Origin of the sequence: Solimonas terrae, assembly GCF_011067135.1 — a bacterium.
GTDB classification, from domain to species: Bacteria; Pseudomonadota; Gammaproteobacteria; order Nevskiales; family Nevskiaceae; genus Solimonas; species Solimonas terrae.
The window spans coordinates 170,575-227,588 of the sequence record NZ_JAAMOW010000002.1 but is presented as its reverse complement, the minus strand read 5'-3'; the positions used below and the strand labels follow the sequence as shown (position 1 = coordinate 227,588).

The 57,014-nt window shown below is 65.6% G+C and carries 50 protein-coding genes (1 of these 50 running past the window's edge); 26 read left to right on the top strand and 24 right to left on the bottom strand.

Annotation, left to right across the window (positions count from 1 at the left end):
* Both G7Y85_RS04635 and G7Y85_RS04630 read right to left on the bottom strand, forming a co-directional pair.
* Positions 1-492, bottom strand: the start of a protein-coding gene (locus G7Y85_RS04635) for an FAS1-like dehydratase domain-containing protein (RefSeq protein WP_166252523.1). 639 nt of this gene lie to the left of the window's left edge; 492 of the gene's 1,131 nt are visible here — the first part of the coding sequence; it begins with the start codon at positions 490-492; the stop codon falls past the left edge of the window.
* Positions 493-513: 21 nt separating this feature from the next.
* The gene (locus G7Y85_RS04630) at positions 514-2,073 is read right to left on the bottom strand and encodes an acetate--CoA ligase (protein ID WP_166252520.1); all 1,560 of its coding nucleotides are present in this window, start codon (positions 2,071-2,073) and stop codon (positions 514-516) included.
* Positions 2,074-2,232: 159 nt separating this feature from the next.
* Here G7Y85_RS04630 and G7Y85_RS04625 point away from each other — a divergent pair, with 159 nt between their 5' ends.
* From G7Y85_RS04625 to G7Y85_RS04615, 3 genes are all read left to right on the top strand, one after another.
* Complete coding sequence (locus G7Y85_RS04625) at positions 2,233-3,045, top strand: IclR family transcriptional regulator (protein WP_166252517.1); 813 nt, start codon at positions 2,233-2,235, stop codon at positions 3,043-3,045.
* A gap of 239 nt (positions 3,046-3,284) precedes the next feature.
* Positions 3,285-3,785 carry a nuclear transport factor 2 family protein gene (locus G7Y85_RS04620; RefSeq protein ID WP_166252514.1) on the top strand — a complete coding sequence of 167 codons (501 nt, stop codon included), beginning with the start codon at positions 3,285-3,287 and terminating at the stop codon, positions 3,783-3,785.
* 145 nt (positions 3,786-3,930) lie between these two features.
* Positions 3,931-6,138 carry an acyl-CoA dehydrogenase family protein gene (locus G7Y85_RS04615; RefSeq protein ID WP_166252512.1) on the top strand — a complete coding sequence of 736 codons (2,208 nt, stop codon included), beginning with the start codon at positions 3,931-3,933 and terminating at the stop codon, positions 6,136-6,138.
* A gap of 36 nt (positions 6,139-6,174) precedes the next feature.
* Here the strand turns inward: G7Y85_RS04615 and G7Y85_RS04610 are convergent, their stop codons facing one another.
* Positions 6,175-6,741, bottom strand: coding sequence for a cupin domain-containing protein (locus G7Y85_RS04610; RefSeq protein ID WP_166252509.1), 567 nt, complete (start codon positions 6,739-6,741; stop codon positions 6,175-6,177).
* A 160-nt stretch (positions 6,742-6,901) separates the two neighbouring features.
* Between G7Y85_RS04610 and G7Y85_RS04605 the strand changes: the two genes are divergently transcribed.
* Positions 6,902-7,477 (top strand): TetR/AcrR family transcriptional regulator, encoded by a 576-nt coding sequence (locus G7Y85_RS04605; RefSeq protein ID WP_166252506.1) that lies wholly within the window; start codon positions 6,902-6,904, stop codon positions 7,475-7,477.
* A 180-nt stretch (positions 7,478-7,657) separates the two neighbouring features.
* Positions 7,658-8,491 (top strand): TauD/TfdA dioxygenase family protein, encoded by an 834-nt coding sequence (locus G7Y85_RS04600; protein WP_166252503.1) that lies wholly within the window; start codon positions 7,658-7,660, stop codon positions 8,489-8,491.
* Positions 8,492-8,533: 42 nt separating this feature from the next.
* Here the strand turns inward: G7Y85_RS04600 and G7Y85_RS04595 are convergent, their stop codons facing one another.
* The 11 genes from G7Y85_RS04595 to G7Y85_RS04545 form a co-directional block, all read right to left on the bottom strand.
* On the bottom strand, positions 8,534-9,088 hold the full coding sequence (locus tag G7Y85_RS04595; protein WP_166252500.1) for a nuclear transport factor 2 family protein: 555 nt from the start codon (positions 9,086-9,088) through the stop codon (positions 8,534-8,536).
* Positions 9,089-9,180: 92 nt separating this feature from the next.
* Positions 9,181-10,050: an SDR family NAD(P)-dependent oxidoreductase gene (locus tag G7Y85_RS04590; RefSeq protein ID WP_166252497.1), complete on the bottom strand. Its 870-nt coding sequence runs from the start codon at positions 10,048-10,050 to the stop codon at positions 9,181-9,183.
* A 29-nt stretch (positions 10,051-10,079) separates the two neighbouring features.
* On the bottom strand, positions 10,080-10,568 hold the full coding sequence (locus G7Y85_RS04585; protein ID WP_166252494.1) for a nitroreductase/quinone reductase family protein: 489 nt from the start codon (positions 10,566-10,568) through the stop codon (positions 10,080-10,082).
* 70 nt (positions 10,569-10,638) lie between these two features.
* Entirely contained in the window at positions 10,639-12,072 is a 1,434-nt protein-coding gene (locus tag G7Y85_RS04580; protein WP_166252491.1) for an aldehyde dehydrogenase family protein, read from the bottom strand.
* Positions 12,073-12,240: 168 nt separating this feature from the next.
* Positions 12,241-14,019: a thiamine pyrophosphate-binding protein gene (locus tag G7Y85_RS04575; RefSeq protein ID WP_166252488.1), complete on the bottom strand. Its 1,779-nt coding sequence runs from the start codon at positions 14,017-14,019 to the stop codon at positions 12,241-12,243.
* Between the two features lie 91 nt (positions 14,020-14,110).
* A complete protein-coding gene (locus tag G7Y85_RS04570) occupies positions 14,111-15,511 on the bottom strand; it encodes an aromatic ring-hydroxylating oxygenase subunit alpha (RefSeq protein ID WP_166252484.1) in 1,401 nt (466 codons plus the stop codon).
* A gap of 138 nt (positions 15,512-15,649) precedes the next feature.
* The gene (locus G7Y85_RS04565; protein WP_166252481.1) at positions 15,650-17,470 is read right to left on the bottom strand and encodes a flavin-containing monooxygenase; all 1,821 of its coding nucleotides are present in this window, start codon (positions 17,468-17,470) and stop codon (positions 15,650-15,652) included.
* 186 nt (positions 17,471-17,656) lie between these two features.
* On the bottom strand, positions 17,657-18,478 hold the full coding sequence (locus G7Y85_RS04560) for a TauD/TfdA dioxygenase family protein (protein ID WP_166252478.1): 822 nt from the start codon (positions 18,476-18,478) through the stop codon (positions 17,657-17,659).
* Between the two features lie 92 nt (positions 18,479-18,570).
* The gene (locus G7Y85_RS04555; protein ID WP_174839741.1) at positions 18,571-19,941 is read right to left on the bottom strand and encodes an aromatic ring-hydroxylating oxygenase subunit alpha; all 1,371 of its coding nucleotides are present in this window, start codon (positions 19,939-19,941) and stop codon (positions 18,571-18,573) included.
* A gap of 337 nt (positions 19,942-20,278) precedes the next feature.
* Positions 20,279-20,692 carry an EthD domain-containing protein gene (locus G7Y85_RS04550; RefSeq protein WP_166252472.1) on the bottom strand — a complete coding sequence of 138 codons (414 nt, stop codon included), beginning with the start codon at positions 20,690-20,692 and terminating at the stop codon, positions 20,279-20,281.
* Between the two features lie 41 nt (positions 20,693-20,733).
* Entirely contained in the window at positions 20,734-22,329 is a 1,596-nt protein-coding gene (locus G7Y85_RS04545; protein WP_166252469.1) for an SMP-30/gluconolactonase/LRE family protein, read from the bottom strand.
* 253 nt (positions 22,330-22,582) lie between these two features.
* On the opposite strand from G7Y85_RS04545, the gene G7Y85_RS04540 reads away from it, so the two are divergent.
* From G7Y85_RS04540 to G7Y85_RS04530, 3 genes are all read left to right on the top strand, one after another.
* The gene (locus tag G7Y85_RS04540) at positions 22,583-23,386 is read left to right on the top strand and encodes an SDR family NAD(P)-dependent oxidoreductase (protein ID WP_166252466.1); all 804 of its coding nucleotides are present in this window, start codon (positions 22,583-22,585) and stop codon (positions 23,384-23,386) included.
* Positions 23,387-23,423: 37 nt separating this feature from the next.
* On the top strand, positions 23,424-23,951 hold the full coding sequence (locus G7Y85_RS04535) for a nuclear transport factor 2 family protein (protein ID WP_166252463.1): 528 nt from the start codon (positions 23,424-23,426) through the stop codon (positions 23,949-23,951).
* A gap of 138 nt (positions 23,952-24,089) precedes the next feature.
* Positions 24,090-24,737, top strand: coding sequence for a glutathione S-transferase family protein (locus tag G7Y85_RS04530; protein WP_166252460.1), 648 nt, complete (start codon positions 24,090-24,092; stop codon positions 24,735-24,737).
* Positions 24,738-24,804: 67 nt separating this feature from the next.
* Here G7Y85_RS04530 and G7Y85_RS04525 read toward each other — a convergent pair whose 3' ends face one another.
* Genes G7Y85_RS04525 through G7Y85_RS04510 form a run of 4 tightly spaced genes read right to left on the bottom strand, consistent with a single transcriptional unit; the run spans position 24,805 to position 28,304 of the window.
* Positions 24,805-25,551 carry an SDR family NAD(P)-dependent oxidoreductase gene (locus tag G7Y85_RS04525; protein ID WP_166252457.1) on the bottom strand — a complete coding sequence of 249 codons (747 nt, stop codon included), beginning with the start codon at positions 25,549-25,551 and terminating at the stop codon, positions 24,805-24,807.
* Positions 25,552-25,594: 43 nt separating this feature from the next.
* Complete coding sequence (locus G7Y85_RS04520) at positions 25,595-26,620, bottom strand: zinc-dependent alcohol dehydrogenase family protein (protein WP_206675496.1); 1,026 nt, start codon at positions 26,618-26,620, stop codon at positions 25,595-25,597.
* A complete protein-coding gene (locus G7Y85_RS04515; RefSeq protein ID WP_166252454.1) occupies positions 26,611-27,522 on the bottom strand; it encodes a sugar phosphate isomerase/epimerase family protein in 912 nt (303 codons plus the stop codon). The genes G7Y85_RS04520 and G7Y85_RS04515 overlap by 10 nt, the downstream gene beginning before the upstream one ends.
* Entirely contained in the window at positions 27,519-28,304 is a 786-nt protein-coding gene (locus tag G7Y85_RS04510) for an SDR family NAD(P)-dependent oxidoreductase (RefSeq protein ID WP_166252451.1), read from the bottom strand. The genes G7Y85_RS04515 and G7Y85_RS04510 overlap by 4 nt, the downstream gene beginning before the upstream one ends.
* A gap of 293 nt (positions 28,305-28,597) precedes the next feature.
* Here G7Y85_RS04510 and G7Y85_RS04505 point away from each other — a divergent pair, with 293 nt between their 5' ends.
* From G7Y85_RS04505 to G7Y85_RS04450, 12 genes are all read left to right on the top strand, one after another.
* A complete protein-coding gene (locus tag G7Y85_RS04505) occupies positions 28,598-29,497 on the top strand; it encodes an IclR family transcriptional regulator (protein ID WP_166252448.1) in 900 nt (299 codons plus the stop codon).
* 177 nt (positions 29,498-29,674) lie between these two features.
* Entirely contained in the window at positions 29,675-30,799 is a 1,125-nt protein-coding gene (locus tag G7Y85_RS04500) for an LLM class flavin-dependent oxidoreductase (protein ID WP_166252445.1), read from the top strand.
* On the top strand, positions 30,796-31,968 hold the full coding sequence (locus G7Y85_RS04495; protein WP_166252442.1) for a sulfotransferase family protein: 1,173 nt from the start codon (positions 30,796-30,798) through the stop codon (positions 31,966-31,968). Before G7Y85_RS04500 ends, G7Y85_RS04495 begins: the two co-directional genes overlap by 4 nt.
* A gap of 435 nt (positions 31,969-32,403) precedes the next feature.
* Positions 32,404-33,219: a sugar phosphate isomerase/epimerase family protein gene (locus G7Y85_RS04490; RefSeq protein ID WP_166252437.1), complete on the top strand. Its 816-nt coding sequence runs from the start codon at positions 32,404-32,406 to the stop codon at positions 33,217-33,219.
* Between the two features lie 17 nt (positions 33,220-33,236).
* Positions 33,237-34,472, top strand: coding sequence for a DUF1214 domain-containing protein (locus G7Y85_RS04485; RefSeq protein WP_166252434.1), 1,236 nt, complete (start codon positions 33,237-33,239; stop codon positions 34,470-34,472).
* Between the two features lie 198 nt (positions 34,473-34,670).
* On the top strand, positions 34,671-34,964 hold the full coding sequence (locus G7Y85_RS04480) for a type II toxin-antitoxin system Phd/YefM family antitoxin (RefSeq protein ID WP_166252431.1): 294 nt from the start codon (positions 34,671-34,673) through the stop codon (positions 34,962-34,964).
* Positions 34,961-35,389 carry a type II toxin-antitoxin system VapC family toxin gene (locus G7Y85_RS04475; RefSeq protein WP_166252428.1) on the top strand — a complete coding sequence of 143 codons (429 nt, stop codon included), beginning with the start codon at positions 34,961-34,963 and terminating at the stop codon, positions 35,387-35,389. Before G7Y85_RS04480 ends, G7Y85_RS04475 begins: the two co-directional genes overlap by 4 nt.
* Before the next feature lie 62 nt (positions 35,390-35,451).
* Positions 35,452-37,857: an EcoAI/FtnUII family type I restriction enzme subunit R gene (gene hsdR, locus G7Y85_RS04470; RefSeq protein WP_166252425.1), complete on the top strand. Its 2,406-nt coding sequence runs from the start codon at positions 35,452-35,454 to the stop codon at positions 37,855-37,857.
* 12 nt (positions 37,858-37,869) lie between these two features.
* The gene (locus G7Y85_RS04465) at positions 37,870-39,660 is read left to right on the top strand and encodes a class I SAM-dependent DNA methyltransferase (RefSeq protein ID WP_166252422.1); all 1,791 of its coding nucleotides are present in this window, start codon (positions 37,870-37,872) and stop codon (positions 39,658-39,660) included.
* Entirely contained in the window at positions 39,657-40,820 is a 1,164-nt protein-coding gene (locus G7Y85_RS04460) for a restriction endonuclease subunit S (RefSeq protein WP_166252419.1), read from the top strand. Before G7Y85_RS04465 ends, G7Y85_RS04460 begins: the two co-directional genes overlap by 4 nt.
* Positions 40,817-42,673 (top strand): SIR2 family protein, encoded by a 1,857-nt coding sequence (locus G7Y85_RS04455; protein ID WP_166252416.1) that lies wholly within the window; start codon positions 40,817-40,819, stop codon positions 42,671-42,673. The genes G7Y85_RS04460 and G7Y85_RS04455 overlap by 4 nt, the downstream gene beginning before the upstream one ends.
* Before the next feature lie 6 nt (positions 42,674-42,679).
* Entirely contained in the window at positions 42,680-44,131 is a 1,452-nt protein-coding gene (locus G7Y85_RS04450) for an argonaute/piwi family protein (RefSeq protein WP_166252413.1), read from the top strand.
* 175 nt (positions 44,132-44,306) lie between these two features.
* Here G7Y85_RS04450 and G7Y85_RS04445 read toward each other — a convergent pair whose 3' ends face one another.
* Positions 44,307-45,320 (bottom strand): zinc-dependent alcohol dehydrogenase family protein, encoded by a 1,014-nt coding sequence (locus G7Y85_RS04445; RefSeq protein ID WP_206675495.1) that lies wholly within the window; start codon positions 45,318-45,320, stop codon positions 44,307-44,309.
* Between the two features lie 186 nt (positions 45,321-45,506).
* Between G7Y85_RS04445 and G7Y85_RS04440 the strand changes: the two genes are divergently transcribed.
* Positions 45,507-46,412 (top strand): SDR family NAD(P)-dependent oxidoreductase, encoded by a 906-nt coding sequence (locus tag G7Y85_RS04440; protein WP_166252410.1) that lies wholly within the window; start codon positions 45,507-45,509, stop codon positions 46,410-46,412.
* Here the strand turns inward: G7Y85_RS04440 and G7Y85_RS04435 are convergent.
* The 3 genes from G7Y85_RS04435 to G7Y85_RS04425 are packed head-to-tail and all read right to left on the bottom strand — an operon-like array spanning position 46,396 to position 48,774.
* Positions 46,396-46,686: a DUF1330 domain-containing protein gene (locus G7Y85_RS04435; protein ID WP_166252407.1), complete on the bottom strand. Its 291-nt coding sequence runs from the start codon at positions 46,684-46,686 to the stop codon at positions 46,396-46,398. The genes G7Y85_RS04440 and G7Y85_RS04435 overlap by 17 nt on opposite strands.
* 40 nt (positions 46,687-46,726) lie before the next feature.
* Positions 46,727-47,638 (bottom strand): acyl-CoA dehydrogenase family protein, encoded by a 912-nt coding sequence (locus G7Y85_RS04430; protein WP_166252404.1) that lies wholly within the window; start codon positions 47,636-47,638, stop codon positions 46,727-46,729.
* A complete protein-coding gene (locus G7Y85_RS04425) occupies positions 47,638-48,774 on the bottom strand; it encodes an acyl-CoA dehydrogenase family protein (RefSeq protein WP_166252401.1) in 1,137 nt (378 codons plus the stop codon). The genes G7Y85_RS04430 and G7Y85_RS04425 overlap by 1 nt, the downstream gene beginning before the upstream one ends.
* Before the next feature lie 258 nt (positions 48,775-49,032).
* Between G7Y85_RS04425 and G7Y85_RS04420 the strand changes: the two genes are divergently transcribed.
* Positions 49,033-49,407 (top strand): EthD domain-containing protein, encoded by a 375-nt coding sequence (locus G7Y85_RS04420; RefSeq protein ID WP_206675494.1) that lies wholly within the window; start codon positions 49,033-49,035, stop codon positions 49,405-49,407.
* A 66-nt stretch (positions 49,408-49,473) separates the two neighbouring features.
* Positions 49,474-50,286: an enoyl-CoA hydratase/isomerase family protein gene (locus G7Y85_RS04415; protein WP_206675493.1), complete on the top strand. Its 813-nt coding sequence runs from the start codon at positions 49,474-49,476 to the stop codon at positions 50,284-50,286.
* Positions 50,287-50,378: 92 nt separating this feature from the next.
* Here G7Y85_RS04415 and G7Y85_RS04410 read toward each other — a convergent pair whose 3' ends face one another.
* Entirely contained in the window at positions 50,379-51,254 is an 876-nt protein-coding gene (locus G7Y85_RS04410) for a LysR family transcriptional regulator (protein WP_166252398.1), read from the bottom strand.
* A 121-nt stretch (positions 51,255-51,375) separates the two neighbouring features.
* Between G7Y85_RS04410 and G7Y85_RS04405 the strand changes: the two genes are divergently transcribed.
* Positions 51,376-52,893: a CoA-acylating methylmalonate-semialdehyde dehydrogenase gene (locus tag G7Y85_RS04405; RefSeq protein ID WP_166252395.1), complete on the top strand. Its 1,518-nt coding sequence runs from the start codon at positions 51,376-51,378 to the stop codon at positions 52,891-52,893.
* Between the two features lie 165 nt (positions 52,894-53,058).
* On the opposite strand, the gene G7Y85_RS04400 is transcribed toward G7Y85_RS04405, so the two are convergent.
* Positions 53,059-53,742 carry a TetR/AcrR family transcriptional regulator gene (locus tag G7Y85_RS04400; RefSeq protein WP_166252392.1) on the bottom strand — a complete coding sequence of 228 codons (684 nt, stop codon included), beginning with the start codon at positions 53,740-53,742 and terminating at the stop codon, positions 53,059-53,061.
* A gap of 92 nt (positions 53,743-53,834) precedes the next feature.
* Between G7Y85_RS04400 and G7Y85_RS04395 the strand changes: the two genes are divergently transcribed.
* Both G7Y85_RS04395 and G7Y85_RS04390 read left to right on the top strand, forming a co-directional pair.
* Entirely contained in the window at positions 53,835-55,184 is a 1,350-nt protein-coding gene (locus G7Y85_RS04395; RefSeq protein WP_166252389.1) for a hypothetical protein, read from the top strand.
* The gene (locus tag G7Y85_RS04390; RefSeq protein ID WP_166252386.1) at positions 55,181-56,596 is read left to right on the top strand and encodes an acyl-CoA reductase; all 1,416 of its coding nucleotides are present in this window, start codon (positions 55,181-55,183) and stop codon (positions 56,594-56,596) included. The genes G7Y85_RS04395 and G7Y85_RS04390 overlap by 4 nt, the downstream gene beginning before the upstream one ends.
* Positions 56,597-57,014 lie beyond the last annotated feature (418 nt).

The window sequence follows — 57,014 nt, the reverse complement described above, 5'->3', positions numbered from 1 at the left end:
GCGATCGGTACGGAACACCCAGGAATCGCACTCGGCAACCTTCTCGCCCTGACGGAAGAAGTCGACGTGATAGATCTGCTGGAACGAGCGGCCGGCAAAACGGGTCTGGTGCTCGACCAGATCCTTGAGATAGGCCTGCGTGGTGATGATGTCGCCGCGCAGCACCGGCTTGTGCCAGGTCCAGTCGGCGCCGGCCCACATCGCGTGCACGCCGGACAGGCCGCCGCAGTAGCCGGACACGATGCGGCTCAGCGAGAACAGGAAGCTCGGCAGCGCGACGACCGTGCCGTACCTGGTCTTGGCGGCGTAGGCCGGATCGCACCACAGCGGGTTGTCGTCGCCGATGCCGTGCGCGTAGTGACGGATGCCGTCGCGCGTGGCTTCGTAGTTCCAGGGCTCGACCGTGTCGGTGATCGGCACGCCGATGCGACGCCGCAGGTCGGCGAGTCCTTCTTCAGTGATCTTGGGAAAGCGATTGGTACCGTCAGCCATGTGGTTTCTCCTGGGAATCTGTCAGTTGATCTTCGCTTGCGCAGCCTCGCGGTCGCGCAGGACCTTGCGATGAACCTTGCCTGCCGGGGTCTTCGGCAGTTCGCTCACGAACGTGATGTGTCGCGGAAATTCGTGCTGGCTGAGTCGTTCGCGGGTGAACGTCTTCAGCTCGTCGATGTAGTCGTCGCTGGCGGCACGATCGGAGACGATGAAGGCCTTGGCGACCTGGCCGCGAACCGGATCGGCGACGCCGATCACCGCCGCCTCGCGCACGTCGGCATGCTTGAGCAGCGTCGCTTCGATCTCGACCGCGCTCATGGTCCAGCCGGCGGAGATGATCACGTCGTCGGCGCGTCCGCAGTGATAGAGATAGCCCTCGTCGTCGACCTTGGCGAGATCCTTGGTGGTCTCCCAGTGATCGCGCTTCCACAGCATCAGTTCGCCGACTTCGCCCGGCGCGGTCTGGCCGCCGTCCGCCTTCTGCACCTGCAGCTTCAGGCCGGGGACCGGCTTGCCGAGCGAACCGGGTTTGACGACGAAGTCTTCGGCGCCCGGATAGTTGACGAGCACGACGCCGATCTCGGTCGTGCCGTACATGCTGCAGGCCGGCACGTGGAAGGTCTGGTCGATGAACTCCAGCGTCGCCGGGTCGATCGGCTCCCCGGTGAACGACAGCTTCTTGAAGAAGAACCCGAACTCGGACGCCCTGCCGGTGTTCTTCATCATGCGGTAGTGCGTTGCCGCCGCCGACATGTTGGTGATCCTGTAGTCCTGCAATGCCTTCATCAGCCGCACCGCGTCGAAGCGGCCGGCGAAGGTGCCGGTGGTGACGCCGAGGCCGAGCGGCGCCAGGGTGCCGTGCCAGAGGCCGTGACCCCAGGCCGGCGACGACGGGCAGAAGTATTCGTCGCCGGGACGGATACCGGTGCCGTACAGCGCCGCGAACATCAGCGTGACCAGCGACTTGTGCGTGTGCTTGACCGCCGCCGGCAGCTCGCGCGTGGTGCCCGAGGTGTACTGGAACACCGCCATGTCGTCGGCGCGGGTTCTGGCCTCGAAGCGATCCGGCAGGTCCGCCATCTGCGCGAGCAGCGCATCGTCGGCAACGATCACGCGCACACCGTCGACCTGGCTGGCGATCTCCGCTTTTTCGGCATTGGTGATCAGCAGCTTCGGCTTGCAGTCGTCGACCCGCAGACGCAGGCCGTCGAGGCCGAACAGCGTGAACAGCGGCACGCTGATCGCACCCATCATCATCGCGCCGAACAGACTCAGATAGAACGGCAGCGACGGTTCGAGCATGAAGGCGATGCGATCACCCGGCTGGACGCCGTTCTTCACCAGCCAGTGCGCGAAGCGCGCCGAGCCGGCGGCAATCGCATCGAAGCTCAGGATCTCGTCGTGACCGTCGGCATGCGCGATACGCACGGCGGTACGGCCTGAACCGTCGGCATGCCGCGTGATGGATTCATGCGCGATGTTGAAGAACTCGCGGTTGCCGTCGAACAGATCCCAGAGCGCCTGCGAATTGGCGTGAGCCTGGGCATCGGCATAGCGGGTGTATTCGGTGAGCTTGGGCATCGGGACGGTCACGGGTTCGACGCCACGGCAGGCCGCGGCGTCATTCGGAGGCGACGAAGCATGCCGGAATCGTCGCGTCATTTCAAATATAGAATAATATTCTGTATATTGAATACCTGAAGCACATCGACGATCGCCGCAGAACCCCGACTGAATGCCATGACCGAACGAAAGCAGCGCAGCCCGCGACCGGACAAGGAACTCGCGAAAGCCGTGGAGGCCAGCAAGGCGCCGGCCATCTCGCGCGCCGCCGCCGTGCTGCGCCTGCTCGGCAAAAGTCACGCACCGCTGGGCCTGCAAGCCATCGCCCGCGAACTGGGGCTGGTGCCAAGCACCTGCCTGTACGTGCTGCGGGCGCTGGTTGCCGAGGAATTCGTCGCCTTCGACGCCGACACCAAGCGCTACTCGCTGGAAGCCGGCGTGCTGACGCTGGCCCGCGACTGGCTGACGCGCAACCGGTTCAACGATCTCGCGCAGCCGATGCTGGATCGCATGAGCCGCAGTTTCGAGGTGACGATGCTGGGGGTGCACATCGTCGGTCTCGACCACATCGTCGTCGTCGCCTCGTCGCAGTCCGGCAACAACTTCCAGCTCAGCACCCAGATCGGCAGCCGCTTCCCAGCCCTGATCAGCGCCACCGGGCGCTGCATCGCGGCGTTCGGCGGTCATTCCGACGAAGAACTCGAATCACGCTTCCGGACGCTGCGCTGGGACGAACCGCCGAGCTTCGACGAGTGGCGTGCGCAGGTCGAGCAGACGCGCCGGCAGGGCTTCGCGATCGACGCCGGCAACTACATCGCCGGCGTCACCGTGCTCGCCGCGCCGGTCTGGAAAACCCGCGCCAGGATGAGCCATGCCCTGGTCGCGATCGGCATCGGCGGCGCGCTCCAGCGCAACGGCCTGCCGGCGCTGCAGAAGGAACTGGCCGGCGCGGCGCGCGGCCTGTCGGAGCAGCTCGGCGGCGTGGCGTGACCGCCACCGTTCGTCCCGAGTGTTTCGGCAAAGCCGAAACGTATCGAGGGACGGCTGCGACATCGGCCCCTCGATACACCGCAGGCTGCGCCTGCGGCACTCGGGGCGAACGGCTTTCATGGGCGCCCTCGCGTTGTCAACGCCATTGTTGATTAACGCCGTCTCCCCTATCCTGTACCGCGCATCGACGCGCCGCGCCTGAAGCCACCGCGTCCGCAAGCCGACAAACAGGAGAACACATGCCCAGGTTCACGCCGGAGACCGCGGTCATCGCGCTCGAGCTGCAGCAGCTCGTCGCCGAATTTGCCAACGATCTGGACTTCAACGACGGACTGAACATCTGGAGTTTCTACGCCGAGGACGGCGAATTCGCGGTCGGCGACTTCACGTACAAGGGCCAGGCGGCGATCCGCAAGTTCTACAGCGATCGCAAGGAACGGATGCTGCCCTCGCTCAAGGACGGTATCCGCGTCGCCGCGCACACGTTCCTCAATCTGCGCGTCGCGGTCGATGGCCGGGATCGCGGCGTGGTGCATTTCACCAACGTCAATTACGGCGGCGAAGGCAAGCCGCCGCAGCTCGGCACGATCACGCCGGCGATGGTGACCGCCTGCCGCATGGACTTTCGCCGCGAGGCCGACGGCGAATGGCGCATCACGCGTTTCTCCGGCTCGCCGCTGTTCGTCGGCGACGACCCGGTGACCAAGCGCATGCTGCTGAAAAACGACGGCAAGAGTTGATCGTCGGCGGGCGCGGCGACGCGCGCGCCATGCAACACGAAGCGCACCGGCAGGCAAGCGGGCACGCCGGCGCATCTGGGAAAATGCGGCATACAGGCGTCCGCGCCTGCCGCGCGGCGAACGAAAGAATGCAAGGAGTGAGTCCATGAAGCTGGCCCTGCCGGACGACAGCGTCCCCGTCCAGGAAATGTTCGAAGGATTCTTCGCGGCGGAGTCGACTTCCGCACGCGTACGCGCCGCCGAGCCGGTCGGTTTCGACGCCGCGCTGTGGCGCGAACTGGTCGCCACCGAAGCGCCGTTCATGCGTCTGTCGGCGGACGCAGGCGGTGGCGGCATGAGCCTGTTCGACTGCTGCCTGATGATGGAACAGGCCGGTCGCCGGCTCGCGTCGGCGCCGCTCGCGGAGGCGGTCGTCGCGCTGCGCATGCTCGGCGAACTCGGCGGCGATGTCGCGGCGCAGTGGATCGACAAGGTCCGCGACGGCGAGACGGTGCTGACGCTGGCGCTGCACGAGACCCGCGCCGGAACCGCGCAACTGGTGTCCGGCGCCGCCGTGGCGAAAGGCATCCTGACGTATGACGGTCGCGAATTCGCGATCGAGGTGCCGGCCGCGGCGCTTGCCGCGCCGGCGACGCTCGGCGGTTCCGGCATCGGCGTGTTCGAGCCGGGTCGGGGCCAGCGCCTGGTCGTCGCCAGCGGCGCCGACGCCGCGAAGATCTGGGCGGCCGGCCTCGAGGAATGGAAGCTGCTGACCGCAGCCGCGCTGATCGGCCTGTCCAAAGAAGCGCTGGCGATGGCGGCGGCCTACGCCTGCGAGCGCATCGCATTCGGCGTGCCGATCGGCACCAACCAGGGCATCGCCCATCCGCTCGCCAACGACGCGATCGACGCGGACGGCGCCGGCATGCTGCTGTGGTGGACGCTGCGCGCGATCGCCGACGGGCACGAGGAAGCTGCCGCCAGCGTCTCGATGCTGTACTGGTTCGCCGCGCGCACGGCGACCAGCAGCGTGGCACACGCGCTGCACACCTTCGGCGGCTACGGCCTGTCCAACGAATACGACATCCAGCTCTATCACCGCCGCGCCAAGAACTGGGCGCTGATGCTCGGCGATCCGCAGATCGAACTTGCGCGCGCCGGCCGCCGCCTGTTCCTCGGCGAACGCGCGACGTTGCCGGACACCGGCGCCGTCGAGGTCGACTTCTATCCGCCGGAGGGCGGCGAAGCGCTGGCCGAGGAGACCCGCGCGGTGTTCAAGCGCGTCATCGATCCGGCCCGGCACAACCTCGTCGACCACAACTTCGAATCGCACGACTGGGAAGTGCATCGCGCGCTCGGCGCGGCAGGCCTGCTGTATCCGGACTGGCCGGTGAAATGGGGCGGTCGCGGCGCCGATGCGGCGTCGACGCGCGCCAGCCTCACGGTCTGGCAGGAGATCGGCTACGCCGGCCTGCCGCGCAGCACGACCTCGATGATCGGTCACGTCGTGCAGAAGACCGGCAAGCCGGAACTGCAGGAAGAAGTGCTGTTGCGCATGGGCCGCGGCGAGATCAGTGCCTGCCTCGGCTACACCGAACCGTCAGGCGGCTCCGACGTGTTCGCCGCCAAGACGCGCGCGGTGCGCGACGGCGGCGACTGGATCATCAACGGCGCGAAGATGTTCACGTCCGGCGCCGAACTCGCCAGCTACGTGATCCTGATCACGCGCACCGATCCCGATGCACCGAAGCACAAGGGCATCACCGTGTTCCTGGTGCCGATGGACAAGCCCGGCATCGAGATCACGCCGGTGCACACCTTCATGGACGAGCGCACCAACGCGACCTTCTATTCCGACGTGCGCGTCGAGGACAAATACCGGCTCGGCGAAATCAACGGCGGCGCCAAGGTGCTGGCGTCGGCGCTGAGCATGGAGCAGAGCGGCGGCTACTATCACATCCTCATGCGCGAGATGGCCGACGAAGTCGCCGGCTGGGCGCGCGGTGAAACGCGCAACGGCAAGCCGCTGATCGAGGACGACAGCGTGCTGGCGCGTCTTGCCAGGGTCTATGCCGACGCCCGCATCAGCGAAGTGCTGTCCGGCCGCGTGCTCGGCACCAAGCTCGCCGGCCTGCCGGATCTCGCGTTCGGCCCCGCAGCGAAGGTGTATTCGACCGAAGCCTTCATCGCCGATTCCACCGACCTGATCGATCTCGCCGCGCCGAAATCGCTGCTGCGCGGCCAGGAAGGCCTCGGTCTGGTCGAGAAGGGCTATCGCCATTCGACCGCGACGACGATCTACGGCGGCACCAGCGAAGTGCTGCGCAGCATGGTGGCCGAACGTCGCCTCGGGCTGCCGCGCAGCCGCGCCTGAGATTGGAACGGCGCCGGGGCGCACCGTCGTCCCGGCTTATCGCTCGCTGGGCGGCGGCTCGTCCTGCCAGGCGTCGCCGCGGCGGCGAAACACCTCGGCGATGCGCTGCCAGTGCGTCTCGCCGTTGTTCTTGAACAGGAAGCTGAAGCGCGTCGCGTTGCGGAATTCCAGCACTTCGACGCCTTCCGGACCGGCTTGATAGGTGTAGCCGGCCTCGGCGGGGATGAACATGCCGTCGCCCTTGCGCAGAATCTGCGCCCCCATCTGCAGCTCGCCGGCCATCACGTAGTACAGACAGTCGGTGTCGTGGCTGTGACGCGGCAGGATGTAGCCGCTCTTGAACCAGACATAGGTCAGGCTCATGCCGCTGTCGCCCGGTTCGCGGAACAGCAGCACGGTCCTGGAGCCGTGATTCGGATCGCCGCTGGCATTGGCGGCATCGAGAACCTTCAGTCCGGCCATGACACCCGCGTCAACGCCGAGCACCGGCATGTGATCCTGCACCGGGCTTGCGTCCCGTGCATGAAAGAACTGCAGGCGCTTGCGAGGTGGCCGGGTCTTCGCTTCCGGCGCCGCTTCGTTTTCATCGGGCTTCGACGTCATTCGGACTCCTGATGGCCTCGCCGAGCTGCGAGCGTAGGTGCACGCCACGCAGACGGCAAACCGCGGCAGGCGCGCGCCGCCGAACTTGCGGCCGCAGGCGGAACGATGCTGGGATGACGCCTTGATCGCCTGATCGACTATTCGAGGAGCCGGGGCCGGCATGACGCAGACTCGCAGGATGGGGGTGGAAGGTTCCACGCGGCGCACGCTGTTCGTCGATGCCGCCGAGGCGCTGTTGCGCAGCGAAGGCTACATGAGCCTCTCGGCGCGCCAGGTCGCCGCCAGGGCCGGGCTGAAAACGCAGCTGCTCTACTACTACTTCCGCACGATGGACGATCTCGTTCTCGATGTCGTCCGCCGCATCAACGCGCGTCGCCTGCAGAAGTTCGAGGAGGCGCTGGCCGCGCCCGAGCCGCTGCGCGCGCTCTGGGAACTGAACAGCGATCCGTCCGGCGCCGCGATGTCCGCCGAGCTGACCGCGATGGCCGGCCACCGCGAAGCGGTCCGCACCGAGATCGTCCAGGCCGCGCAGCACTTTCGCGCACTGCAGGTCGAGGCGGCGACCCGCCTGCTCGGCAAGCAGGCCGGCAAGGACTATCCCGCCGCCGGCATCGTCATGATCGCGATCGGCGTGGCGCGCACCATGGTTTCCGAATCCTCGCTCGGCCTCACGGACGGACATCGCGAAGCGCAGATGATCATCGAACGACTGCTGCAGGCGTTCAGCAAGGGCTGACGCAAACAGACATCAGTGTTGATTTGATCCGTCGTCGCGACGATGCTAATGTAGTGTTCAGCATTTGGGCGCATCGGCCGCCCGCGCCCGTTTCCGTCCGCTTTCGATGCCGCGATACCGACGCGCGATCCGCCCGGAAATTCCAGCCGAACACCAGATTGTCGCGGAGGAGAACCGCCCATGAGCCTGAAAGTCGAAGCGATCAAACCGGCCGTCGGTGCCATCGTCCACGTTGATCGTTCGCAGATCCTGGGCAAGGCGGTCGCGCGGAAATGCCTGGAACTGATCGAGCGGCACGGCGTGGTGGTGTTCCCGCGCGCCGGCCTCGACAACGAAGAGCAGAAAATCTTCACCGACAATCTCGGCGCCAGCGTCAGTTTCACCAGCAACGCGCCCGGCAGCGGCGACAAGTCCGGCGGCTACAACATCACGCTCGATCCGAAGATCAACAACGAGCCGGAATACGTGCAGGGCACGTTCTTCTGGCACCTCGACGGCATGCCGATGGCGAACATCGCGCCGCCGAAAGCCAGCGTGCTGTCGTGTCGCAGGAAGTCGGCGACCGGTGGCCAGACCGAGTTCGCCAGCACCTTCGCCGCCTACGACGCACTGAGCGAGGAAGACAAGGCGGAATACGGAAGGCTGACGGTCGTGCACAGCCTGGTCGCCGGCGTTCGCGAGGTGAAGGCCTTCGACGAGCTGCAACCGCACATGCGCACGCGCAAGGCCGAACGTCCGCTGGTGTGGACCTACCCGTCCGGGCGCAAGGCGCTGCTGATCGGCTACACCGCGGATGAAGTCGTCGGCTGGCCCAAGGCGGAAGGCCGCGCACTGTTCGCCCGTCTGCTGGAATGGGCCGCGCAGCCGGCCTTCTCCTACCGCCACCAGTGGCAGGAAGGCGATCTGGTGGTGTGGGACAACTGCGGCGCGCTGCACCGCGTGATCCCGTACTCGAAGGATTCCGGCCGCCTGATGCATCGCACGTCCGTCGCCGGCGCTGAACTGGCGGCCTGAGCCACAGCGGGTCCGGCGCCCGGCGCGTATCGCCGATCGGCGCTACCAGCGCAGGCCGTCGGCGCGGGCAACGATCGGGCGTTCGTACGACGGGTCCTGGCCGTCCCAGCGCGCCTTCAGGAAACCCTTGATGTTGTTCGAATGGACCCAGCTGGCGTCGGCGTCGGCGGTCATCTCGATCGTGCAGCGCCGGATGCGGATGCGCCACTCGCCGCCGCGCTTTTCGAGCTGATCGAGATAGCGGCCGAAGGCGATCGTCGTGGTCTTGTCGTCCTGCCAGAACAGGCCGCCGACCACGTAGGACTCGCAATAGGCGGTGTCGCCGTCGAGTTCGCAGAGATGGTTGGTGATGTTGTGGCTGGTCATGTTGAACAGCGCGCGGTGTCCGGCGTTGGCGCGTGCCGGGTAGTCGGGCGCCTGCGTGACGTTGGCACCATGCTCGTCGATACCGTCCTCCCACCAGCAGCCGGCGATCTGCGTGGCGTCCTGCCGGTCGCGCGCGCGGCATTCGCGCTGGATGCAGTCGAGGATCGCCTGGCGGTCCTTCAGTTGCTGGACATCGCGCTTGAGCTGCGCGAATTCGGTTTCATCGATCATCGACGGATACTCCTTATGGAAGCTGCGAACAAGCGACGCGAGCGAAGGCAGGGCGCGTGAGGAGGCAGCGCAGCAGCGTGTTCGGAGTGTCCTCAGCGGATCACCAGCGGGTACTGCACACGCGGCACGACCTTGTGCGTCTCGCGATACGATGGTGGCTGGCGACCGCCTTCGTCTTTGATGCCGTACTTCACCGCCATCTCGGCGCCGATCACGGTCTGGCCGCTGAGCTCGGCGAGCTGCGGATCGTGATACAGCGCCCGGATCACATGACCGGTGAACTCGGGGGTTTCGGCGGACTCGGCAAGATGGCCGTACTTCGTCGGGTCGGCGGCGATGATGGCCTGCAGCCGATCGGTCAGCACGGCACCCATCCAGATCGACAGCGACGCGACCCGCGATTGCGCGTGCCGGAAATCGACCGCCATGTCCGCTGCCAGCTTGTCGAGGCCGGCCTTGTGCGCGCCGTAGGCCGGGCCCATGGCGTAGTGCACCGCGCCGGACGCCGAGGTGAACACGATCAGGCCGCGATCCTGCGCGATCATGGTCAGTGCCGCGCAGCGGCTCGCGACGTAGCCGGAGCGCACGCCGACGCTGATCATGTCGGCCAGATGCAGCGGCTTCTCCCAGAAATTTCCCGGATGGTTGAGCTCGTCGTGCACGGCCGCGGCGTTGTTGACGAGGATGTCGAGGCGGCCCTGCTCGCGTCGCACTTGACCGAACAGGGCCTCGATCTCGGCATCGACTGCGTGATCGACGCGTACCGCGATGCCATGCCCGCCAGCCGCCGTGACGGCGGCAGCCGTCTCGCCGATCGTGCCGGGCATCGCGTGATCGCCGGGCTTCTGCGAGCGCCCGGTGACGTAGACCGTGGCACCGTGACGGCCGAGCGCGATCGCGATACCGCGCCCCGCGCCACGGCTGGCGCCGGTGACGATCGCAACGATGCTCGCTTCCGGCATTCCCGCGCGCCTCGCAGCTGTGGCCCTTTTCAGGCCGTGAAACGCTCGATCGGCTCCAGCGCCGTCATCATCACCAGCGGAATCTCGCGCGAGGTCGAAGCCTGATAGCTGACGTACGGCGGAAACACGCCGGTCATGAAGTCCCAGACCCTGGCGCGCTCCACCGCTTCGGGCTCACGCCAGCTGGCGCGGAATGCCTGCGTGGCGATCTGGAACGACAGTTCCTGGCTCTCGCGAACGTTGAGATACCAGGCGGGATGATGATCGGCACCGCCCTTGGACGCGACGATCACGACCTCGCCACCGATGTCGCCGTAGATCAACGGCGTGATGATGGTCCTGCCGCTCTTGCGCCCGGTGTAGCGCAGCAGCAGCGTGGTCGTGAACGGATGGCCGCCGATGTCGCTGACGTTGACGATGTGGCCCTGCGTACCGCCGGAGCCGAGATAGCTCTCCAGATGCTCCGTCTTCCAGTCACGGCGCGCGGCCGCGATGACCGCCATGCTCTCGTCGCTCATCTGTCTGCTCTCCTTTTCAGATGGCCGTCGCCGACCGCCATCGCAGCGATTGCCATGGCGTCAACAGGCCCTATGCCTGAGGCGCCGGCGCGTAGCCGAGCATCGCCTTGATCTCCACATACTCGTGGAAGCCGAACTCGCCCCACTCGCGACCGTTGCCGCTGCGCTTCATGCCGCCGAACGGCGCGTTGAAGTCGAAGCCGCCGTTGATCGAGATCCAGCCGGTGCGCATGCGTTTGGCCACCGCATTGCACTGTTCGCCGTCGATGCCGTTGACGTAGCCGGCGAGACCGAAGTCGGAGTCATTGGCGATCGCGATGGCATCGTCGATGTCGTCGTAGCCGATGATGACCAGCACCGGGCCGAACACTTCCTCGCGCGCGATCACCATCTTGTTGTCGACATTGGCGAACACCGTCGGCTTGCAGAAGTAGCCCTTGCCGATGCCATCGGGGCGGCCGGGACCGCCGGCAATCAGCTCGGCACCTTCCTTGATGCCGATCTCGATGTAACGCTGCACTTCGTTGAACTGGTTCTTCGAGACGACCGGCCCCATCGCGAAGTTTCCTTTCGGATCGCCGACGGTGACGGCTGCCGCCGCTTCCTTCGCGGCAGCGATCGCTTCAGCCATGCGCTTCTTCGGCACCAGCAGGCGCGAGCCGGCGCTGCAGGTCTGGCCGGAGTTGATCATCATGCCGCCGGTCGCGCCGGCGACGTTCTTCGCCATGTCGGCGTCGTCGAGGACGATGAACGCGCTCTTGCCGCCGAGTTCCTGGCAGACGCGTTTGACGGTCGGCGCTGCCGCCCTGGCGATCTCGACGCCGACGGCTTCGGACCCGGTGATCGACACGAGATCGACCTGCGGGTGCGCCGACAGCGCCGCGCCGACGACGGCGCCGCTGCCCTGCAGCATATTGAACACGCCCTTCGGCACGCCCGCCTTGTCGAGCACCTCGGCGAAGATCTGCGCCGAATACGGCGCCAGCTGCGGCGGCTTCAGCACCATCGTGCAGCCGGTGGCCAGCGCCGGCAGCACCTTGACCGCAACCTGGTTCATCGGCCAGTTCCACGGCGTGATCATCGCGCAGACGCCGATCGGCTCGCGGCGGATCATGGTCTGGCCGCGCAGTTCCTCGAACGGGAAGGTCTTCAGTGCTTCGATCGCGGTGGCGATATGACCGCCGCCGAGACCGATGTGGAAGCCGCAGCCGAGCGCATTCGGCGCGCCCATCTCCTCGGTGATTGCCTCACCGATCTCGTTCTGGCGCTTTGCGTACTCGGCCTGGATCGCCAGCAGCAGTTCGAGGCGCTGTTCGCGCGTGGTCTGCGACCAGCCGGCGAATGCCTTGCGCGCGGCGGCGACCGCCTTCTCGACATCGGCCAGCGAGGCCATCGAGATGCGGCCGGAGACCTCCTCCGTGGCCGGATTGATGACGTTCGAGGTCTTGGCCTCGACCGGATCGACCCACTGGCCGTCGATGTAGAACTTCAGGTACTCGCGCATGGTTGCGTCTCCTCGATTCTGTAAAGCGCTTTAACCACAGATTTCACAGATTCCTCAAATTCAAGAAATCATGACCACCGAATTTCGGTCTGTGCAATCTGTGTCATCCGTGGTTGGGTTTTTCCGCCATTTTCCTGTGGCGTCATCTGCGGTTCACGCCTTTCGCTTCTACTGCGTGCCTTCGGCGTACCAGGTGCGGAAGCGCGCGTAGTTCGGCGTGTCCAGGTTCTGGTTGCCGCCGTGGTTGACGACCGGGTCGATCGGCACGTGGATGACGGTCGGCTTGCCACTGGCAAACGCCGCCGTCACTGCCGCGCCGAGGTCCTCGCCCTTTTCGACGTACATGCCTTCGCAGCCGAGACCCTTGGCGATCTGGTCGAAGCGCACGTCCTTGCTCCAGTGCACACCCGGCTCGGTGCTGTTGCCGTGGCCGAAGGTGCGCTTGTAGACGCCGACTTCCAGACCCCAGGAGTTGTCGACGGCAACGACCACGACCAGCGGCAGATTGAAGCGATGCGCCACTTCCAGATCGCTGGTGTGGTACAGGAACGACGAGTCGCTGGTGGTCAGCAGGACCGGCCGCTTGCCGCCGTCGGCGATCGAGGCACCGATGGCGTAGCCCAATCCGGTGCCGAGGCAGCCGAAGTTCTGGTTCCAGACCACGTCGTGCGGCTTGGCCTGCAGATAGGTCCAGGTGAAGATCACCGTGCAGCCGCCGTCGCGTGCGTGGATCGCGTTCTTCGGCATCGCTTTGGTCGCTTCAATGACCCACTGGCCGGTGTGCACGCGGCCGCTGTCGGTCTTGAAATCCTGATTGGCGAGGGCCGCGAGACGCTCGGCGTCTTCCTTGATCCAGCGCTTGAGGTCCGGATGCTCCTTGCGCGGATTGCCCTTCAGCGCCGCCGAGAGCTGCGGCACGACCGTGCGCAGATCGCCGACCAGCGGCACGTCGATCGCACGATTCTGGCCGATCGCTTCCGGATCGAGCTCGACGTAGATCCACTTGCGGTCGGTCTTGCCGTTCGCCCACAGATGACCGCGTCCGTAGTGCACGGGCTCGCCGATTTCGGTACCGATGGCGACGACGACGTCGGACTTGGCGACGATCTCGTCGCCGACGTCGGAGAACAGATACGGGAAAGTGCGATCTTCGACGCCTTCGATGAACGCCGTGCCACCCGAGGTCTGCAGGATCGGGCAGCCCATCAGCTCGGCGAGTTCCTTCACCTTCTGGCCGGCGCGCGTGCACTGCACCGCGTGGCCGACCAGCAGCACCGGACACTCGGCGTTCCTGATCAGCTCGGCGGCCTTGGCCACCGCGAGGCCGTCGGCGCTCGGCTCGACCAGACGGTAGCTCGACGGCGGCAGCGCCGGCGGCACGTCCAGCTCCTGCTGGATGACGTGCGACGGATATTCGATGTACACCGGGCCGGGCGTGCCCGACTGGCAGACGCGCAGCGCATGGCGAATGATTTCGTCGGTCTGTTCGGCGTACTCGATGCTCGTGCTCCACTTCACCGAGTTCGCGAACAGCGGTTCCTGCTGGATGAACTGGATGCGGCCGCGGCGCACGCGCCGCTCGGTGATGCGTGCGCGCTGGCCGCCGAGGTAGATGACCGGCGTGTTTTCGACCAGCGAGGTCATCATCGAACCGGAGGTCAGCGCGATGCCCGGGCCGAGCGTGGCGATGCACAGCGCCGGCCGCCCGGTCATGCGCGCGTAGCCTTCCGCCATAAAGCCGGCCGACAGCTCGTGATGCGGCGTCACCACCGTCCAGCCGCGCTTCTCGGCTTCGACGAACAGGTGGACGAAGTTCGGGTCCGGGATGCCGAAGACGGCATTGATGCCTTCGGCTTCGAGCAGCTCCAGGATGCGCTCATAGACCTTGACCTTGCCACGCTGGCCGGACGCAACCGCAGCGGCAGGGGTTTTTTCTTCTCCGTACATGCGCTTTACCTTGTCTGAATCGTTGTCTGATGGGGTTGATCTGATGAATGAATCGAGCTGACGCGCCACACCGTCTGCCGGTGTACCGCGGCTACTTCAGCAAGCGCAGTCCGCCGGTACCCATGTAATCGGCGAGGTTGCGATGGAAGTTGGTGACCTTGCGCTCCTGGTGCGGGTTCGGCAGCGTGCCGCGGAAGGCCCGCGAGTGCATGCCGCGCTGCACGGCCGCCATGTTCGAGAAGTCCTGCGAGAGCACGAGGCCCCACTTGTCCCTGGTCGCCTCGGCGTAGACCCATTCGGTCTTCGGTTCTTCGCCTTCCGGGAAGCGCTCGATCGCGTACGACTCGAAGATGCACTTGTTCGGATCGTCGCCGTACGGCCGCGCGCGATAGCACAGCGCAAACGTGATGCCCTGCAGGATCGACATGTTCGGGAACACGCTCCACGCGAGACCCGCCTTGCCCTGCTGCTCCGGCGTGATGTCCGGCCACTCGACGCCGCGCGCCGCATCGTCCTCGCGCGCGCGCTTCAGCCAGTGCTTGATGACATCCGGCGCCGGCGTGCCTTCCGGCAGCTCGTCGACCAGCCGCTTCGCCGCGTTGACCAGCGTCAGCGTCGTGCTGGCGTTGTTGACCGTGTCGTAGATTTCCTTCTGCAGCTCGTAGGTCGAGACGCGCGGGTCCTTGCCGGACTTGCCGGCGCGCATCACCGAGCTGGCCGACTTCGCCTTGTTCTCTTCGCTCTTCACGTCGAAGCCGGACACGCCATGCATGCCGTAGGCGGCGCTGTACGCGTAGTAGTCGCCGTTGGCGAGCATCTGCGAATGCGTGCCGGTGACGTGGTAGGGCTCCATGAACGCTTCGATCGCCGTCTTCCAGTTGCAGTCGAAGATCACCCACTGGCGCCACTTGTAGCGCATCTTCTCCATCTGGAACGGGTCGAGGATGTCCGCCGCCTCGTCGAGATACTCGCGCAGCGACACGGCGTTCAGGTCCATGTTGATGAACACCCAGCCGCCCCAGGTGTCGACGCGCACTTCCTGCAGGTGTGTGCGTTCGTCGGTCAGCGCGCCTTTCCAGTCGAACTCGTCATGCTTGTACGTGCAGTTGCCGTCGATGTCGTAGCGCCAGGCGTGGAAGCCGCAGACGAACAGCTTGCGGTGGCCGCTGACGCCGTTGGTGCCGGGCGGCGTGTCGATCAGCTGGCGCGCGCGGTGCGAGCAGACGTTGTGGAAAGCCTTCAGCTTGTCCGGCGCGGTGCGGATGATGATGATCGAGTCGCGGCCGATCTCGTAGGTCACGAAATCGCCGACCTCGGGGATTTCCTCGACGCGCGCTGCATGCTGCCAGACCTTCGCCCACAGGCGATCGCCTTCCGCCTTCGCATAGTCCGGCGACAGATAGGCCTCCACCGGAAAAGTGAGCGGCTCCGTCAGCTCGTCGATGCCGACATTGGTCTGTTCGACGGCATCAAGCTTGACCTGATAGTTCATGACGTCCTCCTGTTCTGCGGTTCGGGGTCCGCGACGACATCGCGGGAGCACCCTGCGCCTGTCGATCGCGCGGTGGCCGGTCCACGATCATAGACCCGATGCCGCCGGCCCCGCGAGCCAGACAGACACTAGTGTTGTTCATTTCCGGACGACGAGACCTTCCAGCTTGCCGCTGTCGCGCCATTCCCGGAGCAGCTGTTCGAACGCGGTGAAGCCCGCGAGATAGAACTCGCCGAGGTAATAGCGGAACTTGCCGGACTCGTTGTTCAGGTAGCTCGGCGGACACTCGCTCTGCAGGTACTTCGCGAATTCCGTCGACGGCGCCATCGTCGCCACCCACGCGTCCTGTGCCTCCTGCGTCGGCTCCAGCGCCGTGATGCCGCGCTTCAGCGCCTCGCTGATCAGGTAGGCGATGTGATAGCCCTGCCGGTTGAACTGCTCGACGGTGGTCGCGTACAGGCCGCCCTGGATGTAGCCGGTGAAGAACTGGTTCGGGAAGCCGCGCCCGACCACGCCGTGCAGGGTCTTGTAGCCGTCCGCCCAGGCGTCGTACAGCGAGGCGCCGTCGCGGCCGCTGATCTCGTCGATGCCCCAGCGCAGGTCGAGATCGCTGGTGACCTCGAAGCCGCTCGCGCAGATCAGCAGGTCGATCGGGTACTCCTTGCCGTCGTGCACGAAACCGTCGGCGGTCAGCGCCTCCACGCCCTTGGTGGCGGAGACGTCGAGCAGCTTGACGTTCGGCCGGTTGAACGTCGGGTAATAGGTATCGCTCGACAGCGGCCGCTTGCAGTGGAAGCGGAACCACGGCTTGAGCAGATCGGCGGTCGCCTTGTCCTCGACGATTTCGTCGATGCGCCGGCGGAAGCGCTCCATGACGTGATAGTCCTCGATCTCGCGCATGCCCATCAGGGCTTCGGGCGTGACCTCCGGCCAGCCTTGCGCGGCCAGCTTGGCGGCAACATTGCGATTAATCTCGGTCCAGAAGTCGCAGATCATGTCCGGCTCGTCGGGCCGGAAGCCCTCCATCGCGCCGTGATGGAAGTTTTCCTGACGCTGCTTCTGCCAGCCCGGCTGCAGGGTCTTGACCCATTCCGGGTCGGTCGGCGGATTGGGGCGCGCATCGACGCTCGGCGGCGTGCGCTGCAGGACATACAGCTGCTTTGCGTATTTGCCGAGGTAGGGCACCGCCTGGATCGCGGTCGCGCCGGTGCCGACGATCGCGACCCGCTTGTCGGCGAGCTTGTCGAGCACCGGATTCTCCCAGCTGCCGCCGGTGTAGTCGTAATCCCAGCGCGCCGAGTGGAAGACGTGGCCGCGGAAGCTCTGCAGGCCCGGGATGCCGGGCAGCTTCGGCCGGTTCAACGGACCGCCGGCCATGACGACGAAGCGCGCGCGGATGCTGTCGCCGCGGTCGGTCGTGACATGCCAGCGCTGGATCGCGTCATCCCAGCGCAGCGCGCGGACCTGGGTGTGGAACAGCGCGCGGTCGTACAGCCCGAACTGCTTCGCGATGCGGACGCAGTGCGCCTGGATCTCGGTACCGTCGGCGAAGCGCTTGCTCGGCACGAAGCCGGTTTCCTCGAGCAGCGGCATGTAGCAGTACGACTCGTTGTCGCACTGGATGCCGGGATAGCGGTTCCAGTACCAGACGCCGCCGAAGTCGCCGGCGTACTCGATGTTGCGGAAGTTGGTGACGCCCGCCTTCTTCAGCTGCACGGCAGACAGGATGCCGGTGAAGCCGCCGCCGAGAATCGCGACGTCGAGATCCTCGTTCAGGGGCTCGCGCGGCACGACCGGCTTGTACGGATCGCCCATCTGCTCGGCCAGGGCGCCGCTGCGCGGCCGGAAGTACTGCTTCTGTCCCTCGCCGTTCAGCCGCTTCTCGCGCTCGACGCGATACTTCTCCCGGAGCGCCGGGATGTCGATATCCTCGGGCGTGTGTGTCGGCTGACACTTCATGGACCGCTCCTCCACAATTTGTTAATCAACGATGCTGCCTATTAACGGCGCACAATATACGGGCTTGCGCGTACAGACAAGCCGCAAAGCGAGGACGACCCCGTCCGAACCCGCCCGTGCCGCCGCCGCAGCGCGGTTTTGCCCGCCGACGGCCACTGGCGTACCTCGGGCGAGCCGGAAAACCCCTCAGGCAAACGCCTCCTCGCCTTCGAGCTTGGTCCGATGCAGCATGCGGCCGGCTTTCGGGTCGTACGGCGTCGCGCGGTGCATGGTGCCGGTGTTGTCCCAGATCACCAGATCGCCGACCGACCATTTGTGGCGGTAGACGAACTGCGGCTGCGTGGCCCAGTGCCGCAGGCTCACCAGCAGCTCCGCACTCTTCCTGAAATCCATGTCGACCACGTGGCGGGCGGTGGCGCCGATCACCAGCGACTTGCGCCCCGAGCGATGCTTCCAGACCAGCGGCAGCTCGCGATCGCCGATGCGCATCATGCCGCGCAGCATGTCGATGTCCGGCTCCGGATCGTAGTAGAACAGCGTATTCCACGCGGAGTGCATCACGCGCAGCTTCTCGTACGCCGTCTTGTCGGCGTCCGCGAGGTCGTCGTAGGCCGCATAGGTATTGCAGAACTCGGTATCGCCCTCGCCGCCGAAGCGCGGCAGCGCCTTCATCGACAGCAGCGACGCGAGGATCGGCACCTCGTTCATGGTGCCGTCGATGTGCCAGTACAGCGAGCCCTTGAGGTAATCGGCCCGGGAATTCGCGCTGGTGTCGAGCGTCACCTTGTAGATGATCTCGCCGGCCAGCTCAGGGGCGAAAGTGCCGAGCGTCCTGGTGAACGCCACCTGCTCGTCGTCGTTGAAATCGATCTTCGGAAACACCAGCACGCCGCGCTGCTCCAGCAGTTCGCGAAGCTGCGCCGCGTGCGCGCCGCCGAGCAGGGTTTCCTTGTCCGCGCGGATTTCGGTCGCGATGCGCGGGGTCAGATCCCGGGTTGTGAATGTCATGCCTGTCCTCTGGTGGATCAACCGGCCGCTCGCTGCAACGCGGCCGAGCTTTTCATGTCGGAATGCGCGCCTCGCCGGCGCCGGCCGTACGCCTACTTGAGCTTGACCGGCGCGCCGCTGCCCATGTATCTGGCGAGATTGCGATGCAGGTTGGCGATCGCCCGCTCCCGGTAGGGATTCGGTTTCGGCCCCTTGAAGCCGCGCGATTTCATGCCCTGCTGCACCGCCGCCATGTTCGAGAAATCCTGCGGCAGCACCGTGCGCCAGCGAGGATCGCCGACCGGCGTGTACTCCCATTCGGCCTTCGGCTCCTCGCCCTTCGGGAACAGTTCGTAGACGGCAACCTCGAACACGCATTTGTTCGGGTCGTAGCCACAGGGCTTGAAGTTGTAGCAAAGCATGTTGTTGACGGCGTGTCCGATCTGGAAGTTCGGAAAGATCTGCCAGGCGGTGCCGCTCTTGCCCACATGGGCCGGATCGACCTTCGGCCAGAACACGCCGCGCGCCTCGTCGTCGCGCCGCGCCGACGCCAGCCAGTGCTGCAGCACGTCGCCCGGCGGCGTGCCTTCCGGCAGCTCGTCGACCAGCCGCAGCGCCGCGTCGACCAGGGTCCTGGTCGTGTTGGTGTTGACCTGCTCCCAGGTGAAGGTCTGCATCTTCGCAGTCGAGACACGGGCGTCGCCGCTGCCGATGCGCAGCTTGGCCTGCTGGTTGGCGTCCATGTTCCTGGGCGCGTCGTAGCCGATGTTGCTGTGCTTGCCCTGCGCCCGCGCCCAGCCGTTGAACTGGCCGAACTGCACGAACTCGGGATGCGTGATATCGACGTGGTAGATCTCGTCGAAGGCCTCGGCCGCGACCTTCCAGTTGCAATCGAAGATCACCCACTTGCGCCAGCGCGCGCGCATGTTCTCGAGCTCGAACGGATCGAGCATGCTGGCCGCCGGTTCGAGATAGTCGCGCAGCGGCTCGCAGTCCGGGTCCATGTTGATCCAGATCCAGCCACCCCAGGTGTCGACTTTCACTTCCGACAGATGCGTGTTCTCGGCGGTCAGCGCACCGCCCCAGTCCTGCTTCTCGCGGATGTGCGTGCAGTCGCCATCGAGATTGAAAGTCCAGCCGTGGAACGGACAGACGAACGCCTTGCGGCGGCCGCTGGCGCCCTTGGCGCCGGCCGGCACGTCGACGAGCTTGCGGCCGCGATGCGTGCAGGCGTTGTGATAGGCCTTGAAGCGATCCGCTGCCACGCGGACGACGATGATCGAGTCATCGAGAATTTCATGACTGAGATAGCTGCCGACATCCGGCAGGTCTTCGACACGACCGACCTGCTGCCAGACCTTGGCCCACAGCCGATCGCGCTCGGCGCGCACGTAGGCTTCCGACGTGTAGGCGTCGACGCCGAAGGTGACCGCTTCCGCCAGTTCATCGACCGGCGAGTCTGCGGTTTTCTGCACGGCCTCGATGGATTCGTCCATGAGCTCCTCCAAATCTGTCATTGAATGCCGGCCTCGGATGGCGCCGGCACTGGAAATCGCAACGGGTACGCGGCGCGGCGCGCGAGGGCGCCGGAGGGCGTCCTGCCGCTGTCGCGCGCGACCCGCTCAGGTCGTTCCGATATTGGTCACCCGGACCGGAACAAGTCAATCCGCAAAACGCCGGACGCGCATGAACGGGCGGCCCATCGGTACGACAACTGAACATCTATGTTGATTATCCGACGCAATCGCTTCGCGCGCCACTGCCGACCGTCCGACGGACGGCCGCGGCCGGCGGAAACCCTGCGAATCAGCGAGCGGGTGCTCAGCCGCCGGCCTCAAGAACCAGCTTCGGAATCGCGTTGCGCGGACCGACCGGCGAATCATGCTCTTCGACCGTGCAGACCGGATTGTGGTTCGACGCGAACAGGCGCAGTTCGTCGTCGAGGCGGGCCTGCAACAGCTCCGGATTGCCGAGTCCCTGCATCGCCGCCTCGAAATCCTCGCGGCGGTTCCACCAGATTTCCATGATGCAGTCGTAGCCGCAGTCGAGAACCTCGCCGGTCAGCGGGTTCTTCTCCGGCGTCAGATAGCGGCGCACGTAACGCTGCGCGTTCGGCAGCGACGGCTTGGCGCCGAGTCGCCTGGCGAGCTGCGTGTGCTGGGTCTCGTAGTAGTCCATGAACTGCGCCATGGTCAGGTCCGGCCGCTTCCTCAGAAACACGATCTGCTTGATCATTTCGCGCACGCTCCCGCTTGCGGATGTCGATGTCCTTGCCGCTATGCCGGACGAACCGCCAGCACGCTGCCTTCGGCGTCGCCCGACACGTACAGGCCGCCGTCGGCCGCGGCCGCGATGCCGGCGAATGGCCCCATCGGTCCCGACATCGTGCCGATCGCGCCAAGGAACTTCGGCGTCACGCCGGCCGGCGCGCCGACCGGCAGGTTCGATGCGATCACGCGCCGCACACCGCTCGCGAGGCCGTACTCGATCAGCTGCTTGGCGTCGACATCGACGACATACAGTGTGTCGCCGCGCACCAGCACGCCCTGCGGCCGGCGCAGACCATCGAGCGCGGTATCGACGCGGCCGCCGGAAATCCGCGTGACCCGGCCACCGGTCTGTTCCGCGACATAGCAGCTGCCGTCCGCGGCGACGGCAACACCGGACGGTTCCCTCAGACCGGTCGCCAGCGTTTCGACAGTGCCGGACTGCACCGACAGTACGCGGCCGGTGCCCTGCTCGGCGAACACCACCGCGCCCTTCGGTGCGAGCGCCACGCCGTAGAGCTGGTTGAAGCCGCTGGCGAGCATTTCGCTGCGCTGCTGTGCCGGCCAGTAGCGTGCGACATCGCCGTTGGCGGTGGTGACGATGAACTCGCCGGGTCCGGCAGCGGCGGCGCCGCGCGAATAGCCCGGATACCCCTGCGTGAACAGCATGCCGGCGAGTTGCCGCGCCTGCCCCTGCGGCATCGTGTACGAGAAGGGACCGTCGGCGATGAACATCAGTCCCTGCGCGTCGACCGCCAGCCCCAACGGCCAGCTCAGGCCGTCGGGCACGAGGTCCCGGGTCCTGCCGCCGTCGAGAATCTCGGTGACGTAGCCGGAAATGTTCGACACGAACATCCGCTTGCCGACGAAGGTGACGTTGTCGAGACCCGGCGTCAGCGACGCGAGCACGGTCTTGTCGCCGGTGCGCGGATCGATGCGCAGCACCTGACCGCTGTGTACCTGGGTCGAGACGATGTGACCCTGCGCATCGAACTTCACCGAATCCGGCACGCCCAGATCGCGGGCGACGACTTCCGGCGCACCACCGTCGAGGCTGACGCGCCAGATCTCGTTGGCGCCCATCACCGGGATGTAGAGCTTGCCGTCCGGCCCGACTTCGAATGCGTTCGGCATCGGCACGTTGTCGAGCACCATGCGCGGCGCACCGCCGTCGAGATCGAGCACCATGATGCGCCCGCCGACCCGGCATTCACCGGCGATCAGCCGACCCTGATGGAAGGTGATCGGGTTGGCCACCGGCATGTCGCCCTGGACGACGCGCGTCACGCCGTTGGGCGCACGCATGCTGACGCGGCCCTCGGTGATTTCGGTCGCGTAGAGATTGCCGGCCGGATCGAAGACCAGATCGTCCGGCGCGACGATGTCGCCGCCCTTGGGGCTGATCGCCTCGATCGCGCCGGTGTCGACATCGATCGCGCTGATCTGGCTGCCGGAGACCTGCGCCACATAGACGCGTCCGTCCGGGCCCGTGCGCAAACCGTTGGCCCCGAACAGACGACTGGGCGCCGTGAGCCGCTCGATCTGCCAGCCGTCGGCGGCGGTGAACGGGCTTGCCGCGGTATAGCGTCCGCTTTGCAGCGACATTCTGCTCTCCTCGATGTTTCCTTGTGTGCCGCGGTGATGCCGCCGCGAACCGTCATCGTTCGCGCGCGCGGCGCGCAGGCGATGCCGCCGCATTCTAGCGCGCTTGACCGTGGCGACGACGCTCACGATCATCAACATGGTTGTCCATTACCGGCATCGAGTTCAAGCGGCACGCGCTCGCGCTTGCATCACGGCCGACGCCGGCGCAGCGTTCAAGTCACGAACCGCACACGGAAAAACGGAGGAGCACGACATGATCGGCGACGATCCGCTGGACCTGGGCGCTCAGATTGCGTTCGTCACCGGCGCCGGCCAGGGCGCCGGCCGCGGCATCGCGCTGGCGCTGGCGCGGCACAACGCGGGCGGCGTCGCCGTCAACGACTATGTACTCGAACGTGCCGTCGCGGTGGCCGACGAGATCCGCGTACTCGGCATCGCGGCCGAGCCGGTGCAGGCCGATGTCGGCGACTACGCGTCGGTAAAGGCCGCGTTCGCGAAGGCGGAAGCCGCGCTCGGCCCGATCACGCTGCTCGTCAACAACGCCGGCAATGCCGGGCCCAGCGTGGAGATGCGGCCCTCGCCGCCGTTCTGGGAAACCGATCCGGCGGAATGGGATCGCTACTTCCACACCAACCTCTACGGCGTGATGAACTGCTGCCACGTCGCGCTGCCCGGCATGGTGCGGCAGGGTCGCGGCCGCATCGTCACCATCGTCTCGGATTCGGGGCGCGTCGGCGAAGCACGCCTGTCGAGCTACGCCGCCGCCAAGGCCGGCGCCAACGGCTTCGTGCGCTCGATCGCCAAGGAGGTCGGCCGCTACGGCATCACCTCGAACGCGATCTCGCTGTCGACGCTGGAACCGCCGCTGTCGCCCGAACAGCTCGCCGAATTTCTCGACAGCGACCGCGCCCGGCAGCACGTCGGCCGCTACGTGATCCGCCGCTTCGGCAAGCCCGACGACGTCGCCGGCATGGCGCTGTTCCTGTGCTCCGACGCCGCGTCGTGGATCACCGGCCAGACCTATCCGGTCAACGGCGGTTACTCGTTCACGCAATAGGCGCAGCCCCCCGAGCACGGAACCCCGGAGCATCCGCATGAATTCCGAACAGACTGCACTCGCCACGCTCGTCGCCAAGGATCAGATCCGCGAACTGGCGCTGCTGTATTCGCGTGGCGTCGACCGCAAGGACGGCGCCCTGCTGCGCAGCCTGTACACGGCCGATGCCACCGACACGCACGGCGACACCTTCGACGGCCCGGCCGACGCCTACGTCGACTTCCTCGAAAGGTCGTTTCCGTACATGCGCTACAGCGGCCATCACGTCTGCAATCACCTGATCTCCGTCGACGGCGATCACGGCGAAGGCGAGGTCTATGCCCTCGCCTGGCACGTCATCCCGGACGGCAAGGGCGGCTGGCAGGAAGACCTGATGGCCGTGCGCTACCTCGATCGGTACCGCAAGGAAGACGGCCGCTGGAAGTTCGCGCAGCGCGTGGTCCGTTACGACTACAAGGCCCCTCGCCGTCCGCTGGCGATGCCGCCGGATGCGATCGCAGCGGGCGGCGATCCGAGCTTCGCCCTGCTCGGCAGTCGCCTGTTTGAGCGCGGGCCGCGCGCCTGAGTCGTACTTCAGATCACTGACAGGATCGGTTCGGAGTTCGATCGCCCGCATCGGCGGACAAACCGAACGCGGAACAGCATCATCGCCGAAGGTCCGCCGGCACGGCGGCCCGCGGTTTTCGCCAGGAGATCATTTGCGATGAGCATCGTCATCACCGCGTTTGAACGCTCGCCGGATGGCGGCAAGGGGCTGGCGCGCGACACGCGCGTGCGCTGGGCGCTCGAGGAGACCGCCCAGCCGTACGACGTGCGGCCGGTCTCGTTCCAGGCGATGAAGGAAGACGCGCATCTCGCCCTGCATCCCTTCGGGCAGATTCCGACCTACGAGGACGGCGACCTTGCCCTGTTCGAGACCGGCGCGATCGTCCTGCACGTCGCCGAACATCATGCCGGCCTGCTGCCGGACGACGCCTGCGGGCGGGCACGCGCGATCGCCTGGATGTTTGCCGCGCTGAACACGGTAGAGCCGCCGATCCTCGATCTGACGATCGCGAGGCTGGTGGAAGGCGACCGGGCCTGGAGCCGCGAGCGCCTGCCGCTGGTCGAGGACCGCATCCGCTACCGCCTGCGCCAGCTGTCCGCACATCTCGGCGACGCCGACTGGCTGGACGGCGCCTTCAGCGCCGGCGATCTGATGATGGTGTCGGTGCTGCTGCGCCTGCGCGCGTCGGGCCTGCTCGACGAATTCCCGAATCTCGCCGCGTACGTCGCCCGCGGCGAGGCGCGCCCCGCCTACCGCCGGGCCTTCGCCGCACAACAGGCACTCAACTCCGGCCGGCCGGGATAGGGGTAGCAAGACGGCGAGCACGAGAAGAGCGACCCGAGGGTCGCCCTTCTTGCGCTCGCAGGACGCTTCAGAACGCGCTGCACACCCGGGCGCCGTTGACGCCGAGGGTCTGGCCGCTGATGTAGCTGGCGGCTTCCGAGGCGAGGAACGAACAGGCGGCCGCCATGTCGTCCGGCCGGCCGGCACGCTTCATCGGCGAGGCGGCGATCGTGCTGTCGACGTTGACCGGCGAGCCGCGCAGCATCGGCGTGTCGACGAAACCCGGCGGAATGTTGTTGACCGTGATGCCCTTGTCGGCAAATTCCAGGGCCAGCGACTTGGTCAGGGCGATGATGCCGCCCTTCGACGACGAGTAGTGGGTCATGCCCTTCGAGCCGGTCTGCGCCGACGACGAGGAGATGTTGATGACGCGACCCCAGCCCGCCTTGACCATGTCCGGAATCGCCGCCTGCGTCAGCAGGAACGGACCCATCAGGTTGATGCGGTACATGCGTTCCATCGCTTCCGGCGTGATGTCGAGGAACGGCACGAAGCCGGTGATGCCGGCATTGTTGACGAGGATCAGCACCGGGCCGAGCTCGGCGCGAATCTTCGCGAGGATGCCGTCGATGCTGTCCTTGGCCGCCGCGTCACCGGTGTAGGCCCTGGCCTTGTTGCCTTCGGCCTCGATCAGTTTCACGGTCTCGGCCGCGGCATCGCCGTTCAGATCCCAGACCGCGACCGTCGCGCCGTCACGCGCCAGCTGCAGGGCGCAGCCGCGCCCGATCCCGCTGCCGCTACCGGTGACGACGGCGACTTTACCCTTGAGAGACATGGTTTCTTCCTCGTGACTGTTGTTGGTCTGACGGCCGATGCTTCTAATCGACACTGATGACTACTTTACCCAAATGCTGCTGCGCTTGCAGGTGCCGGTAGGCGTCGGTCGCCTGCGCGAATGCGAAGACCCGGTCGATCACCGGCCGCAGCCGTGTCGCGTCCATCGCGGCCAGCAGCCTGGCGAGATCGCCGCGGCTGCCGACCGCGATCGAATGCGTCGACAGCCCGCTGCGCATCAGCAGACGCGGGTTGATCGTCGCACCCAGCCCGCCGACGAAACCGACCAGCGCGATCTGTGAGTTGAACGCGGTGCACGAAATCGACTGCTCCAGCGTGCCCGGACCGCCGACTTCGACAATGCGGTCGACGCCGCGCCCGCCGGTCAGTGCCCGCACCGCGGCACCCCATTCCGGCGTCTCCCGGTAGTTGACGACGGCATCGGCGCCGAGCGCGCGCAGGCGCACCGCCTTGGCATCCGACGAGGTCGTGGCGATCACGCGACAGCCGAACGACTTCGCCAGCTGCAGCGCGAAGATCGACACGCCGCCGCTGCCCTGCACGAGCACGGTGTGACCCGGCAGCAGCGGCAGGCCGCAGTGCAGGGCCGACCAGGCGGTGACGGCCGCGCACGGCAGGCTGGCCGCTTCCTCGTGGCTCAGATAGTCGGGCACCCGTTCCAAGCCCTGCTGATCGAGCTTCACGTACTCGGCGAGCACGCCGTCGACGGTGCCGCCGAGCATGTCACGCATGAATTCGAGTTCCGGCCGGCCGGCGATCCAGCTCTGGTTGAACGCCGCGACCACGCGATCGCCCGGCCCGACGCGATGCACCCCATCACCGATCGCGACGACTTCGCCGGCGCCGTCGGACAGCGGAATCAGGCCCGGCCTGACGCCGGGCAGCTGGCCGGCGGCCGCAAGCAGGTCGCGGTAGTTGAGCGAGGTCGCGCGCATGCGCACGACGACCTCGCCGGGACCGGGCACCGGCATCGGATCGTCGCGCAGGCGCAGCCCGGCGAGCGCATCGTTGAAACTGTCGAAGTGATAGGCCTTCATGGTCACGGACATTGCGGGACTGCGCCTCGCCTTGCTTGCTGTTCGGATCGGGAGATGGTCGCCTGCGGCGCCAGCAGATCGCGGGCGGCGTCGACGCAGCGAGCCAGCCGCTCGTGCGGGCCGACGCCGGCCTCGGCCAGCGCGCGCTGCGGCACTTCGAGGCTGACGACAATGTCACGCGGCAACACGGCAACGATGTCGCGCAGCGGCAGCTCGCCGGCGCCGGGCACGCGACGCTCGAACATCGCCTCTTCGAGGTAGCTCGGATGTTGCGAGACGCGCGGCGCGTCGCAAAGCTGCGCATAACCGATCAGGTCGGGATCGAGCGCGGCAAGATCGGCGGCGCCGGAGCCGGAGCGCAGCAGATGCATCGTGTCGATCAGCAGGCGGAAATCGCGGCGGCCGACGTGGCGCACGAGCTGCAGCGCCGTCGCCAGATCGCCGATCGTCATGCCGGGGCCGAATTCGACGGTGGTCTCGACGCCGCAGGCGGCGGCCATCTCGGCCAGCAGCGCGAACTGGTCGAAGCTGCGCGCGCGATCGGGATCGAGGGCGACCGCGTTGATGCGCCGCACGCCCAGCTCGCACATCAAGGCCAGGTCGGCGGCGCGCTCGCGCACGTCGAGGTGCGCGCGGATCGAATAACCCTCGCCGAGCGAGATGCCGACGCCGCGATCGCGCATCGCGGCCGCCATCTCCCGCCGCAGCACCGGATCGTCGCGCAGCGACCAGGCCGGGTAGCCGTGCGGATTGCAGAACGGCATCGATGTCAAACCGATCGAGACATGACGGCAACCGAGATCGGCGGCGAGATTCACGTACTCGACCGGCGGCAGATTGAAGACGCTGAGAAACTCGATGCCGAGCCGGTCCGGCGTCGACGTGCCACGGCGGCTGCCCGACGGCGGTGTCACCGCTTCATGCTCCGCGCCATTGCCAGCAGCGCGTCGCGCCGCGGCATGGCCAGCAGCTGCCCGAAGCTCGCACGGTAGTGCTCGCTCGGAATGTAGATCGGCCCATTGTCGATCTGGTCGAGCGCCAGCGCAGCGACCACTTCCGGCGACATGAGGTGGCGCAGCGTCGCCGGATCGATGCCCTGCAGGCGCGGCGCTTCGGTGTCGGTCGCGCCGGGACACAGCGTCAGCACGCTGATGCCGTCTGCCGCGAGTTCTGCCCACAGCGCCTCGCCGAGACTGTTCACGAACGCCTTGCTCGCCGCGTAGGTCGCCGAATACGGACAGCCGATCAGGCCTTCGACGGAACTGGTGAAGAGAATGCCGCCGCGGCCGCGCTGGCGCAGCCGCGGCACGAAACCGCGCGCCAGCAGCATCGGTGTGTGACAGTTGACCATCAGCACGTCGGCCATCGCCTGCGGGTCGCCGCCATCGAATGCGCCCTTGAAGCCGAACCCGGCGTTGCTGACCAGCAGCCCGACGTCGAGCGGCGCCGTCGCGTCGAGGATCGTCTGCGCGGCATCGGGCCGCGCGAGATCGGCCGGGCAGACGGTCACGTTGACGGTGTATTTGCGGCGCAGTTGCGTCGCCAGTTCCTCGAGGCGCTGCGTGCGGCGAGCGACGACGACGAGATCCATTCCGCGCGCCGCCAGGCATTCGGCAAACGCGCGACCGATGCCGGACGACGCGCCGGTGACGAGCGCAACGGGTCCGTAACGGATCGCAAATTCATCCGGTTTCATGCGTGGCGCGGCTCCGTGAACGGCGGGTTGCGGCCGCCGCGAGACCGGGCGGCCGCGCGATGGACTCCGGCACCGAGCTTCGCGCAGAACCGCGACGCCGGAAAGCCGCGATCGCGTCGACAGCCGGCCACAATGGCGAATCAGGGTCACGCCACCGGCCGGACCGGCCTGCCCTACAATCGCCGCTCCGCTGCCGGCCGCAGCGCACGATCCGTCGATGCCCCGGCATCCCTCGCCTCGTCGCCGGCCGTGCGCAGCACCCCGATTCCTTGCAGGCGAGGGAGCAGGCCGGCGTGAGCGACGATTCCAGCCAGCGCATCGTCAGGCTGATCAATTTTTTCGCGGCGCATCCGACGGAGTCGTTCACGCTGTCGGAAGTCGTCGATCAGCTGTCGCTGAGCCTCGGCTCCGCACATCGCGTGCTGAAGTCGCTGACCGACGCGCGCTATCTGGCACGCCATCCCAAGCACAAGACCTATTCGCTGGGCCTCGCCCTGGTGGCGATCGGCCAGGCCGCGCTGGAACGGCATCCGGCGGTGAATCTGGCGCGCGAGCAGATGGCGCGACTGACCGACGAACTCGAACTGCAGTGCGTCGCCACGGCACGGGTCGGCGACGAACTGATGTCGCTCGCCAAGACCGGCGACACGTCGGCCGACCAGGGCATCCGCCATGTCGGCGAACGCCGGCCGTTCGTGCCGCCGCTGGGCCTCGGCCATGCCGCCTGGGCGCCTGCCGAACAGATCGATACGTACCTGGCCAAGGTCGCCGGCCGCGGCTCGACGCGCCGCGACGCCGAGATGCGCACGCACATGCGCAAGGCGCTCGCCGTGATCCGCGAACGCGGCTACGCCCTGGCGGCCAACGGGCCGGCGATGCAGTCGGTGTGGCAGCTGATCTGGGAACACGCCACGCATTTCCGCAGCGAGCGCTACTGGGCGCAGATGCAGCGCCTGCTCGGGGCATTGAGCAACGACGAGTTGCAACTGCTGTCGCTCGACCAGGTCGGCAGCCTGCGTCTCGCCTACATCTCGGCGCCGGTGTTCTCGGCGTCCGGCGAGGTACTGCTGTCGATCTCGCTGTCCGGCTTCACGCGCAGGCTCGAGGCGCGTGCCGTCGCACGCATGGCCGAGCACCTCTGCAACGCCGCGGCGCAGGTCACGGCGGCAACGCGCGGGCGCATACCGCGCTGAGCGCGATGGCGCCCTTGGGCCTGCTAACGCCATCGCCGCCGCGCGGCCGGCGGAGCCGATCGAGGCAAGTTTCCATATCTGGAATCGTTCTTCCGATGGTGCGTGCTAGCGTGCTGGTCCTACGCGAGCCATGAACCGCGCGCCGGACCGTGACGGGCGCGCGCTGGAGGAGAGACGATGAAAGTCCAACCGGCAGCCTTTTTCCGCACCACCCTGCCGCTCGATCTGTCGCGGCTGCCCGACCTCGACGGCGGCCGCTACCACTCGATCTGGCTACCCGATCACATGGTCAGCTTCTGGCCGGATTCGATCTGGACGCCCGAGTTCACGGACTTGGCGACGGTGTCGCCGTCGCCGCATCGTCACCTCGACGGCATGGCCGTCGCGGCCGCAGCCGCGGTGCTGACGGCGAACGTGCCGATCGCTACCAGCGTCGTCGATACCGTGCGCCGCCATCCGGCGATGCTGGCGCAGAGTGCGCTGACGATCGACCATCTCGCCAAGGGCCGCTTCATCCTCGGCCTCGGCAGCGGCGAAACCGAAAACACCGTGCCGTACGGCTTCGACTTCAACAAGCCGGTCGGCCGCTTCGAGGAAGCGCTGAAGGTGATCCGCCTGCTGTGGGACCGCGAAGGGCCGGTCGACTTCGAGGGGCAGTTCTTCCAGTTGCATCACGCCCGCATGGACACCGAGCCGTATCAGGGCAAGACGCCGCGCATCTGGGTCGGCGCCAGCGGGCCGCGCATGCTCGACATCGCCGGTCGCTACGCCGACGGCTGGTGGCCGGCCGGCGCATGGACGCCGGAAGACTTCGCCGCCAAGCTCGGCGCGCTGCGCCTGTCGGCCGAGAAGGCCGGGCGCGACCCGCTGGCCATCGTGCCGGCCTATATCCAGATCTGCTTCCTCGGTGACGACGCCGAGCTGGCAAAGATCCTCGACGCGCCGCTGGTGCGCTCGCTGATCATGCAGTTCCCCGCCGACCTGCTGCGCGCCAACGGCTTCGAGCATCCGCTCGGCGAGGACTGGCGCGGCTACCAGGACATCAACCCGGCCGTACTGCCGCGCGAGCGCATTCTCGACATGCTGAGCAAGACGCGTCCGGAAATGCTGCTCGCGGTCACGCCGCACGGCACGCCGAAGCAGGTCGCGCGCATCATCAAGGGCTACGTCGATGCCGGCCTGCGCGTGCCGAAGATCATGGACTACGGCGGCATGGCCGGGCTCGCCTACGCCGCCAGCTCGGCACAAAAGGTACGCGAGGCCGAAGACGAGCTGCTGAAGCTGTGCGGGGACCTCACGTGACGGCGCTCGATGCCGGCGCGCTGCTGGCCGCGGCGCAGACCGAGACCGGCCTGTCCGACTACGGCGACGATCCGAGCTTCGCGACGCGCTTCGGCAAGGCCGTCGATCATCTCAACGGCATCGCCATGGACGATGCCGGCCGCCGCGCCGCGGCCGAGGTCTGCCACTGGCTGCTGACCTCGCGCCTGCAACTGTTCGCCGACCGCCGGCGCTATCCGGTCGTCGACGAGGTGATCGAGCGGCCGATGTTCGCAACCGGCGAGCCACGCTCCGGCACGACGCTGATGCATGCGCTGATGTCGGTCGATCCCGATGCACGCGCGCTGCGCTTCTGGGAAGTGATGCGGCCGTCGCCACCGCCGGGCCTGTCCGACGGCCAGGACGACCCGCGCCGCGCGCAGGCCGACACCGACTGGCGCGAGATCAACGCCAAGATGCCGAAGTGGCTGCACTGCCATCCGTACAACGACATGCTCGGCGACGGCCTGCCGGAGGACGAGCGCTGCTGGGCGATGGATTTCCGCGTCATGACGCCGACCGCATGGTGGCGCGTGCCGATGCAGACGCTGTCGATGGGCCTGCCGACCGATCCGGTCGCGCAGTACCGCATCCACAAGGCGATGCTGCAGCAGTTCCAGTACGCGCGGCCGAAGAAATACTGGGTACTGAAGGGTTTCCACGGCTTCCGCCTCAAGGAATTCTTCGACGCCTATCCGGACGCGAACCTGGTCTGGCTGCACCGCGACCCGGTGCAGGTCGCCGCTTCGCGGACGATGATGATGGCCGACATCATGGACGGCATCGTCGGCGCGATCGACCTGAAGGCCGAAGCGAAAATGCATCTGCAGATGACACGCGCCAGCATCGCCAACACCATGAGCAACCCGCTGGTGAACGACCCGCGCATCCATCACGTCCGCTACCGCGACTTCGTCGCCGACCCGGTCGGCACGATCCGCGGCTACTACGCGTTCTGCGGCCGCACGCTCAGCAGCGCGGCCGAAACCGCAATGCGCGACTATCTCCGGCACAACCGCGGCGACCGCTACGGCAAGTTCGAATATTCGACGAAACTGCTGACCGACATCGGCGAAGATATCGAGGCCCTGCACGAAGAGTTCGCGCCGTTCCGCGCGCGCTTCGGTGTCGAGATCGAGAAGCGGAACTAGTCCGCTGAACCGGACGAATGGCACCGAAGACCCCGTTCGCCCCGAGTGCCGCGCGCGGAGCGCGCGGTGTATCGAGGGGCTGGCGCACTGACGACGCGCAGCGGTCCCTCGATACGTTTCGGCTCACGCCGAAACACTCGGGACGAACGGAATCCGATCACGGTGCGAACCAAGTGGTTCAGTGGACTAGAAACGCATCACAAGGAAAACTCCTCTCCCCTCCACGAGGGGAGAGGCTGGGGTGAGCAGGGCTTTCGAGCGGCGGAGCCGCGAGCCTGCGAACGCCCGTTGCCATGCAGGGCAACGGGCCGGGCAGGGGTCGCCAGATCAAGCAACGCGGCAAGCAAGCCCCCTCACCCTCCGCCCCAATCGCCTTGCGATCGAGTGAGAGGCAATGGCTTATCGGCGGCACGACTGACAACGGAGGGTCACACGATGCACGAGCGCATATCCGCCGGTGAAACCTCGTTCCCCGGCGCCAGCCTCGCCGAACTCGGCGACGCCTGGCGCACGCTGGCGCCGTCGCGCATCAGCTTCGTCAGCCCGACCCTGCTCGACCACGATCTCGCCGCCGTCCGGAAGCTGATCGACGCCGGCGGCTACCGCGTCGAGACCATCACGCATCCGTTCATGCCGGGTCAGCCCCTGAGCCACGACGAAGCCAGCTGGCTGGCGCCGCGCGCACGGCTGTCGCGACTGATCGACATCGCGCAGCAGATCGGCGCGCGTTCGATCTACCTGCTCAGCGGCGGCCACGGCGGCCTCGACTGGGAAGACGCAGCCGCGGCGTTCTGCGCGTGCATCGCACCGTGCGCGACGCAGGCACGCAGCGCCGGCATCGCCCTGGCGATCGAACCGGCATCGCCGCTGCATGCCGACCTGCACATCGCGCACAGCCTTCGCGACACCGTACAACTCGCCGAGATGGCGGGACTCGACGTCTGCATCGACTACTTCGCGTGCTGGACCGAAGCCGGCCTGCGCGCAACGATCGAACGCGCCGCTGCGCGCTGCGCGATCGTGCAGGTCAGCGACTACGCGTATGGCGACCGCGCGTATCCGTGCCGCGCCGTCCCCGGCGACGGCGCGATCCCGCTGCGGCGACTGCTGGAATGGACGCTGGCCGCCGGCTACGACGGCGCCTTCGACCTCGAGCTGATCGGCCCGCGCATTGATCGCGAAGGCCGCGTGGCCGCGGTCGCGCGCGCCGCGCAGGTCGTCGGCACGATGCTGCACGAACTTGGCGCCTGATCGCAGGGAGCACCACGATGAGCTTCGGAGCCAGTTCTAATGACACCGCCTTGCGCGCGGCCTGGCAGCAGTTCTGCACGCAACTGCAGGCAGCCGGCGAGCAGGCGTTCAAGGACAGCAATCCCGCCAACGCCCTGCAGCGCGCCGACGCCTTCCGCTTCCTCACGCAGAATCTCGGCCAGGCCTTCGACCTCGCACTGGAAACAAAAGACACGCGCTATCCGGCGCTGCACCGGTTCTGCGGCCCCACCCGCAAGCTCGGCGGTGACGCCGCCGATCTCGTCTACCACCAGGCCTGGATCGATGGCGAATCCGTCTATCGGCTCCACGGCCGCAAGGGCACGGCGCGCTTTCTCAACTTCACCGTGCAGGGTCCGCGCCCGGCGATGCAGCCCGGCACCAACATTCCGAGCCTGCACGAACCGTTCGGCGATATCCCGGAAGCCAATCTGTTCGGCCATCAGCTGCAGACCGATAGCGACGGAAACTTCGAGCTGATCATCGGTGGCGAGCGGCGCGAAACGAACTGGCTTCCGACCACGCCCGGCTCACGCAAACTGTTCATCCGTCAGGGCTTCGATCGCTGGGACGAGACACCCGCGCAGCTCTTCATCGAACGCATCGGCATGGAGCAGGCACCGCCGCTACCGACACCGCAGACGATGATCGCCGCGATGGACTGGGCCGGCGCGTTCGTCACCGGCCTGATGCACGACTGGCCCGATCACCCCTACCGCTACGGCGCGCCGGTCGTCGATCCGACGCAGCTCAATCGCTTCCCCGTCGCGTCCGGCGGTGACGGCGCCGACGCCAAACGCGGCCGCGCCGTCACCCACCTGTGCTGGGCACTCGCGCCCGACGAAGCCCTCATCATCGAGTTCGATGCGCACGACGGCTTCTGGATGGTCACCAACAGCGGCATGTTCTTCAACAGCATGGACTACCGCTACCGCCCGATCAGCTACACCCCGAGCCGCACCACCGTCGACACCGACGGCAAGATCCGACTCATCCTCAGCCACGACGACTCCGGCTATCACAACTGGCTCGACACGCAGGGCTTCGCGCGCGGCAACCTCACCTACCGCTGCTTCGGCAGCGCGCCGACGACGACGTTTCGGACGCGGCTCATCAAGCGCGATGCTCTGGAGGCCGCTCTGCCGAGCGGCAGTAAAACAGTAAGCGGCGATCAGCGCGTCGCGCAAATGCACGAACGCCTTGCCGCAATACAGCGACGCTACGCAGGTTTATGAAGAGGCTTTCCCTCTGCGGCCATTCGAAAGATTCTTCGCCGTAGGCCGTACCGGGTTACTTGATCGACGGCTTCTAGCCCGAAGCGGACCTTACGCCGGCGCAGCAGCTTTTCCTAAAGCGGACCTCGAATGACACGGCTTAAGTGCCGCGCTAATATGACTACATTGGTGACTACATTCGCCACACAGAGTCCAGCGATGAAAGAGACAACAATCCGAGATGCAAAAGCACGTCTAACGAGCTTGGTTCACGAAGCGGAAAAGGGGCATGCGGTGCGGCTAACTCGAAGGGGGAGGCCGGTTGCTGTTCTAGTTTCTGATCGTGAGTACGAGCGAATGAAGGCAGCCAAGGAGCCTCGCGGCGACTTCATGCACTTTCTTCACGGGTGGCGTCGAGAAATGATCGCCAAGGGTGTGCCGTTTTCTACGGACGAAGAGATTTCGGCGGCAAAGGACCGTGAGCCGGGCCGCGAATTCTCGTTCGATAAATGATCGAGTACGCCCTAGATACAAACGTTTTGTCGGAGCTGATGAAAGCGCGACCGAACAACTCATTGGAGACGGTCCTGGCCCAGAAAAGGCTGGCCTGCGCCATCCCGGCACCAGTGATTGATGAGCTTCAGTACGGCGTTAGCCGTATGCCGGCCGGCGTCCGGCGCGACCTCTATCAGGACTGGTTAGAAGCGCTGATGTCGGATTTTCCGATCATTCCCCTGGATGGCTTGTGCGCACAATGGCATGGCCGCGAGCGTGCTCGCCTCGCTGCATTGGGGCGGCGGCCGCCGCTACAGGACGGACTCATCGCCTCTGTAGCGGTGGTGAATGAACTGATTCTGGTGACCCACAACACCAAAGACTTCACATACTTTTCCGGCATCAAGTTGGATGATTGGTACGGCCCTCAGAGTGGGGTCTAAATCCGAGCAGCCGAGCGTACTCATGTTGAGTGTGGCGGCAGCATACAGACAGGGGGAGGTTCATGGCCGAGGCCGCTAAATTTTTGACGGTAATGACCGAGGCAGATACCTGCCGAGAGCTGGTCACGCCAAAAATCACAGAGAGCGGATGGGCAGTCGCGCCTCACTCGATTGGCGAACAACGCAGCTTCACCAATGGCCGCATAACCGTTGCTGGCGGCAAGGTCAGGCGTGGTAAGCAGCGCCGCGCGGATTATCTTCTCTATTACCGCCGGGACTTCCCGCTTGCGGTAGTCGAGGCAAAGGAACTGGGCCTGCCGGCAGAAACCGGCGTACAGCAGGCTCGTGAATACGCCGAGATGCTGGGACTGAAGTTCGCCTACGCGACTAACGGCAGGCAGATCATCGAGATCGACTATCTCTCCGGCACGGAAAAACAGGTCGAACGATTCGCAACGCCATCGGAACTGTGGCTCCGACTCACCGGAGAGACAGCGATTGCCCCGAAGGCAGAGTCACATCTGCTCGAACCGTTCAACCTCGTCTCCGGCAAGGTTCCGCGCTACTACCAACAGATCGCCATCAACCGCGTTATCGAAGCGATTCTGCTTGGTGAGAAGCGGATTCTTGCCACTCTGGCCACCGGTACCGGCAAGACCTGCGTTGCCTTCCAAATTTGCTGGAAGCTGTGGAACAGCCGCTGGAACCGTACCGGTGAACACCGCCGCCCCAAGATTCTGTTCCTGGCCGACCGGAACATTCTCGTGGACGATCCGATGGCGAAGATGTTCGCGCCCTTCGGCGATGCCCGGCACAAGATCAGTGGCGGCGACGTAAGCCAGAGCCGCGACATGTATTTCGGCATCTACCAATCGCTTTCGACCGCGAGTGAAGACGTTTTCAAGCAATATCGGCCCGACTTCTTCGATCTCATCGTCATCGACGAATGCCATCGTGGTTCGGCCCGCGATACCAGCAGTTGGCGTGCCGTGCTCGACTACTTCGCGCCCGCCGTGCAGTTCGGCATGACCGCCACACCGCTGCGCGAGGAAGCTCGCGACAGCTACAACTACTTCGGCAATCCGGTCTACACCTACAGCCTGAGACAGGGAATCGAGGACGGCTTTCTCGCGCCATATCGCGTCCATCGAGTGATCACCTCAGTAGACGCTGCGGGCTGGCGGCCATCGAAGGATGAGCTGGACCGCTTCGGTCGCGCCGTGCCTGACGACGAATACCAAACCAAGGATTTCGAGCGTGTGGTTGCGCTCCGCGCGCGCACACGGGCGATGGCGCGTCATCTGACCGATTTTTTGAAGGGCACCGATCGCTTCGCCAAGACCATCGTCTTCTGCGTCGATCAGGAACACGCCGCTGAGATGCGGCAAGAGCTAGTTAACCTCAATAGCGACCTCGTGAAGCAGTATCCCGATTACGTCTGCCGCGTAACGGCTGACGAGGGCGTTATTGGCCTCACCCATCTGGGTCATTTTCAGGATGTGGATAAGCCGACGCCGGTCATCCTTACCACTTCGCAACTGCTAACCACGGGTGTGGACGCCGAGATGGTGAAGAACGTCGTGCTGGCGCGCGTCGTCGGATCGCGCTCGGAATTCAAGCAGATCGTGGGCCGAGGTACGCGTCTCAAGACCGACTACGGCAAGGAATACTTCAACATCATTGACTTCACCGGCACCGCGACGCGCCATTTCGCCGACCCGGATTTCGACGGTGAGCCGGCGCGAATCGAGGAAGTTACGATCGATGATGAGAGCGGTGAACCCGTCGAAACCGTCGTTGAGCCAACGCCCGGCATCGAGGAACCAGAGGCCGAGTATGTGGCCGATCCTGATGGTGGCGATGCGGAAATCCTCGGCGATCCATTTGAAGAGCCGCGCAAGTTCTACGTCGATGGCGGTGAAGTCGAGGTTATTGGTCACCTGATCTACGACCTCGACACCGACGGCAAGAAGCTTCAAGTCGTGAGTTACACCGATTATTCCGGGCGAGCCGTGCGCTCCATGTATCCCAATCGCGATGCTCTGCAATCGGCCTGGGCTAACCCGGATACCCGCGCGGAGGTACTACGCGAACTCACTGAGCGCGGCATCAGCTTCGAGGAACTGGCTTCCGCTAGCGCCCAGCCGGATGCCGATCCCTTTGATCTTCTATGTCATCTGGCCTGGAACGCACCGTTGCTCACCCGGCGCCAGCGCGCCGAGCGTGCGCGCAAAGCCGCGCAAGACCTGTTCGCACAATACGGTGAGACCGCGCGCGAAGTGCTCTCGCTGCTACTCGATAAATACGTCGAGCGCGGCATCGTCCAGTTCGGCGCGCTGTCGGATTTGATGAAGGTCAAGCCATTCGATCGCTTTGGCACGCCATCTGAGATCGCCACACGACACTTCGGCGGCGTAAAAGCCATGAAGGATGCCGTCTCCCGTTTACAGTCCACCATCTACCAATAAGAACGTCACCGAATGTCGCCGAAGGAAAAAAAAGCAAAGAAGGCCAAAGCGCCTCTGACCACCCGAGAAAATCTCACCTCGCTGATCGGCAGCGCGCGCAAGATTTTGCGCAAGGACAAGGGCCTCAATGGCGACGTGGATCGCCTGCCGCTGCTCACCTGGGTCATGTTTCTAAAGTTTCTGGACGATCTCGAAATCGTCCACGCCGAGGAATGCGAGCTAGACGGGCGGCCCTACCATGCCATCGTCGAGGCGCCCTACCGCTGGCGCGACTGGGCCATCCGTGAGGACGGCCTGACCGGCGATGAGCTTCTGGCCTTCATCAATCAGGAAGAAGCCATCCGCGCAGATGGAAAGCGCGGTAAGGGCTTGTTTGCTTACATGCGCGCCTTGGCCGGAGAAGGCGAAAAGGGCAGCCAACGCGAAGTCATCGCCAACGTCTTCAAGGGCGTGCAGAACCGCATGGTCAGCGGCTATCTGCTGCGCGATATCGTCAACAAGATCAACGGTATTCACTTCAGCAGCAGCGAGGAGATTCACACACTCTCGCATCTCTACGAATCCATGCTGCGCGAAATGCGTGATGCGGCGGGCGACTCCGGCGAGTTCTACACGCCGCGCCCGGTCGTGCGCTTTATGGTGCAGGTCACCGATCCCAAACTCGGCGAGACCGTGCTTGATCCGGCCTGCGGCACTGGCGGATTCCTCGTCGAGGCCTACGACCACATCGCCAAGGCGATCAAGACGCCGGATGAGCGTCGCAAGCTGCAGCGCGAAACCCTGTTCGGGCAGGAAGCAAAGCCGTTGCCCTACATGCTTGTGCAGATGAATCTGCTGCTGCATGGGCTGGAAGCACCGCAGATCGCCTACGGCAATACGCTGGAGCGCCGTGTCAGCGAAATCGGCCACAGCGAACGCGTGGATGTGATTCTCACCAACCCGCCGTTTGGTGGTGAGGAAGAGGCAGGCATCAAGGCCAACTTCCCGGCCAACATGCAGACGGCGGAAACCGCCCTGCTGTTCCTGCAATTCATCATGCGTAAGCTGCGCGTGGCGGGCTTCGGCGCTGAGCGTGGCGGCCGCGCCGCCGTGGTCGTTCCCAATGGCACCTTGTTTGGCGACGGCGTCTGCGCTGTCATCAAGGAGGAAATGCTCAAGGAGTTCCGGCTCCACACCATCGTCCGCCTGCCGCAGGGCGTGTTCGCGCCGTACACCGATATCCCGGCCAATCTGCTGTTCTTCGAACGCGGCGGGCCGACGCAGGACATCTGGTTCTACGAGCTTCCGCTCCCGGAAGGCCGCAAAAAGTACTCAAAGACCGCGCCGCTTCAGTTCGAGGAGTTTGCTGCTGCGCTGGCGTGGTGGAACCAGCGCGAGGAAGGCCCGCAGGCCTGGAAGCTCGACTTCGCCGCGCGCAAGGCTGCGGCCGTAGCCGCTGCGACGCCACACTGGCAGCAAGCCGAGGCCGAACGTGCCAGCGCGATGGCGCTGGGCAAGCCGTTGCGCGATCTGGAGCTGATGCTCAGCAACTCCGCCAATGGCGACAAGGCAGCCCTGCAAGCCGAGCTGCGGGAGCTGAAAGCCAGGCAGCAGGCGCATGAGGCGGCGGCCAAGGCCGCGCAGGCACAGGGTGACGCCCTCTATTGGCCAATCTACAACCTCGATCTCAAGAACCCCAATGCGAAACAGGGGCTAGAGCACGCCGAGCCGAAAGACCTCGTTGCCTCAATGCGAGCCAAGGAGCAAGAAGTGCTCAAGCTTCTCGGTGAGATCGAAGCGCTGGTATCCGAGGTCTCGGCATGAAGTCTTGGCCTCAGGTGGCTTTGGGCGATGTGCTCAACCGCGCCAATGAGTCCACGGCGCTGCTGCCAGATCGTGAATACCACGAGGTCACAATCAAACTCTGGGGTAAGGGCGTTGTCAGCCGGGGCAAGGTGCGCGGCGGCGATATAGGTACGGCGCGGCGTTTTGTTCGCGCCAATCAGCTGATCATGTCAAAGATCGATGCGCGGAACGGCGCTATCGGACTCGTACCACCCGAACTCGATGGGGCAATTGTCAGCAACGACTTTCCATCATTCGAAGTAGATGCGGACCGCGTCGAGGCCTCGTTTCTTGGATGGCTGGTTCGCTCAGCAGCGTTCGTAGAGCTCTGCAAGACATCCAGCGAGGGCACGACCAACCGGGTGCGTATTAAGGAGGAGCGATTCCTTGACCAACGCATCGCTCTGCCGCCGCTCACCGAGCAGCTAGCCATTGTCCAGCGCCTCGAGACCTTGGCCGAAAAAACGACACAGGTGGCCGACTGTCTCAATGCCATCGAAGCCGACGCTGAGCGTCTACTCGCCGTGCGCTTTTGCAAGGCCATCGCGTCTGCAAATTACAGGCCTATGTCGGAGGTAGCACCGTCGGTTCGCCGGCCAGTTGAGATGGACATCGGTACTCGCTACCGAGAAGTTGGCGCGCGCTCATTCGGCAAGGGCCTGTTTGCCAAACCGGAGTTCGATGGAGCCGAAGCGACTTGGGAAAAGCCCGTCTGGATTACGGCAGGTGATCTAGTACTCAGCAACATCAAAGCATGGGAGGGCGCCATCGCCGTGGCCGACGAAACGCATGCCGGATGTATCGCTTCGCACCGTTACATCACCTGCGTTCCCTTCGCAGACAGAGCAACACCACGATTCCTTGCGTACTTCCTGCTCTCTCCTGATGGGTTGGAGCAAGTCGGACTGGCGTCTCCCGGTACCGCCGACCGCAATCGCACACTGAGTCTGACGAACCTCGGCAAGATTGAAGTTCCTGTACCACCGCTAGTGACGCAGCGTGCCTTTGACTCCCTACAGTCGAAGCTTGCCGAGTTGAGAGCCCAGCACGCCGTCATCCGCAAAGCCAACCAAGCTCTGATCCCAGCCACGCTGGAGCGCGTATTTGGCGCTTCGGAAGACCAAGGAGGTTCTGCGTGATTCGCACGCTGAAGGGACCGGAGTTTGCTAGGCAGTTCGGGTTAAGACCGCAAATGCTGGCTTGGTTCCTCGGCGCAGGTGCATCCGCTTCTGCCGGTATTCCTACCGGCTACGCGATGATCACCGATTTTAGAAAACGACTGTTCTGCCAGCTCTCCGGCATACGGACGCGCGAGGTAGATGCTAACGATCCGTTGTGGCTTGAACGAATCGACCTGCTTTTGCGCACGAGATCGTCACTCCCAGAGTCCGACCATCCGACCGCATATGCTGCGACATTCGAGGCGGTTTATCCGAGTCCGGAGGATCGGCGCGCCTATATCGACGACGCAATCAGGAAAGGTACACCGTCATTTTCTCATCGCGTCCTCGCGTCACTGCTCGCAATCAAGCAGACACCCTGCGTTTTCACCACGAATTTCGATCACCTCGTCGAAGATGCGACGACTGTCACGAATCAATTGCTTGAGGCTGCAAAGCGCGCGCCCCTTACGGTAGCGGCTATCGATAACGTTGCGCGTGCCGAGTTGTGCATTAGCGAATCCCGTTGGCCATTGCTCGCAAAATTGCACGGCGACTACCAGTCTGTTGAGCTGAAGAACACGAATGACGAGCTGAAATCGCAGGATGCGCGAATGCAGAAGGTGCTAACCGCCGCGTGCTCACGCTTCGGCCTCGTGATTGTCGGCTACAGCGGTCGCGATGACTCTGTCATGGCGGCGCTGTCCGGAGCGCTGGCACAACCGAGCGCCTATCCTGGTGGGCTTTTCTGGGTGACTCGATCGGCGAACACGCTGCTTCCTGCGGTAGCGACACTGCTCAGCGCTGCTGATCGAGCGGGTGTTTCGGTAACGATTGTCGAATCTCAGACGTTTGATGAACTGGCAGCAGATATCGCCGACGTGATCGAGCTGCCCCAAGAATTGACGCACCATGTATTCCAGGCACGACCGGAGCCGGTGGTACGGGATGTCGTGCTCCCTTTGCAGGAACGACGGCAGTTTCCAGTTCTGCAATGCTCGGCGCTTCCTATCCTTGCGATGCCAAGTGCTGCTCGAAAAATTGAGGTCGATTCGCCGGTAACGACCGCACGCGCGCGCGAAATTCTCAGAGAGGCACAGGTCTGGGGAATAGTCGCCAGCAATGGTCGGGAGATCGCCGCGTATGGCGTGGATGCTGACCTTCTACGGGCGTTCTCTGGCCTGGGCGCCCGCCTTGCCGGAACAGTGGAACTGCAGCCTGACAAGGATAGCTGGGCGCGGGGTCTCATATACGACGCATTGGCGCGCGCGCTGACACGGCGGCGGCCCTTGTTTGCGCGCCTGCGTCGCAAGGGACATTCGCTTCTTGTGCAGAGCGGTTCCGAGGGCGATTCTCAGGAAGTTATCGATCGTCGATATTTGCAGCTAGAGGCACTCAGGAATGCTTACCCCGATGCCCTTGTCGGCACGATTCCTGATCTCGACTACCCCTTCAATGAGGGCGTGCAGATTCGTTTAGACCGCGTGGGCGATCGTTGGTGGTGTGCATTCGAGCCAATGACACATGTTCAGTTCCCTAGCCGGGAGTCGACCGAAAGGAATTCGGAGGACAAGCCGGATGAGATCGCGCCTTCAACTATTTATCAAGGTGATCCTGCTATCGACTGGCGGCGCGAGCGCTGGGCCAGACGGTACAACCGTGTTTGGGCCAAGATCATTTCCGCCTGGGCAAAGACACTTGCCGGTGAAGGCTCTCCTCCGCTCCATGCAGTCGGCCTCAAGGAAGGCACTGGCATGGATGCCGTGTTCAAGCTGTCGCCGGTTACAGCCTGGAGTCGACCCAGTCACGAGCACGGTTATTTCTTGCGGTGATAGCAGATGAACAGCGCATTCAATGAGTCAAAGCTGTCGCCCTTCTCGTTGCTGGACGAACCTGATCTGACGTTTAGTCCTGACGACAAGTCGCTGGACACGAATCCGTTGCGCGGCTTGGATCGCTTCGGACCTTACAGTGCTGCAACGTTTGGCAGCTACACCCCCGCGTTGCGAGTTGCCACCATTGCACCGGCCGCGGGTTGGCCGGGCTTAAAGGCGTTAATCACCACTGTGCGCTCAAGCCAAGTTCCCGGTGATCGTACGGAGTACGTGCCACCGTTCAAAGGATTTGAGGCGCTTTTTAAAGTTCCATTGATAGCAGCACCGACTGGTGCTGCCCATATCAAGCTGCCTGATGATCTGAATGCGTTAGGGCAAGAGGGCCTTCCACACGCTCGATTGATGCAAGCTCTTCGTGATGCACTGGAGCGATTGGAGTTGGTTCGCGATCAGTTTGACGTTGCTCTGGTGCATCTCCCGGACGTTTGGCAGCACGCGTTCCGCGCGCCCGGCTTTGACGCGCACGACGCCTTGAAGGCGCTCGGAGCAGTTCGGGGCATTCCCACTCAGGTAATCAACGATCGCGCCATTGCGTTCACATTGAAAGCCTCGTTGGCGTGGCGTCTGTCGATCGCCCTTTACGTGAAGGCCGGTGGTATTCCTTGGAAGCTGGCCCCGCTCCCCGGGGTCCCTGAAGGTACCGCCTACATTGGCCTCGCTTACGCACTACGAGGTGATCCGAAGGAGGCTCACTACGTTACCTGCTGTTCGCAGGTCTTCGACGCCGATGGCGGTGGAATGCAGTTTGTCGCTTTCGAAGCCCGCGATCCGGTGGCGGATGCCGAGGAAGCACGGCGCAACCCGTTTTTGAGTCGCGCCGACATGCGTGCAGTGCTCGCCCGAAGTCTCAGTTTGTACCAGAGTCGCAACGGCGGGCTTTTGCCAAGACGCTTGGTCGTTCATAAGACCACGTCCTTCAAGCCTGAGGAGCTAGAAGGCGCCTTGGACGCTCTCTCCTCCGTTCTGGAGGTTGAATGCGTAGAGGTATCGAGCGGTCCGGGCTGGCGTGGCGTGTGGTTGAAGCAAGGGAAAACGCCCAGAGACCGGAGTGAGCCCGATGGCTACCCAGTCCCTCGGGGCACTGTTCTGCATCGCTCTGGGCGATCGATTTTGGTCTGGGTTGCGGGAAACGCACCGCAAGCAGCGCTGAAGGGGGACTACTACCAAGGCAAGAAGAGCATCCCGCGTCCGATCAATCTCGTGCGACATGCTGGCGGCGGTCAACTCGAAATAACAGCGCTTGAGGCCTTGGCGTTGACAAAAATGGATTGGAACAACGACGCACTCTACGACCCGGTGCCTGTCACCATCCGATATTCGCAGCGACTGGCCCGTACGATTGCAAACGTGCCGAGTCTTCCGGGAAATGCCTATGCGTATCGGCTATTCATGTAGAAACGATCGGGGCCGATGACAAGCAACGGGGGACGTCTGCATCGACGTTCTCCCGTAGCCGAGTGGCGCCGAAGAATCAGAACCGGAAGCGGCCGTTCGCGAGTGTCGGAAATTGGCACATCGCGGAAATTCGAGCGGAAGCGGCAGAGCAGTTGCAGTTTGCGATCACTAGTCGCTAGCCGTATTCGATCACCACCTTGCCGAACGCCTCGCCGCTCGCCAGCCGCTCGTAAGCGGTGCGCGGCTTGTCGAAGCTGTGGCGACTGTCGATGACGGGCCGCAGGCCATGTGATTCCATGAATGCCAGCAGCGCTGCGGTGTCGGCGCGGCTGCCGACCTGTACGGCACGGATTGTCAGGTCGTTCATGAGGATCGGCATCAGACTGCCGCCGGGATCGTGGAAGCCGGTGATCAGGCCAACGATCGCGACGCGGGCGTGCCAGGCGGCGGCGCCCAGCGACTTGACGTAGGTACCGCCACCGCCGTTCTCGACGATGACGTCGGCGCCGCCGAGCGCACGGACCTGCTGCGGCCAGTCGTCGTTGCGGTAGTCGATGACCACGTCTGCGCCGAGTGCGCGCAGTCGTTCGCCGCGTTCCGGGTTGGAGGTGGTGACGATGACACGCGCGCCGGACGCCTTGGCGAGCTGGATCGCGAACAGCGACACGCCACCGCTGCCGAGCGTCAGCATCGTTTCGCCGGCCTGCAGCGCGCCCTTCACGAACAGCGCCGACCACGCCGTGACCGCGGCGCAGGGCAAGGTCGCGGCTTCGGCGAAATCCAGATGCGCGGGGATGCGCAGCAGACCGGTCTTCGGCAGCACCGCGTATTCGCGCAACAGGCCGTCGACATCACTGCCGAGGGTCTGGCCGGTGTGGGCCGGCTGCAGCGGACCGTCGATCCACTGCGGAAAGTAGGTTGCGATGACGCGATCGCCGACTGCGGCCTGGCTGACCCCTTCACCGATTGCGACAATCTCGCCGGCGCCATCGCACAGCGGCACAATGTCCGGCCGCCCCTTGCGCGGCAGCGCGCCGCGCGCCGCCATCAGGTCGCGCTGGTTCAACGAATTCGCACGAATCCGCATCAGCACTTCGCCGGGACCGGGCACCGGCACAGGCCGCTGCACCGGCTGCAGACCGTCGAACGTGCCGTAGTGCTGCCAGCTCCAGGCTTTCATCATCGTCATCCGCGCTCCCCTGTTTGAACTTCGCATTGACGAATACGGGACGTCGCGTGTCCGCACACGTCCCGATCGCGACAGCCATGCCGTACCGCGCGCCAATCAACAGCACTGTACACTTTAGAAAATCGGTGTTGCGGCCGCCGCCATCATGCGGCACGCCGACGCCGCAAAGAACCACGAGGAGCCCGCATGAATACTGCCCCGCAGACCCGCGTCGCCGTCGCCGTCGTCACCGGCGCCAGCTCCGGCATCGGCAAGTCGGTGGCCAAGGCCCTGGTGATGCGTGGCTGGCGGGTGATCGGCGTCGGTCGCGACGCGGCGCGTTGCGCGGCCGCGGCGGCGGAGCTGCGTGCACTGACGGCGGACGCGCAGGTCGAGATGATCCGTGCCGACCTGTCGCTGCTGAGCGAGGCGGCGCGCGCCGCGCGGGACATCGCCGCGCGCAGCGATCGCATCGACGTGCTCGTCAACAATGCCGGCGGCGTCGGCAAGCAACTGGTGATGACCGCCGAAGGCAACGAAGCGACATTTGCCGGCAATCATCTCGGGCCGTTCGTGCTGACGCGCTGCCTGTTGCCGCTGCTGCGCAAAACGGCGGCCGTCTCGGCACCCGGCGCGGTGCGCATCCTGGCGACGTCGTCGGAGGGCCATCGTTACTGTCCGGGCATGGACTGGGACGACCTGCAGCACACGCGCAACTTCACGACCGGCGGCGCCTATACCAGTGCCAAGCTCGCCAACGTGCTGTTCACGATCGAACTGGCGAAGCGTCTCGCCGGCGATGGCATCGTCGCGCACGCGATGGAGCCGGGTGTGGTGCTCGACAGCAATTTCGTCAACCACGCCGATGACAGCATGCAGCGCTACATGGCGACGCAGGACGACAGAGCGGTCAGCTCCGACGATGCCGCAAAGACCCTCGTGTACCTGGCGACGGCCGAGGAACCCGGCCACGGCAGCGGCGGCTACTACCGCGAATGCCAGCCGCTGGCCGCGGCGGCACCGGCGCTGGATGCGGCCGCCGCGGCGCGCCTGTGGCGCGAGAGCGAAACGCTGGCGGCGCGCGCCGGGATCGCCTTCACAGACCCTGAATGATCATCGCGCGGTAGTCGGCGCCCTTCTGGCGGTGCGGCAAGGCGGCCTGATAGGCCGGCGAGTCGTACCAGGCTCGGGCGTCTTCCAGCGTCGGGAATTCGAGCAGGATGACGCCGTCCGGCGCGTCGCCTTCCAGTGCCTCGACGGCACCGTAGACCGCCAGCGGCTTGAGCTTGGGGTCGCGCGGCGCGGCGCGATTCATCTCGTTGTAGATCGCCAGTTCCGCCGCATCGCGCACCGGCGCTTCACGCATGAACAACATGTAAACCGCCATCGTTCGACTCCTTTGCTTTCGGTGCTCGCGACGACTTGCCTCAGCCCGCTTCGAAACAGAGCTCGGCAACGGCCTGCGCCTGTCCACCGCGGCCGCCCAGCTCCGACAGCAGGGCCTTGAGCCGATAGGTCCACAGGTGCAGCGGGTGCTCCAGTGTCATGCCCATCGCGCCGAGCATCTGGTGCAGGTCATAGACCACACGCGTGGCGCTTTCCTGGGCATGCGAGGCCGCCAGGGCGGCGTCGCCAGGGCGGCCGGTCGCCGCCGCCTGCAGGGCCAGCCAGCGCACGCCACCGCTCAGCACGGCGCACTCCGCAAGCCGGTGGCGCAGGGCCTGAAAGGTGCCGATCGGTCGGCCGAACTGCTTGCGCACGGAGACGTGTTCGACGGTCGACGCCAGCGCCGCTTGCAACAGGCCGCTGGCTTCGGCGGCGAGCGCGACGCGCAGCCACTGCCGCACCGTATCGGCCGTCGCGCCGTCCAGCGGCGTGATCTGCGGCTGGCCGACGAGCCGGCCCATCGGATAGGCGAAGATCGAATCGACGGCTTCGAGCATGTCCGGCGTCGGCCGCGCCAGGCCGATGCACTCGCCGTCGATGATGATCAGGGTTCTGGCCTGTGCGACGAAGCGCCCGGGTCGGCCGTTCTCGACGACCGCCAGCGGCCGCGGCCAGTCGTCGCCCGGCAGCGCGTGGCGCAGCAGCATCGACAGCGCGGCTTCGACCGCGAACGGCGCCTGCGCGAGGCGCGACACCGCCAGCGCGGCGGCGGTCGGGCCGTATTCAGGAATCTGCACGATATCGAAATACTCGCCTTCGATCAGGGCCTGTTCGAGTGCATCGCCGCGCAACGCGAAGCCGTGGAAGTCGATCGGCTTTTCGTTGAACGACTGCGCGAGCCGGTCGATCGCATCGACGACCGCGGATTGATCATCGGTCAGCACGAAATCCATCAGCGCGGCTCCCGGGGCAGCTTCAGCAGTTCGGTGGCGACCAGATTGAGCTGGATCTCGGCGGCACCGGAGGCGATGCCGGCGACTATCGCGCGTTGGTGATGGGCCAGCAGCATCGTGTCGCCGCCGGCGAGGGCGTCGGGCAGATGCTCGACGACGAACTCGCCGACCGCGCGTTCGGCCATCACGGTCGCAACGCGCGCCGCGCTGGCCTCGGGGCTGGCGGTCACGCCACGCACGCGCTGGTCGATGATGTTGTAGCTGTACAGGCGCGCCGCTTCGCAGGCCGCCTTGGCGCGCGCCGCCTGCTCGACGGCGCCGGCACCGAAGCGCCCGGCCTTCTTCAGCGTCGTCACCGCGCGCGTCAGCATGCGGGTCGCCATCGCGAAGCGTGGAATGCCGACGCGCTCCAGCGACAGCGAGGTACGGACGATCTCCCAGGCCTGACCCTCGGCGCCGAGCATCGCGCTTGCGGGGACTTCGACATCGTCGAAGAACACTTCGTGAATGTCGCCTTCGCCGATCACGCTGGGGATCTGGCGGACGGTGATGCCCTTGGTGTCCATCGGCAGCAGGAAGATCGAAATGCCGCCCTTGCCCGGCGAGGTGCGCGCGAGCAGGAAGCAGGTGTCGGCATAGCCGGCATACGAGGTCCAGATCTTCTGGCCGTTGATGCGGTAGACCTCGTCGTGGCGGTCGGCACGGGTGCGCAGCGACGCGAGATCGGAGCCGGCTTCCGGTTCGGAGAAACCCTGGCACCAGATCGTCTTGCCCTGTGCCATCGGCGGGATGTAGCGCTGCTGCTGCGCCTCGCTGCCGAACAGCATCAGCGTCGGCCCGATCCAGTTGACGTTCATGTACTGGCCGCCGCGCGGCTCGCCGGCCATCCACATTTCCTCGGCGAGGATGAACGCGGTCCAGGCGTCGGCGTCGCGTCCGCCCCAGCGCGCCGGCCAGTGCGGCACCAGCAGACCGGCCTGCGCCAGCTTGCCGCAGAACACTTCGGCGAATTCGCTCTGCATCTCGGAGGCCGGGCCGTCGGCCCGCGTTTCCCAGTCCGGGGGCAGGTTCTCGGCCAGAAAGCGCCGCACCGTCGCGCGGAAGCTCAGCTGCTCGGCTGTCCAGTCAAAATCCATCAGGGCGATCCAGGGGTTGCGGAAGCAGGATGCAGCGAACGGCGCGCGGCTGCGTCGACGGCAATATCGGTCGGTCCGGCAGCTTCGCTCGCGCGTGCGTGCATCCCCACTCCTCGTTTATAAAGTCTCGTCGAACGCGCCTGCAGCTCGCGCGGATATCGGCAGAGCATAGGGGAAATGAGGCGCCACGAGACGCCGCAGTTCGCCCGGCCACGTCGCCGGCGAACAGCCTTAAACTATCGAGCCCCGGAGGATAATATGTCAACAGCGTTGTTCAAGATCCTGATCTTCCTGAAACGGCGACCCGGCATGACCACGGCGGCATTTCGCGAATACTACGAAGGCGTGCACAGCAAGCTCGGCGAGAAATACTCGACCGGCGTCAAGCGCTACCTGCGCCGGTATGTCGAACCGCTGGGCGGCGATCTCGACAGCCAGGCCGAAGCGCTCGACTTCGATGTCGTTACCGAGCTGTGGTTCGACGATCGCGCGGTGTTCGAGCAGGTCGTGAAGTACGCGGCGCGCGGGCGGCTGCCGGCTGAAGTGATCGAGGACGAGGCGCGTCTTTTCGACCGCAGCAAGAGCCGTTACGTCACGGTCGTCGAACACGAATCGGCGCTGCCGCCGGCCTGATCAAGTAGCATCGCCCCGCCCTCTCGACCCCGGCGCCGCCTGCGCCAAACACCAGACAGAACGTCCATGACCCGCTCCGACCCGATGTCCGTGCCCAGCTACCGCACCCTGGAACTCAGCCGCCGGGGACGACGCCTGACGATCACGCTGAACCGCCCGGAACTGCTCAACGCCTGCAATTACGACATGCACGAGGAGCTGGCGGACGTGTTCCAGTTTGCGCACACGGATCGCGAGTCCGATGTCGTCGTCGTCACCGGCGCCGGCCGCGCGTTCTCGGCCGGTGGCGATGTCGCACACATCGCGCGCAGCGCCGCGAATCCGGAACTGTTCGATCAGGAGGCACGCTGCGCGAAGCGCGTGATCTCCGGCATCCTCGATCTGGACAAGCCGCTGATCTGCCGGCTCAACGGCCACGCGGTCGGCCTCGGCGCGACGCTTGCGCTGTTCTGCGACGTGATCTTCGCGGCCGACACCGCGAAGATCGGCGACCCGCACGTGGCGATCGGCCTGGTCGCCGGCGATGGCGGTGCGGCAATCTGGGCGCAGCGCATCGGCCTCGGCCGCGCCAAGGAATTCCTGCTGACCGGCGAACTGCTGACCGCGCCGAAGGCCGCCGAAATCGGCCTCGTCAATCACTGCCTGCCGCTGGCCGAGCTCGACGCGGCCGTCGATGCGTTCTGCGACAAGCTGCTGAACGGCGCGACCAGCGCGATCCGCTGGACCAAGGTGCTGACCAATCTCGAACTGAAGCGCATCGCCACCGCGGTGATGGATGCCGGTGTCGCCTACGAATCGCTGAGCGTGCGCTCGGGCTTCCACCAGGCCGCCGTCAAGGCGATGGTCGACAAGCAGAACAGCGGCGGCAAACGCGGTTAGCCGCCGCGGCGCCAGGGTCGGTCGCGCCCCGACGGTTGCAGGGGCGGCGCAAGCTGCGACCGGTCGCCATCGATGTCGCGACCGGCGTCGATTCACGCCCGCCAGAGTTCGTCGGCCAGCGCGAACGCGGCAGCGATGGCGGGCTCGGCAGCCCGACGCTGCAGGCATACCAGGGTCAGCTCGGCATCCAGCGTCGGCGGGGCAAGGGCGATGTGCCCGGCCCCGTGTTGCGCCTGCGCCACCGTGTCGCGCAGCAGCGACAGCCCGACCCCGGCGCGCACCAGATCGAGCATCGACGATTCGACATCGACCTGCGCGACGATGCGCGGTGTCGCAGCCTGCGCAGCGAACCGCGCCGCCAGCAAACGATGATGGACGGACTCGGGCGGCGTCCAGATCCACGGCAGTTGCACGAGCTGCGGCCAGTCGGCGTCGGCAACGCGGCCCTGCCAGTCGCGCGGCGCGGCGACGCGATAGCGGAACGAGGTCAGCTGCATGACGTGCAGGCGCTTGTCGCCGGGAACGCCGAGATAGAAGCCGAGGTCGAGCTGGCCGTCGAACAGCTGCGACAGCACGCCGCCTGAAATGCCGTACGACACATCGGTATGAAGGCCCGGATGGCGCTCCAGCAGCAGGCCGAGCAAGGCGCCGAGGCGCAGGAAGTCCGGATCGAGAATGGTGCCGAGGCGCAGCCTGCCGGAGACCTGCCGCGACAGGCCGGCGACGGCGCTGTCGAAATCGTCGACCGCCGCCAGCACGGCCTGCGCATGCGGCAGCAGGGCGCGTCCGCTCGGCAGCAGTTCCATGCCGCGCGGCGTACGCCGGAACAGCGGCGCGCCGATCGCTTTCTGCAGCGCCTTGAGCTGCAGGCTGAGCGCCGATTGCGTCAGATGAATGGCGTCCGCGGCGCGCGTGATGCTGCCGTGGCGCGCCACCATGACGAAAACGCGTAGTTGCTTGAGGTCCATGCCGGCGCCGTATGCCTCTGCGATATTGGCCGCACTTATATCGATCGCAGTTTAATTCATTGGCATCTGGCAACCGGATGCGGCCTAATATGTGTTTCCGCCCGCAAAAAAATAGCCCGCCATGAATCTGCCCGCAGGTACAATCATCAACACTATTGGTCATTACATCGCTGGCGCCGTGCAGCAAGCAGCCGCCGCACGCAGCAGCGATGTCTACAACCCGGCCACCGGCGCCGTCACCGGCAAGGTGACGCTGGCGACGCCGGCCGACGTGGATGCCGCGGTGGCTGCCGCGAAGGCCGCGTTCCCGGCATGGGCGGCGACGGCACCGCTGCGCCGCGCGCGCATCATGATGAAGTTCCGCGAGCTGCTCGAAGCCAACCGCGACGAGCTTGCGAAGCTGATCACCCAGGAACACGGCAAGGTGTTCAGCGACGCGTCCGGCGAAGTCACGCGCGGCATCGAGGTCGTCGAGTTCGCGATGGGCGCGCCGCATCTGCTGGGCGGCTCGCACAGCGACAACATCGGCGGCGGCATCGACAACTGGAACCTGCGCCAGCCGCTGGGCGTCGTTGCCGGCATCACGCCGTTCAACTTCCCGGTGATGGTGCCGATGTGGATGTTCCCGGTCGCGCTGGTCTGCGGCAACACCTTCGTGCTCAAGCCTTCGGAGCGTGACCCGTCGGCCTCGTTGCTGATGGCGGAGCTGCTCAAGCAGGCGGGCCTGCCCGACGGCGTCTTCAACGTCGTGCAGGGTGACAAGGTCGCGGTCGATGCATTGCTCGCGCATCCGGACGTGCAGGCGCTGTCGTTCGTCGGCTCGACGCCGATCGCCGAGTACATCTATTCCGAGGGCACCCGGCGCGGCAAGCGCGTGCAGGCGCTGGGCGGCGCCAAGAATCACATGGTCATCATGCCGGACGCCGACCTCGAGCAGGCCGTCGACGCACTGATCGGCGCCGCCTACGGCTCGGCCGGTGAACGCTGCATGGCGATCTCGGTCGCCGTCGCGGTCGGCGACATCGCCGATGCGCTGGTCGCCAAGGTCGCCGAGAAGGCGAAGAAGCTGGTGATCTGCAACGGCATGGAGTCGCGCGCCGAGATGGGTCCGCTGGTCACCGGCGTGCACAAGGCCAAGGTCGAGGGCTACATCGAGAAGGGTGTCGCGGAAGGCGCCGAGCTCGTCGTCGACGGTCGCGGCCTCACGGTGCCGGGTCACGAGAACGGCTTCTTCACCGGCGGCACCCTGTTCGACAAGGTCACGCCGGAGATGACGATCTACAAGGAAGAGATTTTCGGACCGGTGCTCAGCGTCGTGCGCGTGCCGGACTTCGCGACCGCCGTCGAGCTGATCAACAAGCACGAGTTCGGCAACGGCACCGCCTGCTACACGCGCGACGGCGCCACCGCCCGCGAGTTCGCACGGCGCATCCAGGTCGGCATGGTCGGCATCAACGTGCCGATTCCGGTGCCGATGGCCTGGCATTCGTTCGGCGGCTGGAAGCGTTCGCTGTTCGGCGACCAGCATGCCTACGGCGAAGAAGGCGTGCGCTTCTACACGCGCTACAAGAGCATCATGCAGCGCTGGCCGGACAGCGCGTCCAAGGGACCGGAATTCGTGATGCCGACCGCGCAGTAGGCCGGTCCGGACAACAAGATCGGGCGCCTCCGCGAGGCGCCCTTTTTTGTGGGTGACGGTCCGCAGGTCGCGACTTGCAGGCGTGGCGCGAATCGCAGCCACACGGCCGCAAACTTCGACGGAAAGCTGCTGCAGGAGCGGCGCAAGCCGCGACCGCAGCACCTGCTAGCGCCGCAGCGCCCCACGCAGAAACAGGCGTACGCCGAAGTCGATGCGCGCGTCGAGTTCGGTCTTGCCGAGTGCATTGCCGGCGACGATCAGACGCGTCGGGCCGCCGACGACCAGACTCAGAAACGCGGCGGCGGCGTGCTGCGCATCGCCGACGGCGATGTCGCCGGCCGCCTCGTGGCGTGCGAACAACGCCCTCAGTACCTCGACGACCGGGCCGGCGCCTTCCTCGAACGCCGCGTTGAACAGCTCCGGAAAACGGTAGGCCTGCGCGGCGAGGATGCGCTGCAGCTTGATCGAAACCGGACGCGACAGATTGGCGACGCGCTGGTGCGCGATCGCGCGCAAGCTCGCTTCCAGATCGTCGCCGACCAGCGCCTCGATGTCCTCGCGCGGCACCGTGTAGGCCTCGATCGCCCGCCGCACGGCGGCGCGGAACAGGGCCTCCTTGTCGTCGTGATAGGCGTACACCGTGCGCTTGGACATGCCGACACGCGTGGCGATTTCCTCGATCGTGGTCTGATCGAAGCCGCGTTCGAGAAAGGTATCCAGCGCGACACTGAGCAATTCCTCGACGCGCTGCTGCTGCTGCGCCCGCGTCGGGCGCCCGGCGCGCGGCCGCGCCGGCTCCGGCTGAGTTTTCTGACGAATGGTCTTGCCCTCCAGGCTGGGTCTCGCCATAATGGTACTTATTAGTACCAATACAACGATTCGTGGTGTCGCTGACGGTAATCGAAGCCGCCGCACCACGAAAGCACCACCGGAGAACGATCATGGGCACTGCAGTCGAACAACTGACCGGGCTGGTTGCAGCCGATGGCCGCTACGACATCCCGTTTGCGGAACTGCGCGATACACAGATCGCGGCGATGAACGAGCGCTTCCAGACGCGCAAGGACGCGATCAAGCTGCTCGGTCATCGCGCCGGCGAGGCGAACATCGACAGCATCCGCAGCCACGCCGACGCGGTGCCGCTGCTGTTCCCGCACACCGCGTACAAGAGCTATCCGGAAGGCTGGCTGATGGAGGCGCGCTGGGACCGGCTCGGCAAATGGATGGACACCGTGTCCAGCCATCGCGTGCCGGCGCAGGACCGCGCGCGGATCCGCGACATGGACGACTGGATCGAGCGCCTGCAGGCGCAGGGCTTCTATGTGTCCTGTTCCAGCGGCACGACCGGCAAGTCGGCGATGCTGGTCGCCTCCGAGGCCGACATGCGGTGGTGCCAGACCGAAGCCGTCGCCGCCTATGCCTGGGGTTCGGGCGTCGTGCCGGCGCAGGACCGGCGCATCTTCGGCATGGCGGCGGTCGCGCATGTGCCGCGCAATCTCTATACCGGCGACGCCTACATCGCCGCGCTGCAGGACCCGGCGCACGAGCGCTTCGCCTACCCGGTGCCGCCGATCACGGTCGGCGGACTGACGCAGATGGTGGTGCTGCGCAAGGCGATCGCCGACGGCACCGCCAGACCCGGCGACCTGCAGACCTTCGAGCAAACCTCGGCTGCGCGGCAGAAAGCGGTCGACGACGCCGTCGGCATCACGGCGCAGGCGGTCGTCGACGCACGCAAGAGCAAGCTGCACGTCACCGGCTTGTGGGCCGGGCTCTACAACGTCGCCAAAGCCGTGCGCGAGATGGGTTACAGCGCCAGGGATTTTCATCCGGAGAATTCGATTTACGTCGGCGGCGGCCTGAAGCGCGCCAAGCTGCCGGACGATTACCGCGAGTTCGTCTACGAGACCTTCAACATCGCGCCGGAACGCAACTACCAGAACTACAGCATGCAGGAGCTGCATTCCGGCATGCCGCGCTGCCGCGCCGGCGGCCGCTATCACGTGCCGCCCTGGGTCGTGCCGCTGGTGCTGAACAAGGACGGCGACGCGCTGCTGCCGACAGCCAAAGACGAATACGAGGGCCGCGCCGCGTTCTTCGATCTGGCTATCGACGGCCGCTGGGGCGGCGTGATCTCCGGCGACAAGGTGTCGATCGACTTCAGCCCCTGCCCCTGCGGCTGCAAGGGGCCGACGATCGGCGACAGCATCGTCCGCTACGCGGATCTCGAAGGCGACGACAAGATCGGCTGCGCCGGCACCGTCGATGCCTATGTGCGGGGCGTGTCATGAGCGCCGTCGTCGATACCGGCGCCGCCGTCGTCTCGGCGCCGTTCTTCCTGCGCGGCGAGACCGTCGAGGGTGACGATGCGCAGCATCGTTCGCGCGATCTCGGCGTGACGTTCGCGACGCCGCGGATCGATCTCGACCGCGCCGTGCATCCGCGCAGCGAGGTGCCGCCGCTGCTCAAGGTGCCGCTCGCCGAGATCATCGACTTCCTCGTCGAGACCGGCCAGCGTCTGCTCGCGCCGGACAATCCGTACATGCAGGAATGCTTCGACCGCATGGCGGCGACGCACATCCTGCCACGCAGCGTCGTCGAGACCACGGCGAAGCACGCCGTCGCCTATCTCGACAAGCGCATCCTGATGGCCGAAGTCGAACAGAACTTCGCCGACCCGCGCGCGCTCGACGGCTGGATTCCGAAACAGGATTTCACCGGCCGCAAAAGCTACGTGCGCGCGTTCGCGCCGCGACTGATTCATGTGCTGCCCGGCAACTCGCCCGGCGTCGCGGTGAAGTCGATCGCCCAGGGCGCGATGGTCAAGGCCATCAACCTGTTCAAGATGTCGTCGGCCGATCCGTTCACGATGGTCGCGATCCTGCGCACGATGGCGGCGATCGACCCGCAGCATCCGATCGTGCGCTCGATGTCGGCCGTCTACTGGCGCGGCGGCGATGCCGGCGTCGAGCAGGTGCTGTACCGGCCGCAGTACTTCGACAAGATCGTCGCCTGGGGCGGCGGCGACGCCATCAACAACGTCATCCAGTATCTCGGCCCCGGGTTCCAGCTGGTGTCCTTCGACCCCAAGACTTCGATCTCGATGGTCGGCCGCGAAGCGTTCGCGTCCGAAGCGGCGACCGACGAAGCCGCCGACCTGGCGTCAGCCGACGTGATGACGCTGAATCAGGAAGCCTGTGTCGCCAGCCGCTTCGTCTACGTCGAAGGCGATCAGCAGCAGGTCGATCGCTTCAGCGAGAAACTGCAGCAGCGCATTGCACAGCGCGCCGCCGCGTCAGGCGACATTCGTCCGCTGGCGATGGACCTGCGCGAGCAGATCGAAGCGCTGATGATGATCGACGACGAGTTCCGGGTCTGGGGCAAGACCGACGGCAAGGGTCTGGTCGTGCGCTCCGAGGAACCGGTCGACTTCCACCCGATCAACAAGACCGCCAACGTCGTGCGCGTCGATGCGCTGGACGATGCGATCAAGTGGGTCAACGTCGCGACGCAGACGGTCGGCTTCTATCCGTTCACGCGCATGGCCGACTATCGCGACCGCCTCGCCAGCGGCGGCGCGCAGCGCATCGTCCAGCTCGGCGAAGCCGGCCCGAGCACGATCGGCAATCCGCACGACGCGATGTACCCGATGCACCGCTTCGTGCACTGGATGGCACACGAGGACGGACGAGCAGTGGCTTAGCGCTGTCGACGCATCAAACCCTCTCCCTTCGACGAGGGGAGACGGCTGGGATGAGGGGGCCACGGATCGAGCATCTCCAGGCCCGGACGCCCCCTCACCCTGACCCTCTCCCCCATCGCGCCGCGACGGGGGAGAGGGAACACGGCAAGCCCGGTCATGTCCATCCAGTGCTAACACCCTCCCACCCTGACCCTCTGCCCTATCCCACTGCGACGGGAGAGAGGGAATGCGAGAAGCGCGGTCATGTCCGCACGACGCAATGGACTCGATGCACTGCTTCGCGCACTGGACAGCGCGCGAGAGCGGACGGGCGGTAGTCCGGCGCTTACCTGCACGTCAACTCCCTCTCCCCTCATCGAGGGGAGAGGGTTGGAGTGAGGGGTCAACGGATCGAGCATCCCCCGGCGCGAACGCCCCC

What these genes read in the sequence shown, in the direction of transcription:
- G7Y85_RS04630 (WP_166252520.1), bottom strand. Translation starts at nt 2,073, where the DNA reads ATGCCCAAGCTCACCGAATACACCCGCTATGCCGATGCCCAGGCTCAC.
- G7Y85_RS04625 (WP_166252517.1), top strand. Translation starts at nt 2,233, where the DNA reads ATGACCGAACGAAAGCAGCGCAGCCCGCGACCGGACAAGGAACTCGCG.
- G7Y85_RS04620 (WP_166252514.1), top strand. Translation starts at nt 3,285, where the DNA reads ATGCCCAGGTTCACGCCGGAGACCGCGGTCATCGCGCTCGAGCTGCAG.
- G7Y85_RS04615 (WP_166252512.1), top strand. Translation starts at nt 3,931, where the DNA reads ATGAAGCTGGCCCTGCCGGACGACAGCGTCCCCGTCCAGGAAATGTTC.
- G7Y85_RS04610 (WP_166252509.1), bottom strand. Translation starts at nt 6,741, where the DNA reads ATGACGTCGAAGCCCGATGAAAACGAAGCGGCGCCGGAAGCGAAGACC.
- G7Y85_RS04605 (WP_166252506.1), top strand. Translation starts at nt 6,902, where the DNA reads ATGACGCAGACTCGCAGGATGGGGGTGGAAGGTTCCACGCGGCGCACG.
- G7Y85_RS04600 (WP_166252503.1), top strand. Translation starts at nt 7,658, where the DNA reads ATGAGCCTGAAAGTCGAAGCGATCAAACCGGCCGTCGGTGCCATCGTC.
- G7Y85_RS04595 (WP_166252500.1), bottom strand. Translation starts at nt 9,088, where the DNA reads ATGATCGATGAAACCGAATTCGCGCAGCTCAAGCGCGATGTCCAGCAA.
- G7Y85_RS04590 (WP_166252497.1), bottom strand. Translation starts at nt 10,050, where the DNA reads ATGCCGGAAGCGAGCATCGTTGCGATCGTCACCGGCGCCAGCCGTGGC.
- G7Y85_RS04585 (WP_166252494.1), bottom strand. Translation starts at nt 10,568, where the DNA reads ATGAGCGACGAGAGCATGGCGGTCATCGCGGCCGCGCGCCGTGACTGG.
- G7Y85_RS04580 (WP_166252491.1), bottom strand. Translation starts at nt 12,072, where the DNA reads ATGCGCGAGTACCTGAAGTTCTACATCGACGGCCAGTGGGTCGATCCG.
- G7Y85_RS04575 (WP_166252488.1), bottom strand. Translation starts at nt 14,019, where the DNA reads ATGTACGGAGAAGAAAAAACCCCTGCCGCTGCGGTTGCGTCCGGCCAG.
- G7Y85_RS04570 (WP_166252484.1), bottom strand. Translation starts at nt 15,511, where the DNA reads ATGAACTATCAGGTCAAGCTTGATGCCGTCGAACAGACCAATGTCGGC.
- G7Y85_RS04565 (WP_166252481.1), bottom strand. Translation starts at nt 17,470, where the DNA reads ATGAAGTGTCAGCCGACACACACGCCCGAGGATATCGACATCCCGGCG.
- G7Y85_RS04560 (WP_166252478.1), bottom strand. Translation starts at nt 18,478, where the DNA reads ATGACATTCACAACCCGGGATCTGACCCCGCGCATCGCGACCGAAATC.
- G7Y85_RS04550 (WP_166252472.1), bottom strand. Translation starts at nt 20,692, where the DNA reads ATGATCAAGCAGATCGTGTTTCTGAGGAAGCGGCCGGACCTGACCATG.
- G7Y85_RS04545 (WP_166252469.1), bottom strand. Translation starts at nt 22,329, where the DNA reads ATGTCGCTGCAAAGCGGACGCTATACCGCGGCAAGCCCGTTCACCGCC.
- G7Y85_RS04540 (WP_166252466.1), top strand. Translation starts at nt 22,583, where the DNA reads ATGATCGGCGACGATCCGCTGGACCTGGGCGCTCAGATTGCGTTCGTC.
- G7Y85_RS04535 (WP_166252463.1), top strand. Translation starts at nt 23,424, where the DNA reads ATGAATTCCGAACAGACTGCACTCGCCACGCTCGTCGCCAAGGATCAG.
- G7Y85_RS04530 (WP_166252460.1), top strand. Translation starts at nt 24,090, where the DNA reads ATGAGCATCGTCATCACCGCGTTTGAACGCTCGCCGGATGGCGGCAAG.
- G7Y85_RS04525 (WP_166252457.1), bottom strand. Translation starts at nt 25,551, where the DNA reads ATGTCTCTCAAGGGTAAAGTCGCCGTCGTCACCGGTAGCGGCAGCGGG.
- G7Y85_RS04520 (WP_206675496.1), bottom strand. Translation starts at nt 26,620, where the DNA reads ATGTCCGTGACCATGAAGGCCTATCACTTCGACAGTTTCAACGATGCG.
- G7Y85_RS04510 (WP_166252451.1), bottom strand. Translation starts at nt 28,304, where the DNA reads ATGAAACCGGATGAATTTGCGATCCGTTACGGACCCGTTGCGCTCGTC.
- G7Y85_RS04500 (WP_166252445.1), top strand. Translation starts at nt 29,675, where the DNA reads ATGAAAGTCCAACCGGCAGCCTTTTTCCGCACCACCCTGCCGCTCGAT.
- G7Y85_RS04490 (WP_166252437.1), top strand. Translation starts at nt 32,404, where the DNA reads ATGCACGAGCGCATATCCGCCGGTGAAACCTCGTTCCCCGGCGCCAGC.
- G7Y85_RS04485 (WP_166252434.1), top strand. Translation starts at nt 33,237, where the DNA reads ATGAGCTTCGGAGCCAGTTCTAATGACACCGCCTTGCGCGCGGCCTGG.
- G7Y85_RS04480 (WP_166252431.1), top strand. Translation starts at nt 34,671, where the DNA reads ATGAAAGAGACAACAATCCGAGATGCAAAAGCACGTCTAACGAGCTTG.
- G7Y85_RS04475 (WP_166252428.1), top strand. Translation starts at nt 34,961, where the DNA reads ATGATCGAGTACGCCCTAGATACAAACGTTTTGTCGGAGCTGATGAAA.
- hsdR (WP_166252425.1), top strand. Translation starts at nt 35,452, where the DNA reads ATGGCCGAGGCCGCTAAATTTTTGACGGTAATGACCGAGGCAGATACC.
- G7Y85_RS04465 (WP_166252422.1), top strand. Translation starts at nt 37,870, where the DNA reads ATGTCGCCGAAGGAAAAAAAAGCAAAGAAGGCCAAAGCGCCTCTGACC.
- G7Y85_RS04460 (WP_166252419.1), top strand. Translation starts at nt 39,657, where the DNA reads ATGAAGTCTTGGCCTCAGGTGGCTTTGGGCGATGTGCTCAACCGCGCC.
- G7Y85_RS04450 (WP_166252413.1), top strand. Translation starts at nt 42,680, where the DNA reads ATGAACAGCGCATTCAATGAGTCAAAGCTGTCGCCCTTCTCGTTGCTG.
- G7Y85_RS04445 (WP_206675495.1), bottom strand. Translation starts at nt 45,320, where the DNA reads ATGACGATGATGAAAGCCTGGAGCTGGCAGCACTACGGCACGTTCGAC.
- G7Y85_RS04440 (WP_166252410.1), top strand. Translation starts at nt 45,507, where the DNA reads ATGAATACTGCCCCGCAGACCCGCGTCGCCGTCGCCGTCGTCACCGGC.
- G7Y85_RS04435 (WP_166252407.1), bottom strand. Translation starts at nt 46,686, where the DNA reads ATGGCGGTTTACATGTTGTTCATGCGTGAAGCGCCGGTGCGCGATGCG.
- G7Y85_RS04430 (WP_166252404.1), bottom strand. Translation starts at nt 47,638, where the DNA reads ATGGATTTCGTGCTGACCGATGATCAATCCGCGGTCGTCGATGCGATC.
- G7Y85_RS04425 (WP_166252401.1), bottom strand. Translation starts at nt 48,774, where the DNA reads ATGGATTTTGACTGGACAGCCGAGCAGCTGAGCTTCCGCGCGACGGTG.
- G7Y85_RS04420 (WP_206675494.1), top strand. Translation starts at nt 49,033, where the DNA reads ATGTCAACAGCGTTGTTCAAGATCCTGATCTTCCTGAAACGGCGACCC.
- G7Y85_RS04415 (WP_206675493.1), top strand. Translation starts at nt 49,474, where the DNA reads ATGACCCGCTCCGACCCGATGTCCGTGCCCAGCTACCGCACCCTGGAA.
- G7Y85_RS04410 (WP_166252398.1), bottom strand. Translation starts at nt 51,254, where the DNA reads ATGGACCTCAAGCAACTACGCGTTTTCGTCATGGTGGCGCGCCACGGC.
- G7Y85_RS04405 (WP_166252395.1), top strand. Translation starts at nt 51,376, where the DNA reads ATGAATCTGCCCGCAGGTACAATCATCAACACTATTGGTCATTACATC.
- G7Y85_RS04400 (WP_166252392.1), bottom strand. Translation starts at nt 53,742, where the DNA reads ATGGCGAGACCCAGCCTGGAGGGCAAGACCATTCGTCAGAAAACTCAG.
- G7Y85_RS04395 (WP_166252389.1), top strand. Translation starts at nt 53,835, where the DNA reads ATGGGCACTGCAGTCGAACAACTGACCGGGCTGGTTGCAGCCGATGGC.
- G7Y85_RS04390 (WP_166252386.1), top strand. Translation starts at nt 55,181, where the DNA reads ATGAGCGCCGTCGTCGATACCGGCGCCGCCGTCGTCTCGGCGCCGTTC.